Consider the following 57,671-nt stretch of genomic DNA (forward strand, 5'->3'; position numbering starts at 1 on the left):
AGGAAATCTTGGACAAAATGGTTTTTTTAAGCATTATAGAGACAAGTGGCGACGGGTTCCGATGAAAGCGAATCTGGAATTTATTCGGTTGGTTCGATTTACCCAGAGGTATTTACCCCATGTAGAGTCACCGGTATTGATCGTTCATGGGCAGCGCGATATGGTCGTACCATACAAAGCAGCGTTAGATTTGGATAAAGAAATAACCTCTGAGAAGAAGGAAGTGGTGTTATTTGATCGCTCCAGACACTTGATCTGCCTCGGCGATGACAAGGATATGCTGAACGGGATGGTTTATCAGTTTCTGACATCAAAAAAAGCGGCACATATAGAGGAGGCACCGGGATAATGTTCCCTCCTCTATTTTTTACGTTTGCTTTTTCGATAGTGTTACACTCCGTTTTTTTGTTGTGCTCATAATAAACAAAAACAGACCAAATAGAACAATGGTTCCGCCGAGCAACTGAGATGGCGTAACAGTTTCGCCAAGTATGACATAGGCCAGAATAGAAGCCCCAACAGGTTCAAATACGATTCCCATGGAAATGGTTGCTGTACTCAGCCATTTCAAAGCCCAATTGAACAATGTATGGCCAAGAAACGTTGGAAATACAGCAAGTCCGAGAAAAACAAGCCAATGATCGGCCGGATAACCAAAAAATGCATTTTGTCCTATTAGGTTATAAAGAATGAGGGTTACAGAACTGATGCCATACACGATAAATGTATACGTCATTAAGGACAGTCGCTTTCGTGCGCCCTGTCCCATAAGGAAGTAGCCGGTGACCAACACTGCTCCAAGCAAAGCGAGCATGTCCCCCAATAAAGCAGACAAGCTTATTTGAAAATCGCCCCAGCTAATAATGAAGCTTCCTATGATAGCGATAATCATGCTGATAATTGCGCCGTAAGAAAAGCGCTCCTGGAAGCACAGATACGTCCCTAAAAACGCAAAAATCGGCTGCAAGGTAACAAGTACCACCGAGCTGGCAACGGATGTATAATTCAATGATTCGAACCAAACAATAAAATGAAATGCGAGGAAAATGCCAGCCAGAGCGGATAAAATCCAATCTTTTTTGATAATGGAAGAAAATTCATGCCGATATTTCAAAAGGATAACCGGTATCATGAGGATGACGGCCAGCAACAGTCGATAATTGGCAATAATCGCTGCGGGGGCTTGATCAGCGAGCTTAACAAGAACGGCTGACGATGACACCGCAATAACACCGGTTACAACCGCTATATATGGATTAAACGGAGGGATTCGCATCGTTTATCCTCCTTTATCAGTCATTGTTATGCAATCTTGTTTATTCTACCACGCATGATCGGGTTGTAATACCCCTTATAAATAAACATGGGAAAGCCAAAAATGTAAAAAGCGTGGGATAAACAGTATTGAATGCCGTCATCCGTTGAAGATAAAGAAACGTCTCACGAATTAAAGAGTCACGTTATTATCCCTCATTTTAAAAATCATATGAGAAGTAGTGGATATTATTTTAATGGGTGTGTTAGAATAGAGCAGCTGTTATTTTATGGATGAGTTTTTTGGATACGGGCTTTTGTGCAGGAGGGAACGTTTAACAATGAACAATCGAATTATTTTAAAGGCTATTTTGTATAAAGAAGGAGTAGAGTAACAAGGTGACAACATTTAATGAATTAAACATATCACAGCCTATCATGAAGGCATTGGAGAATATGGGTTTTGAGGAAGCGACCCCCATACAGGCAGAGACCATACCGCTAGCTATAGACGGCAATGATGTTATTGGCCAGGCACAGACAGGCACTGGGAAGACAGCTGCGTTCGGCATTCCTATGCTGGAAAAAATCGATGCGAATCAGAAAAAAATACAAGGATTGGTCGTAGCCCCGACAAGAGAGCTGGCTGTCCAGGTTGCCGAAGAAATCAACCGTCTTGGCAAAGGAAAGGGTATCCGCACCATGTCGGTGTTTGGCGGACAGCAAATGGACAGGCAGATCAAGGCTCTTAAAGATGGCCCGCAAATCGTGGTGGCAACACCAGGACGATTGCTGGACCATATGCGCAGAAAGACGATCAGAACAGACCACATTAAGACCGCTGTGCTTGATGAAGCGGATGAAATGTTGAATATGGGCTTCATCGAAGATATTCGAGATATATTGAAGAATATCCCTGACGACAGGCAAACCCTGTTGTTTTCCGCAACCATGCCTAAGGAAATTCGTGATATTGCAACTAATCTGATGAACAGTCCGAAAGAAGCAAAAGTGAAAGCCAAAGAAATGACGGTCAAAAATATCGATCAGTACTTTATTGAAATCCCGGAAAAGCACAAGTTTGATACATTGACGAATCATTTGGATATTTATGCACCGGGACTGGCTATTGTGTTTACACGTACGAAAAAACGTGTCGATGAAGTGACTGACGGCTTACAGACGAGAGGGTTCCGCGCAGAAGGGATCCATGGTGATCTGACGCAAGGCAAGCGGATGTCAGTACTGAACAAATTCAAAAATAACCGTGTTGATGTATTAGTAGCCACCGATGTAGCGGCGCGCGGATTGGACATTTCTGGCGTGACTCACGTTTACAATTTTGACATACCGCAAGACCCGGAAGGTTATGTGCACCGAATTGGCCGAACAGGAAGAGCGGGACGCACCGGTGAAGCCATATCATTTATCACGCCGCGGGAGATGGCTCATTTGCATCTGATTGAGAAAGTGACGAAAAGCAAGATGAAGCGGATGGGGCCACCGACATTTCAAGAGGCAAGACGCGGCCAGCAGCAGGTAGCTGCTGACAAGCTCCGAAAAACGATCGATAAACAGGAATTGCAGGAATATCATGAGACCGCCAGCGAACTTCTGCAGGATCATGATTCCGTGTCGGTTGTTGCTGCGGCTTTGAAAATGTTGACGAAAGAGCGTCGCAATGCCCCCGTGAACATTTCATCCGTTCAGCCGATCAGTGTGAAAAAAGCTCAAAACTCCAGAAATAACAAAGGTGGTAAGCCAGGCAATAAGAAATTTTATGGCAAACGCAGACAGGGCGGCGGCCATAAGCAAGGTGGCCAAGGACGCAATCAAGGTGGTCGCAACCAAGGCGGACGTAACCGCAAAGGAAATGATCAAAGAAATCAAAACAACCGAAAACCAAGCAACTGATACAAGGCTTCTGTGACAACAGACTCTTTCCTTTTGATAGTGAAAACGAAAATAAACACGGTAAATAGCATACGACTTCACCTCGTGGTTTGTATGCTATTTTTAATGTCATAATTACCTAAATACTCAATTACGAAATAGATGAGTCCCTCGATAAATCAGATATTTCCGGAGGCACATGTGATAATGATTCAAATTTTGATATGCTGGCTCATATAAGAGGGGAACGTCAGGTAACGTTTTGAAAACGGAGGGGAATACGATGCGACTGCCACCGATGAACCGGATTGCAAAAGATGCTGTCAGCGCATGGAAAATAACGGCTGCGATATACGTGGGGATACTTTGGCTTGCCGCTATCGCACTGTTCTTTTTGGCATTTTTATATGATATTTCGAATTGGTACGGTGCCATGGCCATTGTTATCAGTGCTCTATGTACATATGTTTTTGTGTTTTTGCTGCCGAATGTACGCTGGAGACGATGGCGCTATGAAGTGTTTGAACAGGAAATCTACATCCAGCACGGAATCCTGGTTGTTTCACGGACATTAGTTCCAATGATTCGTGTGCAACATGTGGACACCCAACAGGGACCCATACTGAAAAAGTACAGACTGGCCAGTGTGCAAATTTCCACGGCTGCCACGACTCATGAAATTCCGGCATTGTTGGAGGAAGACGCGTCGGAATTGAGGGACAGAATTTCTGCGCTGGCAAGGGTGGATGACGATGATGTCTGAGGCGAAACGTTTACATCCTGCGGCTATATTATTTAATCTCATAAAAACAGTGCGTGAATTATTTGTTGTTATTATTGCTGGTTCCATTTCATTTTGGGATAACTGGCTTATTTTTGTACCAATCACAGCGGGCTTTCTTATCTTATTTCTTATTATAGCCATTTTAACATGGTATCGCTATACGTATCGGGTGGAAAATAATGAATTGCGTATTGAATATGGTATTCTCATTCGGAAAAAACGGTTTATTTCAAAAAATCGCATTCAGTCGATTGATTTGACATCAGGTGTTATTCATCGGATATTTGGCTTGACGAAAGTGCAGATTGAAACGGCTGGTACGGGTACAGATGCAGAGGCGTCTCTCAGTGCGGTCAAATTGGCTGAAGGGAAAGCATTAAGACAGGAACTGAAAACGGCGGAACCGACGCAGAATCTTGATGAGAATGCAGTGCATGAATCGGAGGAAGCAGCCAAGCCATCACAGACGATCAGCTTTAAACGGTTGTTTATAGCAGGAACAACATCAGGCAGTGTTGGTGTTATTTTCACATTGGCAGCAGCCGGATTGTCCGAACTGGAACAATTTATACCTGAGTCGGCTTTCAACAGCACCATGAATTGGGTTATCGGTTTTGGGTTCGTTATTATGATTGTGTTGGCTGTTGTGGGATTGCTATTACTATGGTTGCTCGGGATTGCCGGAACGATGATTAAAAATGGGAATTTCACCATTACGAAAAATGACAGTGATTTGTTTATAACGCGTGGCCTTTTGGAGAAAAAACAGTTGACCATTCCTCTGAGACGCATTCAGGCAGTTGGCATTCAGGAAAGTATTATCAGGCAGCCACTCGGCTATGTGACAGTGTTTGCCGAAATCGCCGGCGGATCCATGGATGACAAAGAGGATTTTTCTTCGACCCTTTTCCCGATTATGAAACGGGATGAAGTGGAATCGTTTCTAAAAACGTTTGTGCCGGATTATGCCGGGATTCAACAAGAGCCGACACCATTGCCTAAGCGGGCTCGTAAGTTTTATGTTTTTCGTGCATCAATTCTTTTTGTGATATTGACCTTAGCAACGGGATTCTGGATTCCGCAGTTTATTTGGGTACCGATTCTATTGTTGGCGGGAAGTATGGGTCTTGGGATTTGGCGCCACATGGACGGCGGCTTTCGCCTGGATGGTGACCATGTGATCATCAGGCATCGCTCATTCAGCCGGAACACTGTCATGATGCATCATAAACGGATTCAGGCGTTTGAGAAGAAGCAGCATAAGATTCAGGGCTCGCAGCAACTGGCGACAATGAGATTGTCGATTATAGGAACAATGGGGACAGGTACACACTTTGCCATAAAGGACTTGGAAGAATCGCTCACAGATAAACTGGCAGACTGGTATTCCCGACGTTAATAATGTCAAAAAGGAATCGGTTTATCGCCGATTCCTTTTAATCAGAATATCCGACCGATCAGAGCCAGCAGTACAAGAATCCCAATGGCAATCCAAAGAATGTTTTTGAATAGTTTTTGATTCCGTTGTTTTTTCTGCCAGCGGTTCGGATTAAATTGGATGGAGCCGTCATTGCCATAGTTTCTGTATCGCCATGGTGCATATGGACGAACATTATTCAAGACCATCGGGGCAATGGCAAAGCCACCAATGAATCCGAACACATGGGCATACACATTAATGCCCGGTCTGATGAAAGTCATGACAAGACCGATAATGAAAATGATCGTTATAACCTGGGCGCTGGACTGGTCGATCAAATGTTTCCGAAAAGCAACCATAAATACATAAATGCCGAACAGGCCGTAAATAGCCCCTGATGCACCAACGGACGCATAGATAGCCGGACCCAGCAAAACGGTTGCCAGATTGCCGATAAACCCCGTACCCACATAGGCGAGGATGAACTTCCATTTTCCAAGCATTTGCTCCAAGGCCGGTCCGAATAACACAATGGCAAAGGAATTAAACAAGGCATGCATCAGAGTTTTATGTAAAACCATCGATGTGAACAAACGCCAGTATTCCCCTTGACTGATTAAGAAATTGACCCCACTTCCTAAGCCTTGGATGGTGTTTCCGAATGGTAAAAGACTGTTTAAAAGCCATAGCCCAAGGTTGATAATGACCAGCCAGGAAACGACCGGGTAGAGGTGCATAAATTCTTTGATACTTCGCTCATTCCGTACAAACATCGGCACTTCTCCTTTACCTATACGCATAAAATCGGGTATCATACGGTCAAACGCCATATATTTTTTTATTTTTTACGCGTGATTACTATTAGCTTACTAAAAATGACGGAAACAATGATAACAATATGCATTGGTCGCAGAAAGGTTTGGAACAATGATTATCGGTATTGGAATGGACATCATTGAATTGGACCGCATGGCTGCCGCTATTAAAAGAAATACCCGTTTGCCCGACCGAATTTTGGCAGACAGGGAAAAAGAGGCTTTTTTAGATCTTTCTAATGATCGGCGTCGAACGGAGTATCTTGCCGGGCGGTTCGCTGCCAAAGAAGCTTTTGCCAAGGCATGTGGGCACGGCATAGGGAGGATTCGTTTTCGGGATATCGAAGTTACTCAAAATACCAACGGAGCACCGGAAATGTGTGTGAGGGGATATGAACAGGCTCATTTGTTTGTGTCCATTACACACAGCCGGGAGTATGCAGCAGCACAGGTCGTTATGGAAGAAAAGAACGGTTAGGACATCCTGCATATCTCACAAGGTTGTCTCATATATTCTAGTGCGGGTAGGAGGAAGTAGCGTGTATATTGTCACCGCAGAAGAAATGTACGATATGGATAATGGTGCCATGAACAAGGTGGGCCTGGACGGGAAACTACTGATGGAAAACGCAGGAAGAGCCATTGCCGCGGTTATAAAGGAACGTGTGAAAAACACAGACGTCATCCGCATTTTTGCAGGCGGCGGGAACAATGGCGGTGATGGTTTTGTCATCGGCCGGACCCTTCTGGATGATGGGTATGACGTCACCGTTTATCAGGTTGTGCCGGATGAAAAACTCACCGGTGATGCGCTTTATCATAAACAACGGTTTGAACGTTGCGGTGGAATCGTGTCTATTCTCCAAACATCCTTTGAAGCTGGGCAACTTGCCGGGGAAGCGGATGCTGTTGTGGATGCCATAGCAGGTATCGGTCTGAACGGACGTTTGCGTGAACCACTTGCCTCCATGACAGCGGACATTAACGAGAAGGCGTCCTATGTCTTTTCGGTTGATATTCCCTCCGGACTGCCGGCAAACGAAGGTTGGGATGACTTTGATGCGATACAGGCCAATGAAACAATCATAGCCGGATATCCCAAGATGAGTGCTTTTCTGGAGCGAACCGCCCCTTATTACGGCACTTGGACAGTGGTTTCCTTTGGTTTGCCATCAGTTGTGACTTCTAATTGTTCCAGACGCTCTGTGTGGACAGAAGAGCAGTTCCGCCATACCATGCCGAAGCGAAAGCAGTATTCTCATAAAGGCACACATGGAAAGGGGTTGGCGGCAGGCGGCAGTGCGGAAATGCCCGGATCCATTGCTATGACAGCCAGTGCGGCGTTGCGTTCAGGCGCTGGTCTGATAACAGCCGCAACGGTTAGAAGTGCTATTCCGACTGTCGCCTCCCAATGTGTGGAAGCAACGTATCTTGCGCTTGAAGAGACAGATGGCTTGCTGACGTGTGATCGGCCCATTTCGTTTGATCATTATGATGCAGTTGCCATGGGCATGGGTATGGGAAGGCATGTGGAAGGACGCCGATTTATCCAGGAAGCACTGGAGAAGGCGACGACTCCGCTGATTATAGATGCGGACGGCCTGTACCACGTGAAGGCATTACTGGAATCGTTAAAAAGGCGGTGGGCACCTGTTATTTTGACGCCTCACCTTGGTGAAATGGCTATGCTCGCGGGTATTACTGTATCCGAATTGCGTCAACGTCCATTTGCCTATGCAAAAACATTTGCTGAAAACTACGGTGTCCATCTCGTATTAAAGGGTCCTTTCACCATTATCACGAGCCCCGATGGCTGCCAAACAGTGACCACAGTCGGGAATGCTGGACTCGCTAAAGGTGGCAGTGGCGATGTGCTTTCGGGTGTTATCCTGGCCATGATGATGCAGGATCAGTCCATTATGGAAGCACTAGGCAACGCCTGCTTTGCCCATGGGAAAGCTGCGGATATGCTTGTGTCGGAATCGCATTCGATGTATGATTTAATAGCATCGGATCTCTTGCATGAAATGGTAAACGTCTATCGTACATGCATCGAACAATCGTGACAATACCCTATTTTCCCTGAAAATGTACTCGCAATACGTGAGAAATGAGACAGGGGAGATATATCCATGAAAAAAATGGTAGGTGTCCGGGGTGCAATTCTTTTCGGCCTCATCCTTTTGCTAGCTGCCTGTGGGGAACAGTCTAAGGAAGACGTTCTCGGCAAGCTGGAGTCAAATTTGGAATCCATGGATGGATATAAGGCAAAAGCCGTTATGACAATGACGACCGGGCAGGAAAATCAGACGTATAATATAGACATATGGCATCAAAAGAAAGACTACTATCGGGTTGAATTGGCCAATGAACAAGATGAAAAGGGAAGTCAGATCATCCTGAAGAATGACGACGGTGTGTTTGTTCTTTCGCCGGCACTGAATAAGAGTTTTAAATTTCAAAAAGAATGGCCGGAAAACGGCAGTCAACCTTACCTTTATCAATCGCTCGTCAGTGATATTGCCAATGACGGCGAAGCAACATTCACGACGACTGAGGATCACTATATTTTTAAGACCGAAACGAATTATCAAAGCAACAACAATTTGCCGTATCAAGAGATTTACTTTGATAAAGAGTCCTATACACCGGTGAAAGTAAAAGTGCTTGATAAGGATGAGAATGCACTGGTGCAAGTGGATTACTCTGAATTTAATATGGATCCTGATTTTAATGACGACGATTTTGCTATGGAAAAAAATATGAAGAGCAATAAAGCAAAAGAAACCGTTTCGGGAAAAGACAATGAAGATACATTCACTGTCCTTTATCCGCTGGAGATGGTCGGGTCCGAGCTGGTGGAAGAAAAGGAAGTGGATATGGAAAACGGCAAACGCGTCATTATGTCCTTTTCCGGTGAAAAGAAATTTACACTCGTTGAAGAGAAGCTTGATGTCATTCCAACATCTGCATCATCGCAAATGGTGAACGGGGATATCGTGAATCTTGGACATTCCATTGGGGTTTTATCGGATAACACGATCGAGTGGACAAATAATGGAATGAATTTTATGTTGGCCAGTGATGAGCTGACCAAAGACGAATTGATTCATGTTGCAAAATCCGTTCAAGGCAAAAAAGCGAAGTAACGATGGATGGCAAGCAGACTCATATAGGAGGGGGTCTGCTTTTTTATTTTCTCTTGTTTTTAGGATAGAATAAAAGGAAAAGGCAACGAAGGAGTTTAACGATGGCGAATCATATATATCGCGATACATGGGCAGAAGTTGATTTAACGGCCATTGAACATAATGTAAAGCAAATGAAAGGCAAACTGCCGGATGACAGCTCTATTATCGCCGTCGTGAAAGCAGATGGGTATGGTCACGGTGCCGTGCAAGTCGCAGAAAAAGCATTAAAGTCAGGAGCACAAATGCTGGCGGTGGCCATGCTGGAGGAAGCACTGTCATTAAGAGATTCCGGCTTAACAGCGCCTGTAATAGTGCTTGGATGGGTGTCACCTGAAGATGTTCCGATTGCCGCCGAAAGGGATATTATACTAACGTTTTTTCAGCAAGAATGGCTGCAGGAAGTGAAAAGCTATTCGCTTCCGGCACCGGTGAAAGCACATATGAAATGGGATACCGGTATGGGCCGTATCGGAATCCGTACCACAGAAGAGCTGACTGGGATTCTGAATGAGCTGAACGACACGAATAGGGTGATGATGACGGGTGTTTACACTCATTTTGCCACAGCTGATGAAGCGGATCAGACCTATTTGGAGAAACAATGGCTCCGATTCAAGCATATGCTAGACGCGTTCCGGTCACAATGGAATGCCCCCGTTGCGATCCATATCGGTAATAGCGCCGCTTCCATTCGCTTTCCGGAACAAATGTATGATTATATTCGTTTTGGTATTTCCATGTATGGCTTATACCCTTCCGTCGTCACAAAAAACGAGTGGGATATCGAATTGAAACCGGCCTTTTCGTTGCATAGTCGGCTAATCCATGTTAAAAAACTGGATCCGGGCGAGTCCATTAGTTATGGAGCGGTCTATACAACGACCGATAGCGAATGGATTGGCACCATTCCCATCGGATATGCAGATGGATGGATCCGGCAATTACAGGGATCCGATGTACTGATTGATGGCAAACGGATGCCTGTTGTCGGAAAGATATGCATGGATCAGACCATGATCAGACTAGATAAAGAATACCCAATAGGAACAAAAGTGACATTGATCGGCAAGCAAGGGGACAAAGAAATTGAAACGGACGAAATCGCCGCCCACTTGGAAACTATCAATTACGAAATTCCATGCACCATAACCAGTCGTGTCCCCAGAATATATAAAGACAACAATTGACTGACGTCAGAAGCCGCCTTAACTAACCTTTTATCATGAAGCATAATAATGGCAATATCTCCATAAATATAATGGCAGGGAAAAATTCTTCCAACCAATGGACAGCGTACCCTTTTCTGAAATTTTTCTGATAAGCCTTTGCAAACAAAATGGTACAATGATATGATGAATTGGAATCCAAAAATGATCGTTACAAGTTGTCGGAGGTGCATGGTTTTGTCAGAGAGCTTACAGGAAATTTCTGTACGTTTACCAAAAAATCTGCTGAATGAGGTGGATGGGCTAATGAAGTATGAAAATAGCGATTTGAGCGATTTCATATGCCAGGCTACAAAAAATTATTTGGAACACAAAAAAGAAGAGCATATCCGTCAGTTCCGTGAATCGATGCAGCAAGGCTATATGGAAATGGCTAGTATTAATCTTACCATTGCCTCTGAGGCATTTCAGGCTGAAGAAGAAGCTGAAAAAAATACGTTGCAGCGCTCAGTGATCGGGGTGTAGGGCACGTGATCGTTCAAAGAGGCGAAGTATATTTCGCTGATTTATCCCCTGTCGTTGGATCAGAACAGGGAGGCATCCGTCCCGTATTGATCCTGCAGAATGATATCGGTAACCGGTTCAGCCCGACGGTGATTGTAGCCGCTATAACTGCTCAGATTCAGAAGGCCAAGCTCCCGACCCATGTGGAGATCAGCGCGAAAAAGTACGGTTTCGACCGCAATTCGGTCATATTGCTGGAGCAGATCAGAACATTGGATAAACAGCGGCTGACCGATAAAATTACAAGATTGGATCATCATATGATGATAAAAATTGATAGGGCACTGGAGATTAGTCTCGGTTTGAAGGAAATGTACGATCAATAGGTGATGCCCCCTCGAGCAGGCAGGGGTCTTCCGATATAAAGTGCTCATGAAATGACTCTTCCGGATGTATGGCTGTGATTAAGGCATACATCCGGAAGAGTGTTTTTTATCGGGCTGTCTACCCGAACATTTTGTGTATGACGATGACGGTTTTGTAAAAGAGAAGGGATCGTTGAATGCGCTTTGTGTTATCCATAGCTTTTTCTGTCCATCCCGTGATAATCGAAATTTGCTATGCTTCATGCTAAAATGACATGTATAATAGACTCTTTCTGCTCCATTTACGATAAGTGGATTAACCGGGCGTCTGGAGGGAAAATGTTGGACAAGGATTTTAAATCAATTGTACTGAACAATAGTGATACCATTGTACAGAAATGGCTGGCTGAAATCGATACAATGAAGCGTGCGAACTACAGTGACAGTGTTTCGGAAGAACTATTGGAGAGCACGAACAGAGAATTTGTCAATATCATCTTTAACAGTATAAAGAATCAAGGAGAAACGGAAAAATTACAACAATTTGCGGAAAAACTGATCCATCTTGGCTGGCAGGTGAGTTACATTACAGACGGTCTTCAAGTGTTCAGACGGGTGACCATTGACTTTATTCTTGATCAGTCCGATAAAGTGGACAGCCATTATATTTCCGAGTTGATGCAACAAGTTGACCTTTGGGTGGAACCAGTCATTCGGCAGTTGGTTAATGAGTACTCAGGGAACTGGGAAAATATTATATCATTACAACGGGTGGCTCTTCAGGAACTATCGGCCCCACTCATTCCTGTTATTGATAATATTACTGTTATGCCGCTTATTGGAACGATCGATACCGAGCGCGCCAAGCTAATTATGGAAGGATTGCTGGACGGGGTTATTAAACATAATTCAGAAGTGGTATTAATTGACATTACCGGTGTTCCGGTTGTTGATACCATGGTTGCTCATCATATCATACAGGCTGCCGAAGCGGTTCGGTTGATCGGAGCAACATGCATTCTTGTCGGCATCCGCCCCGAAATTGCTCAAACAATTGTCAATTTAGGCATTGACCTGAGTAAATTTCCGACGAAAAGTTCACTTCGAAAAGGATTTATTACAGCACTCGAAATGACCGGCCGACAAATTGTTGATTCCGGTCAAAAAGATGACTCCATTGAACAGATGATGGATTCCCTCGGTGGAGCGTGATCGCATGCGGATACCTATTTTAAAACTGCATAACTACTTATTGATTTCGATTCAGACCGAAATGGATGACAACACGGCAATTCAATTTCAGGAAGATCTGTTGAGTGAAATTCATCGGACGGGTGCCTCCGGTGTGGTTATTGATTTAACATCCGTCGACATGATTGATTCCTTTATCGCCAAGGTTCTTGGTGATGTTGTCAAAATGTCTAATCTGATGGGTGCTAAGGTGGTATTAACAGGAATCCAGCCCCCTGTTGCCATGACCCTGATCGAACTCGGTGTCCATTTGCAGAATGTTCCTACGGCTTTGGATTTGGAACAAGGACTGCTTAAACTGCGTCAGGAATTGGGGGAATAACGATGGGCCTCCTATCCTGTGTTACTATTAATAATGAATGGGATATTGTCAAGGCGCGACAGCTTGGCCGTGAATGTGCCCGGGACGTGGGGTTCAGCACTGTCGATCAAGCAAGGATAGCAACAGCTGTTTCGGAACTGGCCCGTAATATCTATTTATATACCGACAGTGGCCAATTATGTTTTGAACAGATCAGTCATACTGAACAAAAAGGTATGACCTTAGTGTCGCTTGATGATGGTCCGGGGATGGATGATATCAGTCAAATGATGGAGGATGGCTACTCTACATCAGGTGGCCTTGGTACGGGGCTTCCGGGTGTTAAACGCTTGGTGGATCAATTTGATATTCAATCCGAAAAAGGCAAAGGGACAGAAATAAGGGCTGTGAAATGGACTAGATAATAAATTGAGATATAATGAAGAACAGACATTTGTATCTCTCTTTTTGACTGCTTAAATAAAAGGGGGAGTCAGCTGTATGGATACCCTGAAACCGGACGCAGCGAATTATCAACGTTTATTGAAACATTACATTGCAGCACAAGATGAACAATCGCTATATGGAGCGGAACAAATTAGCAAACAGTTTATTCAAAACAACGTGCCGCCGGAGGATATTGTTAACCTGCATAATCAGGCAATGGCTTCCCTTTATTCGGACATGCCGGCTTATTTCCGCCATTCGATGAATTTTCTTCTCGAAACGATGATTTCCTATGGCGTTATGCTTCAGGAATACCATACACTGAGGGAGGAACAGTCGGAACTTAAGTCAGAAATTGCTGTGGCAGCAAACATGCAGGATACGTTACTGAAAACGACCACCCCTGACATGGAGGGAATGGACATTGGCGTTATCAGTGTCCCTGCTCATCAAATGAATGGGGATTATTATCATTTTGTCACTGGTTCGGATGGTTTGCTCGGGGTGGCTGTTGCTGATGTGATTGGAAAAGGAATTCCGGCTGCTTTATGCATGTCGATGATTAAATATTCTATGGACAGTCTGCCGGAGAAAATTATGCGTCCACAGACGATATTAGAAAACTTGAATCGTGTGGTTGAACGAAATGTCGACGATAGCATGTTCATTACCATGTTCTATGCCCAATTTATCCCATCCGGTGGAACTGTTCGTTATTCGTCTGCAGGACACGAACCGGGTTTTTATTTCAATGCTCAACAAAATACGTTTGAGGAACTTGAAGCAAAAGGTTTGGTGCTCGGTGTTGACCCCGATACAAACTATCAACAGTACGAGCGGGTGCTTCACCAGGGCGACATGTTGATTTTGTTGACGGATGGCGTGACGGAATGCAGGCAAGGGGATCGTTTCATTGAAAGTCAGGAAGTTCTTGATGTGATTGGCCGCTTTTCTCACCTGCCCGCACAGGAAATGGTTGACAACGTGTATAAGCACTTTGAATGGCTACAGGACTTTCACCTTCGTGATGATTTCACATTAATTGTTCTGAAAAAAGTTTAAACGAGGCTTGTCCAGGGTAAAGTTATCTGTTATTCAATGCGATAAAAATAAATGGTCTGAACGAGCACAGGAGGAATGTGAGATGGATTTGACCATTGATGTGACCGATGCTGATAATCAGTCCACTGTTTGGTTATCAGGCGAAATTGATGCTTATACTGCACCGCAGCTTAAAGAGGCATTAGTCCCGTTGACGACATCAGAAGGACATCAGGTAATTGTTGACTTGGAAGATGTAGGCTATATGGACAGTACAGGATTGGGCATCTTTATCAGTGCCTTAAAATCTGCCAAGGAGCATAACAGCAGCATACGTTTGAAAAATTTGCAGGACCGCGTTTTAAGATTATTCCAAATCACCGGTCTTGATGACATTTTTACCATCGATACTGCGATTTGGGGTGGGAATAAATAATGGGAAATTTTGAGTTCAGCGAAATGAGAGTTCCTGCTAAAGCGGACTATGTAGGTATTGTCCGTTTGAGCATATCGGGTATAGCCAATCGCATCGGCTTCACCTATGACGAGATTGAAGATTTGAAGATAGCTGTATCTGAGGCAATTACAAATGCAGTGGATCACGCCTATCAAGAGGGTGATAATGGTGAGGTTTCAGTTGGATTCGGTGTGTATGATGACCGATTGGAAGTCATGGTGGCCGATCACGGTGGAAGTTTTGACTTAAATGATGTTAAAGGGGGTATAGGTCCATATCACAGCTCGGAGTCTGTTGAGAACTTACGCGAAGGTGGCTTTGGTCTTTTCCTGATCGATGCATTGATGGATCGGGTGGAGATTAATAATCATGATGGCGTTATTGTTTTGATGACAAAGTACCTTCATGAAAACGGGGTGGGTCTTGATGACGACCAGATCTCAGCAACACAGTAATAGTCAGGGACAAATATATGAGTGGATCAATAAGTTGCAGCAAAACCCTGATCAAGAAGACATACAGGAGAAAATTATACTGTCCTACGAGGAATTAGTTGATTCCATTGCAAGAAAATACTCTAAAAACAGCAGCATACACGAAGATCTGAAACAAGTCGGCATGATAGGTCTGATAGCCGCTGTAAGACGGTACGATGCCACATACGGTAAATCCTTTGAATCGTTTGCCATCCCCACGATTGTTGGGGAAATAAAGCGGTTCATTCGTGATAAAACGTGGAGTGTGCACGTTCCCAGACGCATTAAGGAGCTGGGGCCGAGAATAAAAAAAGCAAATGATGATCTGACGGCCCGTAATCAGGTTTCCCCAACGATCAAGGAACTGGCAGAGTATTTGCAAGTGCCGGAAGAGGAGATACTGGAAACAATGGAAATGGGCAAAAGCTACAAAGCTCTGTCTGTTGACCGGAAGCTGGAAGCCGATTCGGACGGCAGCACGGTTACCATTCTGGACTTAATCGGCAGTGATGAGGATGATTTTAAGAATGCTGATCAACGTATGCTTCTGGAGAGGATTCTTCCGGTACTGACGGATCGGGAACAAGCAATTTTGCGATGCACCTATTTTGAAAGCATGAGTCAGAAAGAGACCGGGGAGCAGCTGGGTATTTCCCAAATGCATGTGTCCCGATTGCAACGCCGTTCATTGCGTAAGCTCCGTGAAACATTGAATTCCGAACAAGCGGAGGTGCTGGAGTGATCGGTCAAAGGCCCAACGTGATGACAGCGGTATACCAACAAGCGAAAGCCGGGCAGATTGAATGCGGCGACAGTTATTTTTATACCGAAACAGACGAGGAATTCATCTGTGCATTGGCTGATGGTCTGGGAAGTGGCGAATCAGCGAAAGAGTCGGCGGATATCGTTATCAATATTATCAAACATCGTATTTATGCAACGGTGAATCAACTGATTCAGCATTGCAACCAACAGCTTTCGGGCAAACGTGGTGTAGTGGTCGGTTTGTTAAAAATCAATTTCTTCACACGACGTTATACCTTTTCCTCAATTGGCAATATCGGTATGATGACAATCCCTGAAAATGGAGTGAAGAACCGTCATATACCGAATTCCGGCTATCTTGCAGGCTTCCATCAACCGTTTAAAGTTGTTTCAGGAAAACTTGATACTGTCATGAATTTCATTCTTTTTTCCGATGGCGTCAGTGATAGGGACATCACTCAAAACTTCCTGCTGACAAGGAATGTGCAGCAAGTGGTTGATATGTATAGCGCATACAAAAGTGGACAGACACATGACGATGATACGACGATGATTGCTATTCAATATCAAGAGTGAGACCCCGATCGTGCCTATGGTCTTTTTTTATTTGGCAGCTTTTTTGATAGAATGGAAACGGATGTGCATTGTTTGCGTGGTGCATGAGCAGGGTCCTGTATACTGCACAGCCGATTAATAGAGGGAGGAAGCAATTGTGTCTCATGAATTGGAACAATGGGTAGCTGAGAAAACAGATGTTCGTCAGACTGCCGTACATAAAGTTATTGCGCTGATGGATGAAGGCAATACTGTCCCTTTTATAGCCCGTTATCGGAAAGAAGAGACAGGTGGCCTTGATGAAGTACAGCTAAAAATGATTCAGGATAAATGGCAATACGCTGTAAATCTTTCTGAACGTAAGGAAGAGGTTATCCGTCTCATCGACGAGCAAGGGAAACTAACCGAGGAATTAAAACGGGCCATCAATTCGGCTTCCCAATTGCAGCGAGTGGAAGATTTATACCGTCCATACAAACAGAAACGGCGAACACGGGCCACAAAGGCCAAGGAAAAAGGGCTGGAACCACTAGCTGCCCTGGTGTGGGACCAGAAAATAACAAGCATTACTATGGAAGCCGAATCCTATTTGTCAGACGAACAAGGCGTCAGCACGGTGGACGATGCCCTTGCAGGTGTGAATGATATTATCGCGGAGTGGGTATCGGATGAGCCAACGTTCCGTACATTCATACGTGAGGAAACATTCAAACGCGGAATGGTGCATTCCGAAGCGAAGGATGCTGAAAAAGACGAAAAAAGCATATACGAGATGTATTATGATTACGATGAAACGGTGCGCTCGATTGTGTCCCATCGTATTTTAGCATTGAACCGCGGTGAAAAAGAAGGCGTCCTGAAAGTGACGGTCGAACCGCCGGCTGAGCGTATATTGGCTTATTTGGAGAAACAAATTGTTTTGAATGGAACCAATCAGGAAACAACCGATATCTTGCAACAAGCTGCAAAAGACAGCTATAAACGACTGATTCAGCCATCGATGGATCGGGAAATCCGCAATACCCTGACAGAAAAAGCGGAAGAACAGGCCATTTCCGTCTTTTCGGAGAACTTGAAAAACCTGCTTTTACAGCCACCTTTGAAAGGAAAGATGGTACTGGGTGTTGATCCAGCCTACCGGACCGGGTGCAAACTTGCTGCAGTTGATGATACCGGTAAAGTAAAGGATGTTGGTGTCATTTATCCGAATGCACCAACACACGATACAGCTGGATCAGAAAAATTGGTTATGGAATGGATTAACCGATTTGGGATTGAATTGATAGCGATTGGAAATGGAACAGCATCCAGGGAAACAGAGCAGTTCATATCCGATATGATCGGACGTAGTGATCTGGATATTTCCTATATTATCGTTAATGAGGCAGGTGCAAGCGTTTATTCAGCTTCCAAACTGGCCCGTGAAGAGTTCCCGGACCTGCAGGTGGAAGAACGGAGCGCGGCCTCCATTGCCCGCCGAATTCAGGATCCGATGGCCGAATTGGTGAAGATAGATCCAAAGTCAATAGGTGTTGGACAATATCAGCATGATGTCAGCCAAAAGGCGCTTAATGATTCCTTGACGTTTGTTGTTGAAACCGCTGTTAACCAGGTCGGTGTTAATGTCAACACGGCATCAACATCCCTTCTTCAGTATGTTGCCGGCCTCAGCAAAACGGTGGCGTCCAATATTATAGCCCAACGCAATGAAACCGGTAAATTTACAACCCGCAAGCAGTTAAAAGACGTTCCACGGCTGGGCTCCAAAACGTATGAGCAGGCTGTCGGATTTCTGCGAATATTAGAAGGAGGAAATCCGTTTGATCGGACACCGATTCACCCGGAAAGCTATGCATCTGCTGAGGAGTTGCTGAACCGGATTGATTGTACGGTTGATGATATCGGAACTGAAAAATTGCGCGAACAGCTGAAAACAGTGGATATAAGTGAAATGGCTGGTGAGCTTGACATTGGCAAGCCGACGCTGGACGATATAGCTGCTGCCCTTGGCAGACCGGAACGGGATCCGCGTGATGATTTGCCGGCACCGTTACTGAAACAAAGTGTCATGAGCATGGATGACTTACAGCAAGGAATGGAAATGCAGGGCACGGTGCGCAATGTGGTTGACTTTGGTGTGTTTGTTGATATCGGTGTTAAGCAGGATGGACTTGTCCACATTTCCAAAATGGCCGAAAAATTTGTGAAACACCCGATGGATATCACATCAGTAGGCGACGTCGTGACGGTCTGGGTGGAAGACGTGGATAGCGATAAAGGACGGATTGCGCTTTCCATGGTTGGAGACAAAAAAGCTGATGATTCTAAATGATCATCAGCTTTTTCGTGTACAATTATTTAACACTTGCCGGAACCGATAGCCCTAATTCATTAGCAACTCGTTCTCCCCAATCCGGATCAGCTTTATAGAAATGCTCGATTTGGCGCAGTTTAACATCATCACGTGTGGCTTGACGCATATGATCGGCAAAGTTTTTCACGAGACGGGATTTCTCGTCTTCGCTCATCAGACGGTAGAGATCTCCTGGCTGTGTATAATGATCATCACTGTCATGGGCTACGCTATCCGCAACACCCTCTAATTCAAATGCGTTGGTTTTTGATGCCGGGTCTTCAACCGGTCCATCGATCGAGTTAGGTTCATAAACTGGCTTCCCGCCACCATTGCCATTAACAGCCATATAACCATCCCGCTGATAATGATTCACTTCTGCTTTGGGGCGGTTAACCGGTATTTGCTGGTGATTGACGCCCAATCGGTAACGTTGCGTATCTGAATAACTGAATAGACGTCCTTGCAGCATTTTATCCGGTGATGTTTCAATTCCGGGAACCAGATTAGCCGGTGAAAGGGCCGCCTGCTCAACGTCAGCAAAGTGATTCTCAGGATTGCGATTCAATACCATTTTTCCAACTTCGATCCGTGGATAATCTTTGTGTGACACTGTCTTGGTAACATCAAAAATATCCCATTTATACGTTTTGTAATCGTCGTAAGGAATGATTTGAACATAAAGTGTCCATGACGGATAATCACCACTTTCAATTGCATCATATAAATCTTTTTGGTGATAATCCGGCTGCTCACCAGCAAGTTGTTCGGCCACGTCGACATCCAGACCTTTAACACCCTGATCACTGATGAAGTGGTATTTAATCCAGAATGCTTCTCCTTGGTCATTCACCCATTTATAGGTATGGCTTCCATATCCATTCATATGACGGTAAGTTGCAGGGATTCCGCGATCACCGTGCATATATGTGATCTGATGAAGCGACTCTGGTGATAATGACCAGAAATCCCAGACCGCATCTTTGTCTTTCAATCCTGTGCGGGGATTGCGTTTTTGCGTATGGATAAAGTCAGGGAATTTAATGGCGTCACGAATGAAGAAAAGTGGCGTGTTATTGCCAACCATGTCATAGTTGCCTTCATCGGTGTAGAATTTCAATGCGAAACCACGCGGGTCACGCACTGTATCTGCGGAGCCCAACTCACCAGCAACAGTTGAAAAACGGGCGAACATGTCTGTGCGCTTTCCTTTTTCACTGAGGAAGTCAGCTTTTGTATATTTGGAAATCTCATCGTTTGTTACTTCAAAATATCCGAATGCGCCGGTCCCCTTAGCATGAACAACACGTTCCGGAATGCGTTCTCTGTCAAAATGGGCCATTTTTTCTAAAAAGTGAACGTCTTGAATTAATGCCGGCCCCCTATGACCAGCTGTCATTGAATTTTGATTATCACCGACAGGAGCTCCGGATGCCGTTGTCATTCGCTTTTTTTCATTATCCATTCGTTGAACACCTCTCCTAAGAAAATGATTTCTTTTGTTTCTATTATACTATATATCTATTAAAAATCAATATTTATTTAGAATTGTTTTAAATAAATGGGGGTTTTTTTGGTGCACTTATCACCCGCGTGTGGTACGATATAAAAACCATGTATTGTTAAGGATGATCTATATGATACAAATGGATGAAACAGAACTAAATACACGAATAAATGCGTTATCATTGCAATATTTTAATAAACCTTTCATGGACAAAGCCGTTTACAACAACCGTCTACGCACAACAGGAGGGCGGTACATTCCGTCCAAAAGAACGATTGAAGTGAATCCTAAATACGCTGAGGAAACCAACGACGATAATCTGTCCGGTATTTTGAAACACGAATTATGCCATTATCACCTTCATATAGAAGGTAAAGGATATAAACATGGCGACAAAGATTTTAAAGAGCTATTAAAAAAGACAGGGGCACCAAGATATTGCACGCCGTTGCCTTCAGCGGAAAGACAGCTCAAACATAAATATCGGTGCAAGCAATGTGGTCGTGTATATGAACGCATACGCAGAATCAATCTTCAAAAATACCGATGCGGTCAGTGCAAGGGTGAATTATTGTATGCACAGAAGGCTTGATATGGTGATTGATGGGTGGATGTTCTCTTTATTCATACGTTCAATGGTCACTGCAAAAAGGAATGGTTTTTAGTCCCATATTGTATATATTGACTCATGGCAATCCGCATGTTAAATTGTACAGGTCGTTGCGAAATGCGAGATTTTATAGGGAAACACTCCGCAAATTCTTTGTTTGAAGTTATTGACATGCTTTGATAAATGTTGTACTATGTTTTTTGTCGCGATAATAATTGTTTTCTTATTGCGCTAAAAAATCATTTAAGACTCTTCCACAGTAGCTCAGCGGTAGAGCTATCGGCTGTTAACCGATCGGTCGCAGGTTCGAATCCTGCCTGTGGAGCCATTCGGAGAAGTACTCAAGTGGCTGAAGAGGCGCCCCTGCTAAGGGTGTAGGCCGTTTCAGACGGCGCGAGGGTTCGAATCCCTCCTTCTCCGCCATTTTATGGCCCGTTGGTCAAGTGGTTAAGACACCGCCCTTTCACGGCGGTAACACGGGTTCGAATCCCGTACGGGTCATATTCTTTTCATTCTTGGTTGGGTCCGGTAGTTCAGTTGGTTAGAATGCCTGCCTGTCACGCAGGAGGTCGCGGGTTCGAGTCCCGTCCGGACCGCCATTATTGGGATATAGCCAAGCGGTAAGGCATCGGGTTTTGATCCCGTGATTCCCAGGTTCGAATCCTGGTAGCCCAGTTGTCATTATCGATAATCCGCGATAGATAACGGGTATGTTTTACATGTTTGAATAGGAGCCATTAGCTCAGTTGGTAGAGCATCTGACTTTTAATCAGAGGGTCGGAGGTTCGAATCCTCCATGGCTCACCATTTTTGCGGATGTGGCGGAATTGGCAGACGCGCTAGACCCAGGATCTAGTGTCATGGTGACGTGAGGGTTCGAGTCCCTCCATCCGCATTGATATCATTGCTGTGCCACTCACGGCATTTTATTATGTGCTTTATATGCGGCTGTGGCGGAATGGCAGACGCGCTAGGTTGAGGGCCTAGTGGGGTTTCCCCGTGGAGGTTCAAGTCCTCTCGGCCGCATTAAAAAAACCATTGACGCTTTAGCAACAGCGTGATATATTAGCCATCGTCACTCTGAAGCGCCCGTAGCTCAATTGGACAGAGCGTCTGACTACGGATCAGAAGGCTAGGGGTTCGACTCCTCTCGGGCGCACCATATCACGGGAAGTAGCTCAGCTTGGCAGAGCACATGGTTTGGGACCATGGGGTCGCAGGTTCAAATCCTGTCTTCCCGACCATCGGAACGACTTTTATGTTAATGCTATGCGGGTGTAGTTTAGTGGTAAAACCTCAGCCTTCCAAGCTGATGTCGTGGGTTCGATTCCCATCACCCGCTCCATATTCAAGTTAGGGCCTGTAGCTCAGTCGGTCAGAGCGCACGCCTGATAAGCGTGAGGTCGGTGGTTCAAGTCCACCCAGGCCCACTTTGCTCCTTGAAAACTGAACAAAACAGCCAGTATGACAGATGGATGTCAGAGGCAGGGAGTCGGAATGCTGATGTGTATATCGGCTGAATGACTTACCCCTTGAAATCCACAAAATAAGCGAAGCCAATGAACGGCTGATCGGTGTCAGTCGTATCCCAAACTTTTTTTGGAGAGTTTGATCTTGGCTCAGGACGAACGCTGGCGGCGTGCCTAATACATGCAAGTCGAGCGCGGGAAGCAGACAATCGCCCTTCGGGGCGTGCGTCTGTGGAACGAGCGGCGGACGGGTGAGTAACACGTGGGCAACCTGCCCGAAAGACCGGGATAACTTGCGGAAACGTGAGCTAATACCGGATAATGCCTTTCCCCGCATGGGGGAGGGCTGAAAGACGGCCTTTGTGCTGTCACTTACGGATGGGCCCGCGGCGCATTAGTTAGTTGGTGAGGTAAGAGCTCACCAAGGCGACGATGCGTAGCCGACCTGAGAGGGTGATCGGCCACACTGGGACTGAGACACGGCCCAGACTCCTACGGGAGGCAGCAGTAGGGAATCTTCCGCAATGGACGAAAGTCTGACGGAGCAACGCCGCGTGAGTGATGAAGGTCTTCGGATCGTAAAACTCTGTTGTCAGGGAAGAACAGGCGTGGTTCGAACAGGGCCATGGTTTGACGGTACCTGACCAGAAAGCCCCGGCAAACTACGTGCCAGCAGCCGCGGTAATACGTAGGGGGCGAGCGTTGTCCGGAATTATTGGGCGTAAAGGGCGCGCAGGCGGTCTTTTAAGTCTGATGTGACATCTCGCGGCTCAACCGCGAGCGGTCATTGGAAACTGGGAGACTTGAGTACAGAAGAGGAGAGTGGAATTCCACGTGTAGCGGTGAAATGCGTAGAGATGTGGAGGAACACCAGTGGCGAAGGCGACTCTCTGGTCTGTTACTGACGCTGAGGCGCGAAAGCGTGGGTAGCGAACAGGATTAGATACCCTGGTAGTCCACGCCGTAAACGTTGAGTGCTAGGTGTTAGGGGGTTTCCGCCCCTTTGTGCTGAAGTTAACGCATTAAGCACTCCGCCTGGGGAGTACGGCCGCAAGGCTGAAACTCAAAAGAATTGACGGGGGCCCGCACAAGCGGTGGAGCATGTGGTTTAATTCGAAGCAACGCGAAGAACCTTACCAGGTCTTGACATCCTCTGACAGCGGCAGAGATGCCGTGTTCCCTTCGGGGACAGAGTGACAGGTGGTGCATGGTTGTCGTCAGCTCGTGTCGTGAGATGTTGGGTTAAGTCCCGTAACGAGCGCAACCCTTAATCTTAGTTGCCAGCATTAAGTTGGGCACTCTAAGGTGACTGCCGGTGACAAACCGGAGGAAGGCGGGGATGACGTCAAATCATCATGCCCCTTATGACCTGGGCTACACACGTGCTACAATGGATGGAACAAAGGGACGCGAAGCGGCGACGTGATAGCCAATCCCACAAAACCATTCCCAGTTCGGATTGCAGGCTGCAACTCGCCTGTATGAAGCCGGAATCGCTAGTAATCGCGGATCAGAATGCCGCGGTGAATACGTTCCCGGGCCTTGTACACACCGCCCGTCACACCACGAGAGTTGGCAACACCCGAAGTCGGTGAGGCAACCATTTTGGAGCCAGCCGCCGAAGGTGGGGCCAATGATTGGGGTGAAGTCGTAACAAGGTAGCCGTATCGGAAGGTGCGGCTGGATCACCTCCTTTCTAAGGACGAATGAGAAAACGGATGTCATACATGGCTGTTTGGTTCAGTTTTGAGGGAGCAACCCTCATGAATCAGCCACCTTTGGTGGTTGTTGCACCTTGAAAACGGAATAAGAGCCATCCATTTCAATGATTAATAATGAAACAATGGTTAAGTGACCAAGGGCGCACGGTGGATGCCTTGGCACCGGGAGCCGATGAAGGACGGGACCAACACCGATATGCCCTGGGGAGTCGTAAGCAGACGTTGATCCGGGGATTTCCGAATGGGGGAACCCGCTGTCCGTAATGGGACAGCATGCGTATCTGAATTCATAGGATGCGCACGGCACACCCGGGGAACTGAAACATCTCAGTACCCGGAGGAAAAGAAAGCAAACGCGATTTCCCGAGTAGCGGCGAGCGAAACGGAACCAGCCCAAACCGGAAAGATAGCTTTCCGGGGTTGATAGGACACTCCATGGGAGTCATCAAGAAATGACTTAGACGAAACGGTCTGGAATGACCGGCCGGAGAAGGTAAGAGCCCTGTAGTCGACAAGCCATTTCCTCCGGAGTGGATCCTGAGTACGGCGGAACACGAGAAATTCCGTCGGAATCTGGGAGGACCATCTCCCAAGGCTAAATACTCCCCGGTGACCGATAGTGAACCAGTACCGTGAGGGAAAGGTGAAAAGCACCCCGGAAGGGGAGTGAAAAAGACCCTGAAACCGTGTGCCTACAAGTAGTCGGAGCCCGTTAATGGGTGACGGCGTACCTTTTGTAGAATGGACCGGCGAGTTGCGTTCGTATGCAAGGTTAAGTGGCCAACACGGAGCCGTAGCGAAAGCGAGTCTGAAGCAGGGCGCATAAGTATACGGGCGCAGACCCGAAACCGTGTGATCTACCCATGTCCAGGGTGAAGGTCAGGTAACACTGACAGGAGGCCCGAACCCACGTATGTTGAAAAATGCGGGGATGAGGTGTGGGTAGAGGTGAAATGCCAATCGAACACGGAGATAGCTGGTTCTCTCCGAAATAGCTTTAGGGCTAGCCTCAAGGCATGCGTTCCGGAGGTAGAGCACTGATTGAACGAGGGGCCCTCATCGGGTTACCGAATTCAGTCAAACTCCGAATGCCGGCAACGTAACACCTTGGGAGTCAGACCATGGGTGATAAGGTTCATGTTCGAGAGGGAAACAGCCCAGACCGCCAGCTAAGGTCCCCAAGTATACGTTAAGTGGAAAAGGATGTGGCGTTGCCCGGACAACCAGTATGTTGGCTTAGAAGCAGCCATCATTTAAAGAGTGCGTAATAGCTCACTGGTCGAGTGACGCTGCGCCGATAATGTAGCGGGGCTAAACGTATCACCGAAGCTGCGGATTGTTCATCGAACAATGGTAGGAGAGCGTTCCAGATGCTGCGAAGTCGGACCGTGAGGACCGGTGGAGCGTCTGGAAGTGAGAATGCCGGTATGAGTAGCGAAAAAAGAGTGAGAATCTCTTTCACCGAATGCCTAAGGGTTCCTGAGGAAGGTTCGTCCGCTCAGGGTAAGTCGGGACCTAAGCCGAGGCCGAAAGGCGTAGGCGATGGCTAACAGGTCGATAATCCTGTACCACCTCGTGAGCGTTGGAACGATGGGGGGACGCAGAAGGATACGGAAAGCGCACCGATGGATGTGTGCGTCCAAGCAGCAAGGGTGTTGGGCAGGCAAATCCGCTCAACGCATCCTGAGCTGTGACGGGGGAGGGAAATCAAGTACCGAAGTTCCGGATTTCACACTGCCGAGAAAAGCCTCTAGTGAGTTCACAGGTGCCCGTACCGCAAACCGACACAGGTAGGCACGGAGAGTATCCGAAGGTGTTTGGGAGACCTCTCGTTAAGGAACTCGGCAAAATGACCCCGTAACCTCGGGAGAAGGGGTGCTCACTTACGTGAGCCGCAGTGACCAGGCCCAAGCGACTGTTTACCAAAAACACAGGTCTCTGCAAAGCCGAAAGGCGATGTATAGGGACTGACACCTGCCCGGTGCTGGAAGGTTAAGGGGATGCGTTAGCGCGCTCGGCGCGCGAAGCGTTGAACCGAAGCCCCAGTAAACGGCGGCCGTAACTATAACGGTCCTAAGGTAGCGAAATTCCTTGTCGGGTAAGTTCCGACCCGCACGAAAGGTGCAACGACTTGGGCACTGTCTCAACGAGAGACCCGGTGAAATTATACTATGCGTGAAGATGCGCATTACCCGCGACAGGACGGAAAGACCCCGTGGAGCTTTACTGCATCTTGATATTGAATGTTGGTGCAGCTTGTACAGGATAGGTGGGAGCCGTCGAAGCGTGAGCGCCAGCTTACGTGGAGGCATCCGTGGGATACCACCCCGGCTGTACGAACATTCTAACCCAGGGCCGTGATCCGGTCCGGAGACAGTGTCAGGCAGGCAGTTTGACTGGGGCGGTCGCCTCCCAAAAGGTAACGGAGGCGCCCAAAGGTTCCCTCCGAATGGTTGGAAATCATTCACAGCGTGCAAAGGCATAAGGGAGCTTGACTGCGAGACTGACATGTCGAGCAGGGACGAAAGTCGGGCTTAGTGATCCGGTGGTTCCGCATGGAAGGGCCATCGCTTAACGGATAAAAGCTACCCCGGGGATAACAGGCTTATCTCCCCCAAGAGTTCACATCGACGGGGAGGTTTGGCACCTCGATGTCGGCTCATCGCATCCTGGGGCTGTAGTCGGTCCCAAGGGTTGGGCTGTTCGCCCATTAAAGCGGTACGCGAGCTGGGTTCAGAACGTCGTGAGACAGTTCGGTCCCTATCCGTCGTGGGCGCTGGAAGTTTGAGAGGAGCTGTCCTTAGTACGAGAGGACCGGGATGGACACACCGCTGGTGCACCAGTTGTTCCGCCAGGAGCACGGCTGGGTGGCTACGTGTGGTCAGGATAAGTGCTGAAAGCATCTAAGCATGAAGCCCCCCTCAAGATGAAACTTCCCATCACGTTCAGTGAGTAAGATCCCTCCAAGACGAGGAGGTAGATAGGTCCGGGGTGGAAGCGTGGCAACACGTGAAGCTGACGGATACTAATCGATCGAGGACTTAACCACACATTTCACATTGGAATGGCCTAACGTTCTTATTCCGTTTTCAGGGTGCAATTAAAAAAGTTGCATTCTGAGACATAAATGGTATAATATTATTTGCGTGTGAAGCTGTTCCTGAGTTTGTATAGTTTATTTTTACGATTCCTATCTAAGGTTCAGAAAACTGGCGAGGTCATTAAACAATCACGTTGTAAAGGGTGTTATTTCTCTTAGAAATACGCAACACAATGACACTTCAACATAAACAGTTTAAAGGCTTATGTTTCTAATTTAGTATTATTTCATAATATCGCGGGGTGGAGCAGTCTGGAAGCTCGTCGGGCTCATAACCCGAAGGTCGCAAGTTCAAATCTTGCCCCCGCAACCAAAATTATTCAAACTGGTCCGGTAGTTCAGTTGGTTAGAATGCCTGCCTGTCACGCAGGAGGTCGCGGGTTCGAGTCCCGTCCGGACCGTTGTTGCTTTAAGATGAACATGTTTTCCAGCCAAAGGGAAACATGTTTTTAGTAAATATAACACATGATGTCTTGATTATTTTGATTGATATCAAGTGAAAAGGACACTGGGTAGAAATACCACTTGTTGCTAGACCGTTTCGAATGATAAAGAAACGGTTTTGTTATATTGATGACGCATAAATGATCTATCATATCCTCATGTATAAACGTAGGTCAACCATAGACGATAAGGTGGAGGTCCATTCCTGATTTGTCGAGCCATCGTAGAGATAAGACGAACTACCGATTGATTTTTTTCTTTATTGTTTGTCTTTTTCTTTTGCTTTTCTTTTTGCTATTATTAAATTGTTAGTAGTTTGAATGAAGATTCTTATGCAGTAAGGTGATGGGACATGGATGAATTTGCGTTTATTGAACGGATGAAACAATCAGCGTACAGACAATCGTCATTAGTAAAAGGCGTCGGTGATGATGCAGCGGTTTTTCGTCAGTCCGCTCGGGATATCATTACAACTGCCGATACTCTTCTGGAAGGTGTCCATTTTTCCAGAACGATGATGAATCCGTTTTACATGGGATATCGGGCACTGGCTGCCAATATGAGTGATATAGCTGCAATGGGGGCTAAACCTGCCTTTTATTTAGTGTCGATTGTTATTCCCGACTCCTGTTCCGACGATGAGTTGAACAGCATTTACCGAGGTATGTCCTCTGCTGCTTCGTCCCAACACATGGATTTAATTGGTGGTGACACGGTTTCCGGCAATGAATTGTCTATTGCGATTACCGTTATAGGCTTTGTGGCACAGGATAAGGCCCGGTACCGGAGTGCAGCCCGGTCCGGTGATTTTGTTTTTGTGACGGGCACGTTGGGCGATGCAGCGGCAGGTTTTCATATGTTGAACACCCCTAAAGGTTATACGGATAGAACGCATTATGAAAACAGTCATTGCATGCCACAAATCAGATCGGATTTTGCAACCAGGCTGGAATCACTGAATCGAGTCGCGCTGAATGATATCAGTGACGGTATTGCGAACGAAGTCAATGAAATAGCTGAAGCTTCCAACGTTGGGATTACCATTTATGACGACTGGCTTCCGACCCGTTCGTCTTTTACTCAATTTTCCATGGACCAGCAGCGTAACTGGAAACTGTACGGAGGAGAAGATTTTGAATTGATTGGAACGGTTGCTGAGAAAGAATGGGAGACGTTAAAGCTCATTGCAGCGAACACGAATACACAGCTGACACATATCGGCTATGCTGAACCGTCAGAGAACAATGGACATCACGTCACTCTAATCGATCATGCCGATCACAAAACGCCGTTATTAAAAAAGGGATATACCCATCGGAGCAGTGATAAAAATGGCTGATTTTCAACTAACAACTTATACAGATGGAGAAACGCAGCATGTAGCAGAAAGGCTAGCTACACTGTTAAAACCTGGCGACGTTCTTACATTGGAAGGAGAACTCGGTGCAGGAAAGACAACGTTCGCCAAAGGGTTAGCGAGGGGATTGGGGGTCAAACGCACGGTCAATAGTCCAACGTTTACGATTATTAAAGAATATGACGGTGAGCTGCCCTTGTATCATATGGATGTGTACCGGCTTGAGAATACGGACGAAGATATTGGCTTTGATGAGTATTTTAACGGTGATGGTGTTTGTGTCGTTGAATGGGCTCATTTTATCGAAGACTATCTTCCTGATGCATACTTAACCATATCTATTTCCTGTGGAGATAATGACAATCGTGTATTGGCGTTTTTCCCAGGAAATGACCATTATCAATCGATTGCAGCCGAACTGAACGGTTGGTGGTAAGGAGTTACTCGCAATGAATATATTAGCGATGGATACATCCACCCAAACGATGGGCGTTGCCGTATTAAATGACAATATCCCATTGGGTGAACTGTCGACAACGATAAAGAAAAATCATTCCGTTCGGTTGATGCCGGCGATTGACCACGTGATGCGTGAAGTCAATATGGCACCTGCTGAATTGGATAAAATTGTATCTGCTAAAGGACCAGGTTCGTATACAGGTGTGCGCATTGGACTCATGACCGCAAAGTCGATGGCATGGTCGCTGTCTATCCCGATTACAGGGGTTTCCAGTTTGGAAGGGCTTGCCTTGCAAGGTCGTTTTTACCACTCGTATATATGCCCTTTTTTCGATGCCCGTCGCGGTCTCGTTTATACAGGATTGTACCGGTGGCATCACGACACATTGGAACTGGTGATGGCTGAACGTAATATATTAATGCATGATTGGCTTGACGAGCTAGCGGCCTTGGGACACGATATTTTGTTTCTGAGTCCAGATATGTCATTACATAAAGAATATATTCAAAGACGGTTGGCACACAAGGCTGTCATTCCGGCCGATAGTTCTCCGGCAATCAATCCGGTTCATTTGGCATGGGCCGGCCAGAAGAAAGAAGCGGACAACACCCATACATTGACTCCCAATTATTTGCGCCTAGCGGAAGCAGAAGCAAAATGGCTGCAAAAACAAAGGGACGACCTGAATGGATGAGCTGAGCATTCGGAAGTTGAGTGATACGGATCTGGATCGTGTCTTGGACGTGGAGTGTGGCTCGTTTACTGTTCCGTGGTCCAAAGATATTCTCAAGCAGGAATTAACGGAAAATAAATATGCGCATTATTTTGGCGTGTTTGTGGGTGAGTGGTTGGTCGGCTATGCAGGCATGTGGCTTGTGATTGACGATGCGCAAATTACAACTATTTCTGTTATTCCTGATTTTCGCGGACAAAAATTGGGTGAAAAACTGTTTTTGTATGTGATGACTGAAGCCGTCCGGATGGGCGCCAAACGTCTGTCGCTGGAAGTGCGTATGTCCAATACTGCTGCACAGCGCATGTACAGAAAATTTGGGCTTGTCCCCGGAGGTGTCCGTAAATGTTATTATACGGATAATCAAGAAGATGCAATGGTAATGTGGGTGAATTTATCATGAATGACAAAAAAGATACATATATACTAGGAATCGAAACGAGTTGTGATGAAACCGCAGCAGCCATTGTTAAAAATGGCGATGAGATTGTTTCCAATGTCGTCGCATCCCAGATTGACAGTCATAAACGTTTTGGCGGTGTCGTTCCCGAGATTGCGTCGCGGCATCATGTTGAACAAATGACGATCGTTCTGGAGGAAGCATTCGAACAGGCTGACATGACTTGGGATGATGTGGATGCGGTTGCTGTTACGGAAGGTCCTGGTTTGGTTGGTGCATTGCTTGTCGGTGTTAACAGTGCAAAAGCGTTGGCATTCGCCAGACAAAAACCGTTGATCGGGGTGCATCACTTGGCTGGACATATTTATGCCAACCGTTTTCAAACGGAATTTGAATTCCCACTACTAGCATTGATTGTTTCCGGCGGCCATACAGAATTGATTGTGATGCATGCCCATGGTAACTATGAACTAATTGGCGAAACGCGTGATGATGCCGCGGGAGAAGCATACGACAAAATTGCACGTGTTCTGGAATTGCCCTATCCTGGTGGACCGCAAATAGACAAGCTTGCTGCTGAAGGGGAGGCATCGATGACCTTTCCACGGGCATGGCTGGAGAGCGATAGTTATGACTTCAGCTTCAGTGGGTTGAAGTCGTCGGTAATCAATACGATACACAATGCCACCCAACGCGGTGAATCCATCAGTAAACAATCTATCGCTGCGAGCTTTCAGTCGAGTGTGGTGGATGTACTTACAACAAAAACGTGGAAAGCAGCACAGTCGTATCAAGTCCGTCAAGTCATTGTGGCGGGCGGTGTTGCGGCCAATGCGGGATTACGGCGTGCACTGGAGAATCAATTTCAAGATTCCGGGATTCCACTTGCTATTCCGCCGCTCGAGCTTTGTACCGATAACGCTGCGATGATTGCCGCGGCCGGGTTTGTGAATAATAATCAGGGAAAACGATCAGGTTGGGATTTAAATGCAAATCCTTCATTGCCGTTAAAATAATCCACAGCGCCCTACACGGGCCTGTGGATTATTTTTGTGAAAGCACGCCACATCCGTATGGTCTATGTGGGCAAAACATGTGGATAACCGGAAATTATTCTGTGGATAATGGGTATAACTGATAGAATAACCGAACAGAGGGATGTTCATATGTGTATAAAACTGTGGATAAAAATCCTGTGCTATGACACAGGATTGGTTCGTTCGTTTATTCCTCTTGCAATTTTGTCCACTCGTCCATAAGCGAGTCAATTTTTTGTTTCACCTGTTTGGTTTCCTCAGTCAGTTCACTTGCTTTTTCATGATCTTCGTAAATTTCGGGTTCGGTCATTTTCTGTTCCAAATGTGTCAGTTTAGCCTCGTGTTGTTCAATGTGTTCTTCCAGTTCGTCAATGCGTCGTTGGATTTTTCGTTGTTCTCGCTGCTCCTGTTTATTTTCATGGAATTGTGTTTTTCGTTGTTCCTGCTTTGATTCAGTTTCTTGGCTGTCCATCAGTCTTTGAATGGAGGCTTCTTCCTCTTTTTTCTCCATGTAGTAATCGTAATTGCCCAAGTAAATCGTTGCATCTGTATGCTGCATTTCCACAATCTTGTCAGCCAGTTTATTGATGAAGTACCGATCATGGGAAACAAAGAGAATTGTTCCCGGAAAGTTCAACAATGCGGCTTCGAGTACTTCTTTGCTATCAATGTCCAAGTGGTTGGTCGGCTCATCCATGATAAGAAAATTAGCGTTCTGCATCATCAAACGTGCCATGGACAGCCGTGCTTTTTCCCCGCCGCTGAGCGAAGGGACGGGCTTCCGAACATCTTCACCTGAAAACAAAAAATTTCCCAAAACAGTCCGTATATCTTTTTCATCCACATCAGGGTACTCATCCCAGAGCTGATCCAGGACCGTTTTGGACGTTGTCACCTGTTGTTGTTCTTGATCGTAATAGCCAATCTGCACATTGGTACCGATTTTAATATGACCATCAGATGGCTGAATCTGGCCGGTAATGGTTTTTAGCAACGTTGTTTTTCCAACCCCATTGGGCCCCGTTAACGCCATTCGTTCGCCACGACTGGCATGAATGGTTATATGTTGAAAAATGGGTTGATCATCGTAGTGCATGGACAGGTTGTCAACCTTCAGGACGTCATTTCCGCTTGCCCGATTTATTCGGAATGAAAATGATGCTGATTTCTCATCGCCTTTGGGCTTTTCCAAGCGTTCCATTTTTTCCAGTTCTTTTCGGCGGCTTTGTGCACGTTTGCTGGTGGATGCACGGGCGATATTCCGTTGAATAAATTCTTCCATACGCTTTATTTCCGATTGTTGTTTTTCGTATTCTTTCAATTCCTGTTCGTAATCCAGGGCCCGCTGCTTCAAGTAATAACTGTAATTCCCATTGTATTTTTTGGATTGATTCCGGGAGATCTCATAAACAATGGATGCCGTTTTATCCAGAAAATATCGGTCGTGCGATACAATCGCAATGGCACCGGGATAGCTGGTCAAAAATTGTTCCAGCCATGTCATCGTTTCAATGTCCAAATGGTTGGTCGGTTCATCCAATATTAGCAAATCAGGTTTTTTTAGAAGCAGTTTTCCGAGTGCCAGTCGTGCTTTTTGGCCCCCGCTTAATTCGCCAACAGGGGTATCAAATGGGATATCGTTGAAATTCAAGCCGGTCAGCACGGACTTAATGCTTGCTTCATATTCATATCCGCCATTTTCGACGAATCGTTGCTGCAATTTATCATAATCCTCAAGCAGTTGTTCATACGTGGCATCAGACAGGGAAGACGTTTGTGTCATTTTTTGCTCCATCTCCTGTAATTCCTGCTGTTGCATCAAGAGATTATTGAACACCTCGAGCATTTCACCCCAGATGGTTTTGTCCGATTCGAGAGCGCTGTGTTGTGTCAGATAGCCGACAGACAGGTTTTTTGGCTGAAACACCTCTCCTTCATCATAGGAAAGCTCGCCCGCCATGATTTTTAATATCGTTGATTTGCCTGCACCATTTCGCCCGACAATAGCCACGCGGTCGTTCGTTTTTATCTCCAGTTTTATATTCGTTAAAATATCTTCAGCCCCAAATGACTTGGACACGTCATTCAGCTGCATTACAATCATGTCAGTTCACCTCGTCCTTCTTCCTGCAATCGTATCATGAATGAACCCAAAAATGATATTGTGAAACGCGTCACGACGTATGTATGTTTTTCTGATAGAATAGAGGCTGAACATAAAGCAAATGGAGATGAGTCGATGTCTGATTTTACACACTTTAATGAACAAGGAAGAGCACGGATGGTTGATATCAGTGATAAAGAAGAAACCGAGCGGACGGCCACTGCTGCCTCCAGCATTCAATTAACACAGGAAATATATGAAAAAATACAGGCTGGAACGATGAAAAAGGGTGATGTACTTGCTGTTGCCCAGGTGGCGGGTATTATGGCTGCCAAAAATACGTCCGATGTCATTCCGATGTGTCATCCATTACAGTTGAAAGGAACCGATATTATATTTGATTGGGATATTACCGATGACAACTATGACCTGCTGATAACCGTTACGGTTAAAACAAAAGGGTCGACTGGGGTGGAAATGGAAGCACTGACAGCGGCTTCAGCAACTGCACTCACCGTCTATGATATGTGCAAAGCACTTGATAAAGGGATGGTTATCGGGCAAACGTACCTGTGTCACAAAAGGGGCGGCAAATCAGGCGAATATGAGCGTGATGGCAAGGAGGCGTAATTGTGGACCAAAACAAAATACCGCAAGCGACTGCCAAACGGCTTCCGCTCTATTACCGTTTTTTGAACAGTCTTCATCAACAAGGGAAAAATCGTGTTTCGTCCAATGAGTTGAGTGATGCGGTCAAAGTGGATTCAGCAACGATCCGTAGAGATTTTTCCTATTTTGGCGCACTTGGTAAAAAAGGCTACGGCTATAATGTGGAATACTTACTCGGTTTTTTCCGGAAAACACTCGATCAGGATGAGTTGACTGAAGTAGCTCTGGTTGGAGTGGGCAATCTGGGAACGGCTTTTTTGCACTACAACTTTTTAAAAAACAACAATACCAAAATCGTCATGGCGTTTGATGCGGATCCTGATAAAACGGGAACCGACATGGATGGTGTTCCCATTTATCATATTGATGATTTGGAAGAAAAAATCGGTGATGTACGGGTAGGCATTTTAACTGTGCCATCGGATGAGGCACAGCGCATCACGAATCGGCTATCCAATTACGGCATGGAAGGCATTTTAAATTTCACCCCGGCCCGAGTCACTGTCCCGCCCGGGGTGCGCGTGCACCATATTGACTTATCGATTGAGATTCAGGCGCTCGTCTATTTTTTGAAACATTATCCGTTGAATGTATAAAGAAAAAGAAGCCATATATCCATTGGGTATTACTTCTTTTTCTTTTGGCTTTTAATTTTGAAATGAATAATCAACATCCGGATGCCGACACCAAATTCAAGTGTCGCTACAAGGGCAAGCAGGATGGTAGGAAAACGCCATATGGACTCGCCTGTGACTTGCACAGCAACGCTTATGAACATGGCCCCTATCAGAAAATAGATGATTGCCATCGTTTTTGGTGTCATTTTAATCATAATTTTTGCCCCTTGACTGGTGTGTTTGTTGTCATGTTAATGGAACGAGAGAGTGGAGACCATCTTAAAATGGGAAAAGAATGGTTTGCATGTCCTCCAACTGTTTCAGCTTGTTTTCGATATAGTCTGCGCCAAATGTTAATACAAGGACGGAGATGGAGTTCATTGCCATATGAACAATGATAGGCACGATAATACGTTTGGTTTTTACATAAACGAACGCAAAGACAAATCCCATGGAAGCATAGACAAGCGTATGCGCCAACTCCATGTGAATAACACTGAAAATAAGAGCGGAAAGTACCGCAGCGATAAAAAAGTTCATGCGTTTATACAGTTCTCCGAAAATGATTTTGCGGAAAACGATTTCTTCCAGAATGGGTGCTATAATCGTGGTGATGGCAGCAAAAACAGGTACAGAGCGAGTAATATCCATAATCATCTCTGTATTCTGGGAAGTTGGATCAACGCCAAATAAAACCCTTTCAATGGACGATGCCATGGAATTAGAAATATAAGCCATGACCAGACCGGCTGCCGACCATAAAATGATGCGACCGACTCCCGCGGCCTGTGAACTATTATTTTGTTTCATATCCGGCCGTAACAACCATAGAACGACGACAAGTCCAATCAAGAAGCTGATGACCGACCAGTAAATCGTCGCATCATATCTGCTCAAGGGTGTCAGGACCCATAAAAGCGGTACAAACAGTAAACCTGAAAATTGCATAATGATATATGTTAAAATGACATACCAGTACCGTTTTGCCAAAATAAAACGACTCCTTCGTAGAGGTTTGCTTTATACAGTTTATGCGTGGTAAAAAAGATCAATTCTGTATAAAACGCCATTATTATTTTATCATATTTTTTGTATAGCTTATAATAGAATGGTCGACGCTTATTAAAAGTCTAAAATTTTCATCCCGTAAGGCTTGCATTTTTGAAATGAATTATATATTATAATAATTGGAATTAGCACTCGCTAACAAAGAGTGCTAACAAATAAATTGAGATGGAATGAAGGAGGTTGTCGACATGATAAAGCCACTAGGAGATCGTGTAGTCATTGAACTTGTGGAGCAGGAGGAAACGACTAAAAGTGGTATCGTCCTTCCTGATTCAGCACAGGAAAAACCACAGGAAGGCAATGTCGTAGCAGTTGGTTCCGGACGCCCGGCAGATAACGGTGAAAGAGTAGCGCCGGAAGTTAAAGAAGGAGACCGCGTGATTTATTCCAAATTTGCCGGAACAGAAGTGAATTACGATGATAAGGAATACTTAATTCTTCGAGAAAGCGATATTTTGGCTGTTGTAGGCTAACTGTCCGAATATCGGAAATAACATATATCCATTTGAGGAGGTCGAATAGTTATGGCAAAAGAGCTTAAATTCAGTGAAGATGGTCGTCGTGCGCTACTGAACGGTGTTGATACACTGGCAGATGCCGTGAAAGTTACATTGGGACCAAAAGGCCGTAATGTTGTGCTTGATAAAAAATTCGGTTCGCCATTAATTACAAATGATGGTGTTACCATTGCGAAAGAAATTGAGTTGGAAGACCAATTTGAAAATATGGGGGCACAACTTGTATCCGAAGTAGCTTCCAAAACGAACGATATTGCCGGTGACGGTACAACAACGGCAACCGTCCTGGCACAAGCCATGATCCGTGAAGGACTTAAAAACGTTGCATCCGGTGCTAATCCGGTTGGCATCCGCCGCGGTATTGAAAAAGCGGTTGAAGTTGCCGTTAATGAACTGAAAGGTATTTCCAATCCGATTGAAGGGAAAGATTCCATTTCCCAGGTTGCATCCATTTCTTCCGACGATGATGAGGTTGGTAACCTGATTGCTGAAGCCATGGAACGTGTCGGTAATGACGGGGTTATTACGATTGAAGAGTCCAAAGGTTTCAACACCGAATTGGAAGTTGTGGAAGGTATGCAATTCGATCGTGGTTATGCTTCCCCATATATGGTCAGCGACCAGGAACAAATGGTGGCTGAACTGGAAGACCCATATGTCCTGATTACCGATAAAAAGATCGGAAATATCCAGGAAGTATTGCCGGTTCTTGAACAAGTTGTTCAGCAAAGCAAGCCGATCTTAATCATTGCTGAAGACGTGGAAGGAGAAGCACTGGCCACGCTTGTTATGAACAAACTGCGCGGCACATTTAATGCTGTTGCCGTTAAAGCACCAGGCTTCGGCGACCGTCGTAAAGCTATGCTTGAAGATATCGCAACATTAACCGGTGCTGAGGTTATCACAGAAGATCTTGGACTTGACTTGAAAAGCGCGACCATCGATCAGCTTGGACGAGCCAATAAGATTGTTGTAACGAAAGACAATACAACCATTGTGGAAGGCGCCGGCAAGCCCGAAGCTATTTCCCAGCGTGTATCTCAGGTTCGTGCGCAGGCTGAAGAGTCAACATCCGAGTTTGACAAAGAGAAGCTGCAAGAACGTCTGGCAAAGATGGCGGGCGGCGTAGCGGTTATCAAAGTTGGTGCGGCTACCGAAACGGAAATGAAAGAACGTAAACTTCGCATTGAGGATGCCCTGAACTCCACTCGCGCAGCTGTGGAAGAAGGTATCGTTTCCGGTGGCGGTACGGCCTTTATCAACGCGCTCAGCAAAATTGGCGAGCTATCGCTTGAAGACGATGAAGCAACAGGCGCCAATATTGTTCTTCGTGCATTGGAAGAGCCCATCCGTCAGATTGCCCACAATGCTGGAATGGAAGGTTCCATCGTTGTTGAACGTCTCAAAGGCGAAGAAGTTGGCGTCGGAATCAACGCAGCCAACGGTGAATGGATTAACATGATTGAAGCTGGCGTCGTTGATCCGACTAAAGTTACTCGCTCTGCACTGCAAAACGCAGCATCTGTTGCTGCTATGTTCCTAACAACAGAAGCAGTCGTCGCTGACAATCCTGAAGACAGCGATGGCGGCGGCGGAGCACCTGACATGGGTGGCATGGGCGGTATGGGCGGCATGATGTAAGCATGCTCCCATGCCTGTCACAACAGGATTCTGCCCTTGTGAAAAATTGAAAACTTTATAGAAATTAAGCATAAAGGACGTTTTCGTAAAAGTTGTTGACTTTTGCGGAAACGTCCTTTTTTTAGTTACATGTGTTATCGTTAGGATGCATGGTTTAGGATTCGATTGTGTTGCATGTTAGTGATTCCTGAAAACCGCTAGTTGAAGGTTTTCATTATACTATGTCCTATTATTACAGATATCTCAGATCCCCCCTAATAAGAATCTGTTCGATGTCCTTTTTGGTCAGCTTCCCTCACCGCTTCACTTTCAGTAGCTCTGTCGGTGTGTTGCTCAAGTCCTTCAGCCAAACGACGACCGTAATCTTCATCTGCCTTTGTACACATATCTATCATTTTCTGTTGGATGTCTTTGTTACACATGCTTAAATTTGAAACCAAATTATTAATGAGGTCATCGCGCTCTGTGTGATCAAACGCCCGGTACGTGTCCCCTGCTTGTTTGAAATCATTGGTCCGCTCGATGCTTTCATAAACCAAATTGCCCTCAACATGCGGGGTATACTCTTTTTTTGGTGCATTGGTTTCATGTAATCCGTCAAGCCCGGACGGTTCATAGTTGACATGTGGGTTTTGCTCCTCGGCGCCGTCAACATAATAAGTCATTTGCCCATCACGCTGGTTTGTGGCGACATGTTTTTTTGGCGCATTAATTGGAAGCTGCAAGTAATTGGCGCCTACGCGATATCGCTGCGTATCCGAGTAGGAAAAAGTTCGCCCTTGCAGCATCTTGTCATCAGAAAAATCCAAGCCATCGACAAGAACCCCAGTTCCAAATGCGGATTGTTCCACTTCGGCAAAATAATTATCAGGGTTTTTATTTAACACCATACGGCCTACGGGGTACCACGGCACTTGATCTTCGGGCCAAATTTTGGTGTCATCTAGTGGATCGAAATCTAATTCGGGATGTTCGTCGTCACTAAGGATCTGTACAAAGAGTTCCCATTCCGGATAATCGCCATTTTCAATCGCTTCATATAAGTCTTGCGTTGCATGATTGAAATTCTTGCCCTGAATTTCACTAGCTTCTTCCTGAGTTAAGTTTTTAATGCCGTGCTTGGGTTCCCAATGATATTTGATCAATACCGCTTCCCCGTCTTTATTGACCCACTTATACGTATTGACGCCAGAACCTTGCATATGGCGATAATTAGCAGGAATTCCCCACGGGGAGAATATAAATGTGATCATATGAAGGGTTTCAGGGTTTTGTGTAACAAAATCAAACTGCCTCCTTGGATCCTGGATATTCGTTATTGGATCGGGCTTAAACGAATGAATAAAGTCAGGAAATTTAATCGCATCGCGGATAAAAAATATTTTTATATTATTCCCGACAAGATCCCAGTTTCCATCTTCAGTATAAAACTTCACAGCGAAGCCGCGGGGATCTCGCAGGGTCTCCGGCGAATCTTTGCCATGGATGACCGTTGAGAATCTGACAAATACAGGCGTATGTTTACCAGCGTCTTGAAAAACCTTTGCACGTGTATATTTAGAAATCGGCTCATCGCCAACTTTTCCGTAGGATTCAAAATAACCGTGCGCCCCGGCACCGCGTGCATGGACGACCCGCTCCGGTACACGTTCTCGGTCAAAATGGGACATCTTTTCCAGAAAGTGATAATTCTCCAGTGTTGCTGGGCCTCGACTACCTATCGTTCGCAAATTTTGATTATACTTAACAGGCTGTCCCTGCCGCGTTGTTAAAGTCTGCTTATCTTCACCTTCCGTCATATGTTCTTGATTATCATTGTCTTGATCCATTTTTTACCCTCCATAAGTACATATTTACATATTACATTACGTTTATTTTACCAATAGAGGACAAATTTTATACAAATTGCTAAAGGTCCTAAAATTTTAGCTCAAGCTTATACTGTGAATCACCAGATTATTTCAGCTTTGGTCACCATAACCCCATCTTAAGGCTCTTGGCTCCCAAAACAGACTATTTTGTAATTCATGGTATCAATAATTGATTTTCTATGTTACATTATAAAAAAATGAATTATATGAAAAAATCGCTAGGGGAGCTATATGGCTGAGATAAGGTATTCGATATCTTGACCCTTTGAACCTGTGATCTGGTTAATACCAGCGAAGGGAAGTGTTAGCTGTGCGTCAATCTTATTGTTTAATTGACAAAAAGCAGTATCACTCCCGTGGTACTGCTTTTTTATTGCTTTAGTGTAGGCGGAGCATCAAAAAAGATAAAGGTTTTACGAGTAATTACAAGATTGTTAAAGGGGGGAGGATAAACATGGAGAACCTAACATTTGGTCTTGAGTGGTATTTGAATCCAAACCATCTTCCATTTTTGATTGGAATGGAAAAGGGGTGGTTTTCAGAAGTCGATTTAAACGTTGAAATGATAGAGCCTAAGGAACACTTTGATGCGATTGATGAAATACATAATGGGACTATGGATATTGCTGTCACAGAACCTTTGCATTTAGTACAAGATAAGTTAAAAAGTATCGATGTTATTGGAATTACTAGATTTCTAGAATCTGACAGTGGCGTCATGTTTCTAAAAAACAATGGAATTACAAGACCTAAGGATATAATTGGGAAAAGGTTAACCTATCCAAGTGCACCTGGACCAACAGGACTAGCCTTTATGAAATCCCTGATTCTAGCAGATGGGGGGCATTGCGATGTTCACGATTTAATTCCGGTTAACAAAGGATTTTACCATACCGAGGCGTTAATTCATGATGAAGCAGATTTAGCTTTTTCAGTACAACAGCATCATGAAATCATTGAAGCGCGGGCACGCGGGTATAAACCGGGGTTCTTTTCATTAAAAGATTGGGGTCTTCCTGCTGGAGGGAGTTTAATTTTAATTACTTCACCCGCTGTTTTAAGCAGACGAAGTTATGAGATAAGCAGATTTTTGAAGGTATTGAGAAGAAGCAGTGATTTCATTCTAAATGAGCCAGATGAAGCAAAGAAGATTTACTATCAATTCACGAAAAAAAATCCTATGGATCAAGTGGAGGCAGCTATTTTAGACGCAACTTTAAGTTACTTCACCAAAGACTTCTCCATGCCATTCAATTATTTTGATCATTTACAAAGATGGCTTAAGGAGGTGAAGCTTACAGATGCTTCAGGAGATCCCGAGGAATATTGGACAAATGGATTGTTATTCGAAAATAGCAAAGGAGGAATTCATAATGAACATTAAAGACCAGGTTGTATTGGTTACAGGAGCAAGCAGAGGGTTAGGGGCAGAAATCGCCAAAGCATTTGGGCGTGAGGGTGCACGTGTTATTCTGAACTATTACCAAAGTGAAGAGAAAGCGAAAGAAGTCGTAGAGAAAATTGGAAGTGAAGCGATAGCGATTCAGGCCGACGTGCTTGATAGAGACCAGGTGGAAAATATGTTTGAAAAAGCAGAATCGCATTTTAACCATCCCGTTACAACGATTGTCAATAACGCATTGGTGAATTTTAAATTCGATTCAGTGAACAGGAAAGATGCCAAAAAAATTGACTGGGAAGATTATCAAGTCCAATTAGAAGGAAGCATCAAGGCTGCTTTACATACGACGCAAGTTGCCTATGAAGGAATGGCTACACTTCAGTTTGGCAGAATCATTAATATTGGTACCAATCTCGTGCAAGATCCTGTGGTCCCATATCATGATTATAATACAAGTAAGGCAGCGTTAATCGGATTTACAAGGAACATGGCAAGTGACCTTGGTGCGAATGGAATCACCGTTAATATGGTGTCAGGAGGGTTGTTACGAGTGACCGATGCAAGCTCACCCACGCCTCCTGAAGTATTTGATCTCATTAAGGAAGATACCCTGTTAAAGCAGGTCACAACTCCCGAGGAACTGGCCGATACAGTCTTGTTTTTCGCTTCACGGTGGAGTCGGGTGGTTACCGGTCAAAATCTCGTTGTTGATGGTGGACAAGTAATGAATTAAAAATATGACGTATCTTCGCCTTTGCCTGAATAGCTTTAGTACATGATGATGAACAGGTGAGTGCTGCTTCCAAGCAGAATCGATCAAATACATGAAAGGTATTGAAGAGCATTATTGGAAGACATTTTTGTCCGCCGCTAACTTCCCCAGATACTGGTCTTTTAACGTCTCGAGACCGACAAATCGCAAACTTTCGATCACTTGCTCTGATCTGTCCTTTTTCGGGAATTTATTTAGCGCACACAGCTGATAAACTTACACAAATGCACGGGTCTAAAGCTAAAATATAGGGAAAATTGATAACGTGAGTGGTGTAGTGTAAGAATGTACCCTTTGAAATACGCTATACTGACCAAAAGGATAGGATATGGTCATTGAATGAATGTGCTCAAAAAATCGATTAGCAAACAGAGCCTGAACTTTCAGAAATTAAATCCAGCATTTTGTATTAAGAGTTGACTTCTACTAAAGTTTTTGTTAAATTTGCAATTAATTATTTAATATCAGTTTTCTGCTAGGGGCGCCGTCCGGCTGAGAAAAGGAAATATCCTTTGTCCCTTGGAACCTGATCTGGTTAACACCAGCGGAGGGAAGTAGATTAGGCAAAAACTCAGTACGCCAATATTTTGCGGAAAATTTTGCTAATACTTCCTTCTACTAATCTTTAAAAGTTTAGAGGAGGATTTTTTTATGACATTTACTAATCAACTGAAAGAAGCAACAAGGGAAAGTTGGAAAAAAAGCCTGAATCACCCATTTGTACAGGGGATCGTCAATGGGGATTTACCACTGGAAGTATTTAAAAACTATATTTTGCAAGATATCTATTATTTAAAGCATTATGGAAAAGTCCATGCGATTGCCGCATCACAGGCGGATGATTTTAAACATACTGCCATTTTGGCTGACAAGGCAAGAGTTACAGCGCAAGCAGAATTAACTGTTCATCACGAACATGCAAAGATTTTAAACATTACAGAAGAAGATATGGCGAATTTTAAACCTGCTCCCACAGCCTATGCGTACACATCTCACTTATATAGAGCAGCCATGTCTGGGAATCTGGCACAGTCCGTGGCAGCGATGTTGCCTTGTTACTGGTTGTATGCAGATATTGGAAAAATAAACGAAAATGCAGCGCCGGAACCTGATATTTACCGAAATTGGATTAAAATGTACGCGAGTGATCAATTCCAGGATTCGACAAATGAAATGATTGATTTATTAAACACGCTTGTCGAAAACATGAATGAACAGGAAAAAGAGAAGGTAAAAGAACAATTCGTTATAGCCAAAGCGTACGAACTCCAATTTTGGGAAATGTCTTATACCTTTGAAACATGGCTGTCTGAAAGTGAACAAGGAGGAGAGGTTTCACAGTGACAAAGCATACGTTAACAATAAAAGAAGTCATGCTCATTGTCATTATCGCTATTTTATTTGGGGTGGTATATAAGATATGGGGACCTGTTTATACATTTGCAAATGCTATAGCCCCTTTTCTGGGCCAAATCGTATACCCCATGTGGTTCGTTGCAGGAGTAGTGGCGGCTTATATCATTCGAAAACCGGGCGTTGCGTTTTTAGCGGAATTCCTGGCTGCTTCTGGAGAGTTGCTGACCGGCAGTCAATTTGGTCTGTCCATGCTCTTTACCGGAGCGATGCAAGCGCTGGGGGCAGAGATAATCTTTTTGCTTTTTAGATATCGTCGGTGGGATTTTCTAGTATTGGCGATTGCTTCTATTTCTGCTTCTTTGGGGAGTATTTTTTCCAGTTATTTAATCTCAGGGCTTGGGGCCAATACTGGATTCATTCAAGTCATGACAATCAGTGTACGAATTGCGAGTTCCATTGTGGTCTGCGGTGCCTTTAGTAAATGGATAGCAGACAAACTTGTGGCAACGGGCAGTTTAAATAGTTATGAAATTGTGCTATCCACTCAAAAAGCGCGGTGGGAATTATGAGTGCTGTTTCATATGCTGGCTGCAGTGACCTTCATGTGCAGTATCCAGGAAGAGATAACCCAACGCTTTCAGGTATGCAGGTCCATATCCAGCAGGGGGAAAAGATATTATTGCTAGGCCCGAGTGGATCGGGGAAAAGCACACTGCTCCATGTACTGGCAGGTCTTATTCCCGACTTCATTCAAGCAATGATGAAAGGAGATATTTGGGGACCTGAACAGAAAGGGGTTCTGTTTCAAGACCCGGAAAGTCAGTTCTGTATGCTTACCGTGGATGAAGATATTGCCTTTAGTTTGGAGAATCAGCAGGTTCCTCCAGAGGATATGTCTGAAATGATTAATCGAGTGAAAAGACAAGCCGGAATTCATGATTTACCGGGAGATACGCCTATTCATACGTTATCTGGCGGAACAAGCCAGCGATTGGCTTTTGCAACGATTCTGGCATTAGAGCCTGAAATACTGTTCTTGGATGAGCCTACCGCTCAATTAGATCCTTCTGGTACATCAAACGTTATTGACATGCTGCGAAATTTGCCGGAATCTCAAACAGTCTTGATCATCGAACATAAGCTGGAAGGTATCATTGATTGGATGGACCGGGTTCTCTTGATCAATGACGACGGGGAATTGATTGCCGATGGCTCCCCCAAGCAGATTTATACGGAACAAATACATTTGATCGATAAATATGGTATATGGAAACCGAGACTGTGGCCTTATAGCCTGGAAGAGTTAGAAACACTTCCCGATACGATCAAACCTAGAGAAAGAAAAAAGACCTCAAACGCCATTATAGAGATGGAGCGAGGGAAACTTTCATTGAATCACTACACGGTGTGGGACCATGTGAATGTTTCCATCGAAACGGGCGAATGGGTTATGATTATGGGAGCAAATGGCTCTGGAAAGAGTTCATACTTACGTGCATTGATGGGTCTCCATCCTCTCCAGGAAGGTAGAATCCAATATAATTTTTCGGGAAGCAAGCTTGAAACACCAGTTAAAACCGAGATGCTTTCCAATCATATGGGCTTTGTCTTTCAAAATCCGGAGCATCAATTTGTAACGGATTCGGTGGAAGAAGAAATCGCCTTTGACGGTCAAGTGGAGCAATGGCCGGCAGAAGAGACGGCACAACGAGTGGAACAGCTTCTGGAAGAATTTCGACTGAAACATCTCCGAACGGCCAATCCCTATACGCTGTCAACCGGACAAAAACGTCGCCTCAGTGTGGCAAGCATGCTGCTGAAGCGACACGAAGTACTGTTGCTAGATGAACCAACATTCGGCCAGGATGCTAAAATGGCAAAAGAGTTACTGGATCAATTTGAACAACTATATAAAGAAGGGACCACGATTGTTATGACGACGCACGATGTAGAGCTCGCTTACACCTATGCGACCAAGTTAATCGTATTTGCAGATAATCAATTATTGTTTACAGGAGATCCAGAAGTGTTTTTCGCGCAGCAAACTCTCGTTCAACAGGCTCGTCTGCAATTACCCTTAAATATGGAATATAAAGCGTATCAGCAAAATAAGGCTACCGAACAGGCGGTATTTGTATGAGAAGCCTGGGGGAAAACAATCAGCATACAGAAGTGAATCCGTCAGGGAAACTAGTGCTTCATGTGCTGTTGATGGTCCTTATTTCAGTCGTTCGAGATCCTCTTACCACTTTTTTGCTGATGATGATTCCAGCTTTGCTCACATTCGTCTATGTACGGATGCCGATAAAACAACTGATTACTTTTATTGTGCTTCCATTTCTTCTATTGTCCTTATTAAGCTTTTGGGGAATCTTTGCTTTTGCAAAGGGGGAGGAAGTGTACTTTGCTTGGGGCTGGTTCCAATTCACGGAAGTAGGACTGCAAAATGGATTAACAATTGGATTCAGGACACTTGGGTATTTGTTTTACGGAGCGTTATTTATTCTGACTACTGATGTAACCAGTTTAGTGTTGAGTCTGATGCAGCAACTTCGCCTAAAACCAAAATGGGCTTATTCTATTTTGGCAGGTATTCGGTTTATCCCCATATTGAAAGACGATTTCACGCAAATACGTGCGGCTCACAAAGTGCGGGGGGTTCATCGCAGCGGAAAAAGGTTAGCCCAGGTTCGAATGCTTGCAGGTTACACTGTTCCCTTGCTTTCACAGGGGATACGCAAGTCAGAACGCGTTGCCATTGCGCTGGAAGCCCGAAACTTCGACGGATCTTGGAATCGAACGTTTTACAGACAAATCAGCTGGAGTAAATTGGATATCAAGTATGCGGCGATAATGCTCATTTCTGTCTTGATAATCGTAGTTATTGCCACATATCTTGGCTTTATTCGATGGGGACTTGTGAAGTAATTTCGAAACAAGTAACTATAATTTACCTATTTGCAAGGAAGGGATGGACAGTATTAAGGACGGGGTATGGGCGCAAGCGTCCTACCCTAGCTTCCCCAAACATAAAACCTATTAAAACAGGTCAGCCAGTACAATGACTGCCCATATAATACGATCGGGCGCAAGAGTTGAATAAGACACTTTTGTTTGAAGCAAGTGGGAAGAAGGGGCATGTGATGTTTAGCGTAAAGGTGAAAACCTTTACGATTGGAAATACAGAAATGCACTATGTTGTCTTTGTTTATCGATAATATGCTAAAAGTACAGGGTGTATTTTTGCAGTTGGAAGGATTATCTGCCAAAGATTTAGCACCACACCCCGTATTACAGGCATCGACAGTTTATATCAGTATCATGTCATATTCTTCCCTCAATTTTTCATTAAATCATTACATACAGTTAATATACACTTTACATTTAGGTGATATGGTTGATGTGTAATAGAAAGGAGGAGAAAAATGAATATACGTGCATTGTTTATTGATATGGATGGAACATTGCTGACGTCATCAAATGAGATTTCACAACGCAATGCGGAAACGATCAGCAGATTGACAAACCAGGGTGTTAAAGTTTTTCTGGCGACAGGGCGTCAATATGAGATTACAGCACCTTACCATAGTCTGCTTGGCTTGAAAGCACCGATGATCTGCCTGAATGGTGCTTCCATTCATGATGGATTCACGGGAAGGGTTGTCCGGAAGAATCCGGTTGTGCTGGATGAAGCGTACTTTCATCGTGTAACAAATGAAATCCCGTGCAATATCATTGTGCACACAACCGACGGCCTATACTGCAACAAGACGAGCGAGGAAGTTGATGAGTGGACTAGGGAAGGTAGGGTTCCGCCAAGGTATATCGGTGACTTACGGCATGCAGATTACCGGAACGTGCTGAAATACAGTGTCAGGACAGGCTACCATGGTTCGCATATGTCACATTTATTTAGTGATGCAGCGGATGTCATTGACTGGAAAGACGGGTTTGAGATAATTGCTCCCGGTGTTTCCAAATGGGCTGCCATTCGAGTGCTTATTAGAGCGTTTGGCATTAATCCGGAAGAAACAGCAGCCATCGGTGACGGCCCGAACGATATCCAAATGCTGCGTTATGCAGGAATCAGCGCTGCAATGGCGAATGCTGACCAAGAAGTGAAAGCGGCCGCAGATGTTACAACCGATCATCATGAACAGGATGGTCTGACTGAATTTATAGAAAAATACCTCGTTCAGTCATTTGCCATCTGAGGTGTGACGGAACTAAAAAATGATAAACGTGAAGAAATCGTTTAGCCAATGATGATCACTCCCATATAGGTGGTCCCCTTTGTAAAATCCCCGATCATTCTCCTCAAACCAAACCACATCGATCTGATCGTCATGATTTGAATTCTATATTGTTAATTATCATACGTTTGTCTGAAGGTAACGAGGAACTTATCAACTAGTACATATCGTTAGATGGAGCGTGGAGTGCGGGGAAACCTGCATGCTTCATGTGGAGCAGGTGGAAAGTTGGAGATGACGTCAATGGCTTATCTAATGCTCATTTTCGACGGAGTAAGTTGTGCCCCGTTAATGGCGTCGTCGGTCCAGATTGTTTAATAATAAGCCTATCTATTTCAGTCAAGCTTATTATGGTTTGTTGAATGAGTTTGAATAGGATATGGTCGTTGAATGTACTCAAAAAGTAAATCGATTAGCAAACAAGATCTGAATTTCAGGAATGATATCCAGCATATCCAGCATTTTTTATTAATTTACTGGTGAATGCCTTGCTAATCAGTACCGGGCTTACGCTGTTTCACCAGGTATAAATACTGTGTTGCGTGTTTTATGACGATAAGTATGGGATTTGCACTGTTTCCCCACCAGGTATGCGTAGAGTTATGACAAATAAAAAGAAATTAAATCAACTCCCGCCATAGTCACCAGCTATCCCAGAATAATGCCGTATACTAAATAAATTTAATAAAGCATACACGAGATCCCCATCTTTATAGGTGGGGATTATTTAATGCTTATAGTTCAATATCGTCTGTTTTACGGAAAATCACCAGCAACGCTGTATCTCGACAACTACACTAAAAACATGGAATAAATATTTGCTCTTATCAAGTATTTTAATAATTTTTTTACAATTAATTTATATGCACTTAATAAGCACATGATATCTTAAAATTACGGGAAACAGGAAGGAAGAAAAAAGGAGGTTAAAACAATGAAAAGAAAACGAAGAACAACGATTCTTATTCAAGGTGATCCAAGTTTGGCACGGAGTCTGGCAGAAATAATCACCACCAACTATGATTATCGGGAAATTGTTGCTCCTAGGTACGGATTAACAATGATGAAGATGCGTGAATCTGCAAAAAACTCACTATTTTATATAGGAGAAGTTCTTATAACGGAAACAAAAGCAGAAGTTAATCAGTGCATTGGTATAGGACTTATAACAGGTATGCAGGATGAATTATCTAAAGACTTGGCTATTATTGATGCAGCTTATAAAGCTAATCTCCCGGAAACAAAAGATTGGGAAGATCAATTAATCGCTGCCGAAGAACAAATAGAAAAACAAAAAGCACAAAAGCAGGCGGAAATTTTTGAAACAAAAGTTAATTTCGAAACGATGGATGTCTAGCTCATCAAAAAAATTACATGATCAGGAGAGATAGTATGGCAATGGTTCAAACACACGATTTACAACAGGTATATCGAAAGCTGCTACATAGCATGTCCAGACCAGGAACCATTTCGATTATGGAAGAGAATGTTCACCAATCAGACAATGGACTTCCTTGTAATCATGCCAGTTTTTTAACGATGATGACGCTGTTGGACGGAGAAGTGACATTTCACATTATATCGGAAAACCAAACAGATTTATATAACAAGATATCCGAATATACGTTAGCAAAACCTGCTCCCATCCAAGAGGCTGACTATATTATTGCATTACGAGACGTTTCTGAAAACAAGGTCATCCAAGCGATGGAGCAATGTAAAATCGGAAATTTAATTGATCCTCAACTATCTGCAACGTGGATTATTGAAAGTGAGACATTATCCAATAATGGAGAATTATTGTTAACCGGACCTGGCATCAAAGAAAAAGAGCAGCTTCATACAAGGTTTACTAAAAATATGTGGCAATCTCGAAATGAACAAACGAAGGAACATCCATTAGGAGTGGATGTTATTTTTACGGATGATATAGCACGAATTGCCTGTGTTCCCAGAACAACATCGTTATCATTTTCGGAGGTGAAATAATGGGGTATGTTGCGGTTAAAGGTGGCACAATGGCCATCGAAGCTTCGATTAAACGATTAACCTATGATCGCTTAAAGGGAGAAGAAATAATTGAAATTCAAACAATACTTTCCACAATGCGGTCGCTGGTCGATCAGGTAATGTCTGAAAGCAGCTTGTATTCACCATTTCTAGCAGCATTGGCTATTAAACAAGCAGAAGGAAGTATGGAAGAAGCAGTCTTCTTGATGCGCGCACATCGCTCAACATTACCGAGACTATATTACAGTCAGACTGTTCAGTCGGAATCGATGCTTGTCGAACGCCGGATATCTGCTAGCTTCAAAGATATTCCAGGAGGGCAGTTATTAGGTTCTACTAATGATTATACACATCGGCTATTAGACTTTAACTTGGCAAATGAAAGCCTAACGGAAAACAAAGAGTGGTTGCAAGATTATCGAGAATCATTACAAAACAACATGGAAGCCTCCGACTCGGTAACGTATTTTCCTAAAGTTGTCGATTATTTACGCAAAGAAAGTTTATTTGAAGAATATGAAGCAGACAACACGCCACCTGATGATATTACCAAGGAAAGTCTGCAATTCCCTGCTTCCAGAAGTGCAAGATTGCAAGTGTTAACGCGAGGGCAGACAGGAGCGGTAACAGCTTTAGGTTATGCATCTCTACGAGGGTATGGTCAGGTTCACCCTACTGTTGGGGAAGTACGGGTGGGTGATTTGCCAATTTACGTTGAACATCCAAACGAAGTTGAACAGGACGATGAAGATCAATTTTATATCGGGGATATCAAAGTTACGGAAGTGGAGTCATTTGTTCCGATAACAAAAAAGAATGAACACAACGAAGAGGAACTGGAATTTGAAATCGGATATGGCGTTTGTTACGGACAAAATGAAACAAAAACTATTGCAATGAGTATTCTGGATCAATGCTTGGAACACCCGGAATGGGAATATCCAACGCACGATGAAGAATTCGTTTTATTACACATTGACTCGGTTGAATCTACGGGCTTCATCTCCCATTTGAAGCTGCCGCATTACGTTACATTCCAATCGAAATTAGATAGCATACGTCAAATAAAGAAAGAGGCGAAAAAGGATGAAGACTAATACACACTTTGCATTTTTGGATGAAGGTTCTAAAAAAGAAATCCGTCGAACAATGTTAAAGGCTGTGGCAATTCCGGGGTATCAGGTTCCTTTTGCATCCAGGGAAATGCCGATCGCCCGTGGTTGGGGCACAGGTGGCCTGCAAATAACATTATCCATCATTGGCAAACAAGATGTATTAAAAGTTATCGATCAGGGAGCGGACGAATCTGTAAATGCCGTCAGTATCAAGAAATTAGTACAGGAAACGACAGGTGTAGAGGTGACGGATCAAACACAGGAAGCTTCTGTTATTCAGTCAAGACACCGTATTCCGGAAGTTGCTTTAACAAAAGAACAGATTCTCGTCTTACAGGTACCAGAACCTGAACCGCTCCGCAATGTGGAAGCGAGTGAATACGTAACAAAGCGGCTTCATTCAGAAGACGAATATAGCGGAGCATGGCTTATGTTGTTCGAACAAATTATGAAGTATAACAAGACGGCGACTGATGCCGATCATCCTGTATATGTAAATGATCGGTATGTCATGGCTCCAAGCCCGATTCCAAAATTTGATAATCCAAAAATGCATCAATCAGAGTCCTTAATACTTCTTGGCGCGGGAAGAGAGAAGAAAATATATGCCATCCCACCTTACACGGATGTGAAATCACTTGCCTTTGACGATTATCCATTTACCGTTGAATCATTTGAAGGAAACCATTGTCATTTATGTGGTGCTACGGATGTTTTTATGGATGAGTTAATCGATTCAACATCAGGAAAAACCGTCTATCAATGCAATGATACGAGCTACTGTGTAGCACGTTTGAATGAAAAGGAGAAGCTGGAGGTGGAAAGCAATCATGCATGAGGAACCGATATTACGAATTGACCATTTAAACAAAACATTTGGTGACGGATGTGCCCATTGTCAGCAATCCGAAACGTATGAGATGAAGATAAATTACTGTCCGTATTGCAGCACAACGTATGCATGTCAAGATATATCACTTGAATTGTATTCCGGAGAGATTCTTGGAATTGTCGGGGAAAGCGGCAGTGGAAAATCAACGATGATGCAATGTTTATATTTTGATATGGATGTAACGTCAGGTGGAGCGTATATAAAGGATACAGAAGTGGAAGAAGAAAATCTTTTCGAATTATCCTCCCAGAAGAAACGTTATGTTCGAAATTATAAATATGGAATGGTCTATCAAAATCCGGTTCACGGATTGAAAATGAACTTTTCATCTGTCGGAAATATCGCTGAAAAATTAATTGCAGCAGGCAACCGTAATGTTTCGGAAATGGAAGCGATCAGTAAGCGCTTGTTGGAAAGTGTGCATATCCCTCCTTATCGAATGAAACAGGAGCCGCGAAATTTTTCAGGTGGGATGCAGCAACGCGTGCAAATTGCGAAGGCTTTATCCAATAACCCTCCCGTTCTCTTCTTGGATGAAGTAACGACTGGTCTTGACTTATCTGTTCAAGCGAATGTGCTGGATTTAATTAAAAATATTCAGAGGGAATTGGGTATAAGTATGATTGTTGTCTCGCATGATTTGGCAGTAATTCGAATGCTGGCTGATCGAACAGTGGTCATGCTTGATGGAAAGGTTATTGAGGAGGGGCTAACAGATCAAATTCTGGAAGATCCCCAGCATGCTTATACGCAGCAATTAGTTTATTCATTACTATAGGAGCATTCCTGTAATGAAAAAATTTGATGTGAAATCGACGAAAACGCCAAATGCATAAAAAAGTCCCCCTTGGTACGATGGAGAGTGTCATTGCAATGACCTCGAATTTAGTACCGAAGGAGGACTTCTACCATGGATTCTACACAAAATCATCGCTTAGCGCAAATCAATGACCAAACATTAATTATCGGGATTGATATAGCCAAACGCAAACATGTGGCTCGAGCGATAGATGATCGGGGCCGAGACCTCGTTAAACGGTTGGTATTTACCAATTCGCAGCAGGGTTTTTCAAACCTTATTGAATGGGCTGATAACTTGTCCAGTGACCACAAGCGCCCCAACATTATCATTGGAATGGAACCAACCGGTCACTACTGGCTGAATCTAGCCTATTACTTGAAAGACCGGGGTATTCAAGTGGTTGTCGTCAATCCGATGAAGGTTAAACGGTCCAAGGAAATGGATGACGATTCACCAACGAAAAATGACACCAAAGATGCCAAAGTTATTGCTCAGATCATACGTGATGGCCGTTATCATGAACCGACCTTACCGGAGGATGTGTACGCTGAATTGCGTGAAGGCATGAAACTCTATGACATGATCCAAGAGGATATGTCCTCGGTCAAAGCCCAAATGCATAATGCGTTAGACCGATACTTTCCAGAGTTTCTCGATGTCTTTAAAGACTGGACTGGAAAGGCTGCCCTCCATCTATTGGAACGAGGCTATTTACCGGAAGATATCCGTAAAGCTTCGGAAGAAGATTTGCTTCTTGAAGTCAAGAAGGCCGCCAAACGCGGTGTGGGCATCAAACGCATTCAGGATTTGAAACAGGCGGCTGAAGGCAGCATTGGCCTCACAGTGGGATTACAAATGGCACGTCAGGAAATGCGTTATTTGATTGATCAGTATAAAGCTCTTGAAGCACGTCTTATAGCTCTTGAAGCACAACTGGAAGACCTTGTTCGTCACATCCCTGGAGCTGATCAGATGATAGCCATTAAAGGTGTCAGTGCCATAACAGTCGCCGGTTTCTTCGCCGAAGTTGGTGATTTATCGAATTATCGGGATCCACGCCAAATCATTAAATTAGCGGGACTCAATCTAAAGATGAATCAATCAGGGATGTTCAAAGGCCAAACAACCATAACTAAACGAGGACGCAAACGATTGCGAAGCTTACTCTATCTAGTGGCACGCCCATTATCCCTGCACAATGAAGGATTCAAGCAACTATACCGTTATTATCGTTATCGATCCGATAATCCGTTAACAGGAAAACAATCATTTATCGCGTTAAGCCGAAAACTCATCAAAATCTTTTATGTATTAGGGACACGAAAGTGTACGTTCCAAGAAGAACGCATGATTCGTGACATCCCCATGATGTCGACGTTACAGGACGTTGCTTAAGAAGGCACACAGCTATCGTTCTGAACCATCTTTTAACAATTGAAGCACGGATTAGCCGGTCGATATTCCATCCGTTAGGGCATAGACCCACCTTAGGAGCATTTCCGGCATCCACCATGGTCAGGTTGAACGAAGGAATTTGCGCGCATAGACGCCGAGAGACATGGGAGGGTCCACCGCCATGAAAACGTGGAGATCCAAGGTGCGATCATAAGATTAGTTATCCATTTAATGGAAATTACCCTGTTAGAGCGTACTCGGCATAACTTACTGATTCCATATATATCCTTAATTGTAATATAAAGGATACACGACCATTGTGAGCTTCAATAAATCAAAAGAAATCGGGAGAAAAACGAAGGAATTCCAAGAAAACATTAATTTATTGAGGGAGGCATGGACACGGTGTACATTGTTCATAATGGAAAGATTATAGCAGAAGAAGCAATTATATACGATCATGCGATTTTGGTTTATAGGGAAATAATTCAAAAAGTCATTCCTGAAGCGGAAATAACCAATCATCCTGACGCAACGCTTATTGATGCTCGAGGAGGTTATATTGCACCAGGATTTATCGACATCCATTCTGATTATATCGAAACGATCGCTTCACCCAGACCGACATTGCTTATGGATTTCAATATGAGTTTGCGAGAAGCAGAAAAAATATTAATCAGCCATGGAATAACAACGATGTTTCATTCACTTTCGTTTTATAAAGACGATGCATTCTCACACAGCCCGATCCGTGATCCGGAAAATGTGCAGAAAATGGTGGATGCCATTGATGCAACGCACAATGAACTGCACCTTATTAGGCACCGTCTGCATGCACGTTTTGAAATTGATAACATTGAGCAAGTAGATTGTTTAGTCCAAAACATCAAAGACGATAAAGTCCACTTACTATCATTTATGGATCATACACCAGGGCAGGGGCAGTATCGAAACCTGGAAGCATACGGGGAAACATTAAAAGGTTATCACAATTTAACCGACGATGATGTGCAAACGATTATTCTGGAGCAGCAAAATACAGAAGTTATGACCATTGCCAAAATGAAAGAAATTGTGGATATTGCGAACGATAAAGGCATTGCAGTTGCATCACATGATGATGATGAAATTCAAAGGCTTGAATTAGTCAAAGACATCGGAATAACGGTTAGTGAATTTCCGATCACCATGGATGTAGCTAAAAAAGCGACAGAAATGGGGTTATTTACGATTGCCGGAGCTCCAAATGTTTTACTTGGTGGTTCGCACTCGGGAAATTTAGCCTCTGCTGAAGCTGTAAAGCATCAATGTGTCGATATTCTTTGCAGTGATTATTATCCCTCAGCTTTACTTCATGCAATATTTGAATTAAGTGATCATCATGGCAATGATTTGCATGACATGTTTACGAAAGTAACCCTTAATCCGGCCAAAGCTGTACGAATGGATGACGAAATTGGCTCGATTAAATCAGGAAAAAAAGCTGACCTAATTGTTATTGAAAGAATGGAGGATGGATATCCGATGCTGACAAAAACAATGGTCAACGGCTCCTTAATAACGAGTACAAATTATCGCACGAAATAAAAAGGAGGAGTGCTAAACATGCCTATGTTGGATGTAAAGGATTTTGGCAAACGATTTACGATCCACCATTTAGAAAAAACGATGCAAGCTGTCGAAGATATTAACTTTTCCATCGAACCGGGTAATTTTATCGGAATCATCGGAAAAAGCGGCAGTGGTAAATCAACTGTTTTAAAAAGTATATATCGTTCCTATTTACCTGATACCGGGATTTTGTATTATCATTCCGAACGTTTTGGTTATATCGATTTAGCAACAGCCACCGAACGTCAAGTTCTGTACTTACGTAAATATGAAATTGGTTATGTATCACAATTTTTAAATGTAATGCCAAGAAGAACGGCCAGGGAACTCGTACAACATGCATTGTTGGAAATGGGCGTGTCTGAAGGAATCGCACGTCTTGAAGCAGAAAAAGCATTACATCATTTTGAACTTGATCGTAAACTGTGGGACACCTTTCCAAATACCTTTTCTGGCGGAGAAAAACTGCGATTAAATATTGCGATGGCTACGGTGAAAAAGCCACGATTATTACTGCTCGATGAACCAACAGCAAGCCTAGATGAGCAATCGAAAGAAAAAGTGCGTGACATCATTAAAAAGTTAAAAGCAAATGGAACGACGTTAGTTGGGATTTTTCATGACATCGCATTTATGGACGGTCTGTGTGATAAAGTTTTTAACATTAAACAAAAACAATTACATGCTAAACAGATAGGTGGTGCTACACATGAAAGCTGATTTACATGTTCACAGCCATTACTCGGATGGTTCTGATTCGGTGAAAACAGTCATGAAAAAGGCAAGCGAAAATGGGGTAACCCAAATCAGTTTTGTTGATCATGATACCGTAAGCGGGATGCCTGAAATGATCAGACTTGGAAATATATTCGGCATAACCGTTATCCCCGGCATCGAAATATCAGCGTTTGATTTTAAACGAAATCGGAAAGTACATGTACTTGGCTATGATTATCGCCCTAAAGCAACAAACATAAAGAGCGCATGCAAGAAGATCCTTTACAGGCGGCAGGCCTATTCGTTGGATCAAATTGAAAAACTGAAAGCTGCCGGGTATGAGCTGGATATTGATGCGATTGTTGAATCGGCAAAACCAAGTACCACCATCTATAAGCAACATATTATGAAACAATTAACGGATGAACCCTACACATCGCCAGAATATAAACAGCTTTATCAGCAATTGTTTAAAGGAAATGGGGTTGCCGCTGGTGATATCACCTATATTGATGCATTTGAAGCAGTGCAGGCAATTGCAGCTGACGGGGGGATTCCGGTTGTCGCACATCCTGGTCAACTGGACTCCTATGCCATCATTCCCGAGCTTGTCGAAGCAGGATTGGCAGGGATCGAACGAAACCATCCAGACCATGGACCGGACGATTATAAGCGGGTGGAAGACTTGGCGAACGCATATAACCTGATCATGACTGGCGGTACAGATTATCATGGCACTTTTGGAGAAGCAATTGAAGTGGGGGATATTACCAGTTCTTCTAGCTTGGGAAAAACTAAAAGCTCACTTATATAGTGAGTAGACGTAAAAAATTGTTTACGACAATTAATTTATAAATCTGAGAGAGGAGAGTTCATAATGAAAAAGCAGTTATATTTTGTTGTTTTACTTATTATAGCAGCATTAGCCTTATCCGCTTGTTCGGAAGGCAGTACGGAAGAGGCATCAAACGCGGATGATGTT

The 57,671-nt window shown here is 44.3% G+C and carries 53 protein-coding genes, 14 tRNA genes, 2 rRNA genes and 2 riboswitches (2 of these 71 cut by a window edge); of the genes, 62 read left to right on the forward strand and 7 right to left on the reverse strand.

Translation table 11 applies throughout. The features are described from left to right. On the forward strand, nt 1–349 hold the end of the coding sequence (locus ACZ5Q7_RS05865) for an alpha/beta hydrolase (RefSeq protein WP_343750991.1). The gene continues 371 nt to the left of window position 1, outside the view; the window shows 349 of its 720 coding nt (coding positions 372–720); its start codon lies beyond the left edge, outside the window; the stop codon is at nt 347–349. A gap of 18 nt (nt 350–367) precedes the next feature. Here the strand turns inward: ACZ5Q7_RS05865 and ACZ5Q7_RS05870 are convergent, their stop codons facing one another. After that, a complete protein-coding gene (locus ACZ5Q7_RS05870; protein ID WP_343750992.1) occupies nt 368–1,276 on the reverse strand; it encodes a DMT family transporter in 909 nt (302 codons plus the stop codon). Between the two features lie 377 nt (nt 1,277–1,653). On the opposite strand from ACZ5Q7_RS05870, the gene ACZ5Q7_RS05875 reads away from it, so the two are divergent. The 3 genes from ACZ5Q7_RS05875 (at nt 1,654) to ACZ5Q7_RS05885 (ending at nt 5,330) form a co-directional block, all read left to right on the forward strand. Further along, nucleotides 1,654–3,168 carry a degradosome RNA helicase CshA gene (locus ACZ5Q7_RS05875; RefSeq protein ID WP_343750993.1) on the forward strand — a complete coding sequence of 505 codons (1,515 nt, stop codon included), beginning with the start codon at nt 1,654–1,656 and terminating at the stop codon, nt 3,166–3,168. Nucleotides 3,169–3,430: 262 nt separating this feature from the next. Further along, nucleotides 3,431–3,910: a PH domain-containing protein gene (locus ACZ5Q7_RS05880; protein ID WP_343750994.1), complete on the forward strand. Its 480-nt coding sequence runs from the start codon at nt 3,431–3,433 to the stop codon at nt 3,908–3,910. Further along, on the forward strand, nt 3,900–5,330 hold the full coding sequence (locus tag ACZ5Q7_RS05885) for a PH domain-containing protein (protein ID WP_464433161.1): 1,431 nt from the start codon (nt 3,900–3,902) through the stop codon (nt 5,328–5,330). Before ACZ5Q7_RS05880 ends, ACZ5Q7_RS05885 begins: the two co-directional genes overlap by 11 nt. Nucleotides 5,331–5,371: 41 nt before the next feature. On the opposite strand, the gene ACZ5Q7_RS05890 is transcribed toward ACZ5Q7_RS05885, so the two are convergent. Next, complete coding sequence (locus tag ACZ5Q7_RS05890) at nt 5,372–6,124, reverse strand: rhomboid family intramembrane serine protease (protein WP_343750996.1); 753 nt, start codon at nt 6,122–6,124, stop codon at nt 5,372–5,374. 154 nt (nt 6,125–6,278) lie between these two features. Between ACZ5Q7_RS05890 and acpS the strand changes: the two genes are divergently transcribed. The 15 genes from acpS to ACZ5Q7_RS05965 all read left to right on the forward strand — a co-directional run bounded on the left by acpS (nt 6,279) and on the right by ACZ5Q7_RS05965 (nt 19,017). Further along, nucleotides 6,279–6,644 (forward strand): holo-ACP synthase, encoded by a 366-nt coding sequence (gene acpS / locus ACZ5Q7_RS05895; protein ID WP_343750998.1) that lies wholly within the window; start codon nt 6,279–6,281, stop codon nt 6,642–6,644. A gap of 61 nt (nt 6,645–6,705) precedes the next feature. After that, nucleotides 6,706–8,232 (forward strand): NAD(P)H-hydrate dehydratase, encoded by a 1,527-nt coding sequence (locus tag ACZ5Q7_RS05900; protein ID WP_343750999.1) that lies wholly within the window; start codon nt 6,706–6,708, stop codon nt 8,230–8,232. 66 nt (nt 8,233–8,298) lie between these two features. Next, nucleotides 8,299–9,315: a LolA family protein gene (locus ACZ5Q7_RS05905; protein WP_343751000.1), complete on the forward strand. Its 1,017-nt coding sequence runs from the start codon at nt 8,299–8,301 to the stop codon at nt 9,313–9,315. A 101-nt stretch (nt 9,316–9,416) separates the two neighbouring features. Then, on the forward strand, nt 9,417–10,544 hold the full coding sequence (alr, locus tag ACZ5Q7_RS05910; protein ID WP_343751001.1) for an alanine racemase: 1,128 nt from the start codon (nt 9,417–9,419) through the stop codon (nt 10,542–10,544). 216 nt (nt 10,545–10,760) lie between these two features. After that, nucleotides 10,761–11,048: a CopG family ribbon-helix-helix protein gene (locus ACZ5Q7_RS05915; RefSeq protein ID WP_343751002.1), complete on the forward strand. Its 288-nt coding sequence runs from the start codon at nt 10,761–10,763 to the stop codon at nt 11,046–11,048. A gap of 5 nt (nt 11,049–11,053) precedes the next feature. After that, nucleotides 11,054–11,413 carry a type II toxin-antitoxin system PemK/MazF family toxin gene (locus ACZ5Q7_RS05920; protein WP_343751003.1) on the forward strand — a complete coding sequence of 120 codons (360 nt, stop codon included), beginning with the start codon at nt 11,054–11,056 and terminating at the stop codon, nt 11,411–11,413. 321 nt (nt 11,414–11,734) lie between these two features. Beyond that, nucleotides 11,735–12,604: an RsbT co-antagonist protein RsbRA gene (locus ACZ5Q7_RS05925; RefSeq protein ID WP_343751004.1), complete on the forward strand. Its 870-nt coding sequence runs from the start codon at nt 11,735–11,737 to the stop codon at nt 12,602–12,604. Between the two features lie 4 nt (nt 12,605–12,608). Further along, complete coding sequence (locus tag ACZ5Q7_RS05930; RefSeq protein ID WP_343751005.1) at nt 12,609–12,965, forward strand: STAS domain-containing protein; 357 nt, start codon at nt 12,609–12,611, stop codon at nt 12,963–12,965. A 2-nt stretch (nt 12,966–12,967) separates the two neighbouring features. Continuing rightward, complete coding sequence (locus tag ACZ5Q7_RS05935) at nt 12,968–13,369, forward strand: anti-sigma regulatory factor (RefSeq protein ID WP_343751006.1); 402 nt, start codon at nt 12,968–12,970, stop codon at nt 13,367–13,369. A 76-nt stretch (nt 13,370–13,445) separates the two neighbouring features. Next, nucleotides 13,446–14,453 (forward strand): PP2C family protein-serine/threonine phosphatase, encoded by a 1,008-nt coding sequence (locus ACZ5Q7_RS05940; protein WP_343751007.1) that lies wholly within the window; start codon nt 13,446–13,448, stop codon nt 14,451–14,453. 82 nt (nt 14,454–14,535) lie between these two features. Further along, nucleotides 14,536–14,868, forward strand: coding sequence for an STAS domain-containing protein (locus ACZ5Q7_RS05945; RefSeq protein ID WP_343751008.1), 333 nt, complete (start codon nt 14,536–14,538; stop codon nt 14,866–14,868). Continuing rightward, nucleotides 14,868–15,344 carry an anti-sigma B factor RsbW gene (rsbW, locus tag ACZ5Q7_RS05950; RefSeq protein ID WP_343751009.1) on the forward strand — a complete coding sequence of 159 codons (477 nt, stop codon included), beginning with the start codon at nt 14,868–14,870 and terminating at the stop codon, nt 15,342–15,344. The genes ACZ5Q7_RS05945 and rsbW overlap by 1 nt, the downstream gene beginning before the upstream one ends. Further along, the gene (gene sigB, locus ACZ5Q7_RS05955; protein ID WP_343751010.1) at nt 15,316–16,107 is read left to right on the forward strand and encodes an RNA polymerase sigma factor SigB; all 792 of its coding nucleotides are present in this window, start codon (nt 15,316–15,318) and stop codon (nt 16,105–16,107) included. The genes rsbW and sigB overlap by 29 nt, the downstream gene beginning before the upstream one ends. After that, the gene (locus tag ACZ5Q7_RS05960) at nt 16,104–16,706 is read left to right on the forward strand and encodes a SpoIIE family protein phosphatase (RefSeq protein ID WP_343751011.1); all 603 of its coding nucleotides are present in this window, start codon (nt 16,104–16,106) and stop codon (nt 16,704–16,706) included. The genes sigB and ACZ5Q7_RS05960 overlap by 4 nt, the downstream gene beginning before the upstream one ends. Before the next feature lie 136 nt (nt 16,707–16,842). After that, nucleotides 16,843–19,017 carry a Tex family protein gene (locus ACZ5Q7_RS05965; RefSeq protein ID WP_343751012.1) on the forward strand — a complete coding sequence of 725 codons (2,175 nt, stop codon included), beginning with the start codon at nt 16,843–16,845 and terminating at the stop codon, nt 19,015–19,017. A gap of 22 nt (nt 19,018–19,039) precedes the next feature. Here ACZ5Q7_RS05965 and ACZ5Q7_RS05970 read toward each other — a convergent pair whose 3' ends face one another. Beyond that, the gene (locus ACZ5Q7_RS05970; protein WP_343751013.1) at nt 19,040–20,503 is read right to left on the reverse strand and encodes a catalase; all 1,464 of its coding nucleotides are present in this window, start codon (nt 20,501–20,503) and stop codon (nt 19,040–19,042) included. A 172-nt stretch (nt 20,504–20,675) separates the two neighbouring features. Between ACZ5Q7_RS05970 and ACZ5Q7_RS05975 the strand changes: the two genes are divergently transcribed. The 22 genes from ACZ5Q7_RS05975 to tsaD all read left to right on the forward strand — a co-directional run bounded on the left by ACZ5Q7_RS05975 (nt 20,676) and on the right by tsaD (nt 31,855). Beyond that, complete coding sequence (locus ACZ5Q7_RS05975; protein ID WP_343751014.1) at nt 20,676–21,137, forward strand: SprT family protein; 462 nt, start codon at nt 20,676–20,678, stop codon at nt 21,135–21,137. 271 nt (nt 21,138–21,408) lie between these two features. After that, a tRNA-Asn gene (locus ACZ5Q7_RS05980) sits at nt 21,409–21,483 on the forward strand. A 3-nt stretch (nt 21,484–21,486) separates the two neighbouring features. Further along, nucleotides 21,487–21,578 (forward strand) — tRNA-Ser (locus tag ACZ5Q7_RS05985). A gap of 6 nt (nt 21,579–21,584) precedes the next feature. Next, nucleotides 21,585–21,656: transfer RNA gene (locus tag ACZ5Q7_RS05990), tRNA-Glu, on the forward strand. Between the two features lie 21 nt (nt 21,657–21,677). Next, nucleotides 21,678–21,754 (forward strand) — tRNA-Asp (locus ACZ5Q7_RS05995). Between the two features lie 4 nt (nt 21,755–21,758). Continuing rightward, a tRNA-Gln gene (locus ACZ5Q7_RS06000) sits at nt 21,759–21,830 on the forward strand. A gap of 56 nt (nt 21,831–21,886) precedes the next feature. Further along, nucleotides 21,887–21,962, forward strand: a tRNA-Lys gene (locus ACZ5Q7_RS06005). A 5-nt stretch (nt 21,963–21,967) separates the two neighbouring features. Further along, a tRNA-Leu gene (locus ACZ5Q7_RS06010) sits at nt 21,968–22,050 on the forward strand. Between the two features lie 49 nt (nt 22,051–22,099). After that, nucleotides 22,100–22,181 (forward strand) — tRNA-Leu (locus ACZ5Q7_RS06015). Between the two features lie 59 nt (nt 22,182–22,240). After that, a tRNA-Arg gene (locus ACZ5Q7_RS06020) sits at nt 22,241–22,317 on the forward strand. 5 nt (nt 22,318–22,322) lie between these two features. Further along, a tRNA-Pro gene (locus ACZ5Q7_RS06025) sits at nt 22,323–22,399 on the forward strand. A 27-nt stretch (nt 22,400–22,426) separates the two neighbouring features. Beyond that, nucleotides 22,427–22,500, forward strand: a tRNA-Gly gene (locus ACZ5Q7_RS06030). An 11-nt stretch (nt 22,501–22,511) separates the two neighbouring features. Next, a tRNA-Ile gene (locus ACZ5Q7_RS06035) sits at nt 22,512–22,585 on the forward strand. Between the two features lie 166 nt (nt 22,586–22,751). Beyond that, nucleotides 22,752–24,320, forward strand: a 16S ribosomal RNA gene (locus ACZ5Q7_RS06040). Between the two features lie 149 nt (nt 24,321–24,469). After that, nucleotides 24,470–27,394, forward strand: a 23S ribosomal RNA gene (locus tag ACZ5Q7_RS06045). The 16S and 23S rRNA genes sit together here with 14 tRNA genes alongside, the layout of an rRNA operon. 287 nt (nt 27,395–27,681) lie before the next feature. Then, nucleotides 27,682–27,758, forward strand: a tRNA-Met gene (locus ACZ5Q7_RS06050). Between the two features lie 14 nt (nt 27,759–27,772). Then, a tRNA-Asp gene (locus ACZ5Q7_RS06055) sits at nt 27,773–27,846 on the forward strand. 395 nt (nt 27,847–28,241) lie between these two features. Next, nucleotides 28,242–29,228 carry a thiamine-phosphate kinase gene (thiL, locus tag ACZ5Q7_RS06060; protein WP_343751038.1) on the forward strand — a complete coding sequence of 329 codons (987 nt, stop codon included), beginning with the start codon at nt 28,242–28,244 and terminating at the stop codon, nt 29,226–29,228. Next, nucleotides 29,221–29,682, forward strand: coding sequence for a tRNA (adenosine(37)-N6)-threonylcarbamoyltransferase complex ATPase subunit type 1 TsaE (gene tsaE, locus ACZ5Q7_RS06065; protein WP_343751039.1), 462 nt, complete (start codon nt 29,221–29,223; stop codon nt 29,680–29,682). Before thiL ends, tsaE begins: the two co-directional genes overlap by 8 nt. Nucleotides 29,683–29,695: 13 nt before the next feature. Next, nucleotides 29,696–30,400 carry a tRNA (adenosine(37)-N6)-threonylcarbamoyltransferase complex dimerization subunit type 1 TsaB gene (tsaB, locus tag ACZ5Q7_RS06070; protein ID WP_343751042.1) on the forward strand — a complete coding sequence of 235 codons (705 nt, stop codon included), beginning with the start codon at nt 29,696–29,698 and terminating at the stop codon, nt 30,398–30,400. After that, nucleotides 30,393–30,842 (forward strand): ribosomal protein S18-alanine N-acetyltransferase, encoded by a 450-nt coding sequence (gene rimI / locus ACZ5Q7_RS06075; RefSeq protein ID WP_343751044.1) that lies wholly within the window; start codon nt 30,393–30,395, stop codon nt 30,840–30,842. Before tsaB ends, rimI begins: the two co-directional genes overlap by 8 nt. Then, nucleotides 30,839–31,855 carry a tRNA (adenosine(37)-N6)-threonylcarbamoyltransferase complex transferase subunit TsaD gene (gene tsaD / locus ACZ5Q7_RS06080; RefSeq protein ID WP_343751045.1) on the forward strand — a complete coding sequence of 339 codons (1,017 nt, stop codon included), beginning with the start codon at nt 30,839–30,841 and terminating at the stop codon, nt 31,853–31,855. The genes rimI and tsaD overlap by 4 nt, the downstream gene beginning before the upstream one ends. 208 nt (nt 31,856–32,063) lie before the next feature. On the opposite strand, the gene ACZ5Q7_RS06085 is transcribed toward tsaD, so the two are convergent. Next, on the reverse strand, nt 32,064–33,980 hold the full coding sequence (locus tag ACZ5Q7_RS06085) for an ABC-F family ATP-binding cassette domain-containing protein (protein WP_343751046.1): 1,917 nt from the start codon (nt 33,978–33,980) through the stop codon (nt 32,064–32,066). 135 nt (nt 33,981–34,115) lie between these two features. On the opposite strand from ACZ5Q7_RS06085, the gene moaC reads away from it, so the two are divergent. Further along, on the forward strand, nt 34,116–34,610 hold the full coding sequence (moaC, locus tag ACZ5Q7_RS06090; protein ID WP_343751047.1) for a cyclic pyranopterin monophosphate synthase MoaC: 495 nt from the start codon (nt 34,116–34,118) through the stop codon (nt 34,608–34,610). A 2-nt stretch (nt 34,611–34,612) separates the two neighbouring features. After that, entirely contained in the window at nt 34,613–35,245 is a 633-nt protein-coding gene (locus ACZ5Q7_RS06095; RefSeq protein WP_343751048.1) for a redox-sensing transcriptional repressor Rex, read from the forward strand. Between the two features lie 29 nt (nt 35,246–35,274). Here the strand turns inward: ACZ5Q7_RS06095 and ACZ5Q7_RS06100 are convergent, their stop codons facing one another. Together ACZ5Q7_RS06100 and ACZ5Q7_RS06105 are read right to left on the reverse strand one after the other, a co-directional pair. Continuing rightward, nucleotides 35,275–35,481, reverse strand: coding sequence for a DUF4305 domain-containing protein (locus ACZ5Q7_RS06100; RefSeq protein WP_343751049.1), 207 nt, complete (start codon nt 35,479–35,481; stop codon nt 35,275–35,277). A 64-nt stretch (nt 35,482–35,545) separates the two neighbouring features. Further along, complete coding sequence (locus ACZ5Q7_RS06105; protein ID WP_343751050.1) at nt 35,546–36,256, reverse strand: CPBP family intramembrane glutamic endopeptidase; 711 nt, start codon at nt 36,254–36,256, stop codon at nt 35,546–35,548. Between the two features lie 266 nt (nt 36,257–36,522). Here ACZ5Q7_RS06105 and groES point away from each other — a divergent pair, with 266 nt between their 5' ends. Then, a complete protein-coding gene (groES, locus tag ACZ5Q7_RS06110) occupies nt 36,523–36,807 on the forward strand; it encodes a co-chaperone GroES (RefSeq protein ID WP_343751051.1) in 285 nt (94 codons plus the stop codon). 51 nt (nt 36,808–36,858) lie between these two features. Further along, nucleotides 36,859–38,493, forward strand: coding sequence for a chaperonin GroEL (gene groL, locus ACZ5Q7_RS06115; protein ID WP_343751052.1), 1,635 nt, complete (start codon nt 36,859–36,861; stop codon nt 38,491–38,493). Between the two features lie 254 nt (nt 38,494–38,747). On the opposite strand, the gene ACZ5Q7_RS06120 is transcribed toward groL, so the two are convergent. After that, a complete protein-coding gene (locus tag ACZ5Q7_RS06120; protein ID WP_343751053.1) occupies nt 38,748–40,322 on the reverse strand; it encodes a catalase in 1,575 nt (524 codons plus the stop codon). Nucleotides 40,323–40,574: 252 nt separating this feature from the next. After that, a riboswitch (TPP riboswitch) is annotated at nt 40,575–40,681 on the forward strand. Nucleotides 40,682–40,818: 137 nt separating this feature from the next. On the opposite strand from ACZ5Q7_RS06120, the gene ACZ5Q7_RS06125 reads away from it, so the two are divergent. The 17 genes from ACZ5Q7_RS06125 to ACZ5Q7_RS06205 all read left to right on the forward strand — a co-directional run. Next, on the forward strand, nt 40,819–41,748 hold the full coding sequence (locus ACZ5Q7_RS06125; RefSeq protein ID WP_343751054.1) for an ABC transporter substrate-binding protein: 930 nt from the start codon (nt 40,819–40,821) through the stop codon (nt 41,746–41,748). Next, nucleotides 41,738–42,499, forward strand: a complete 762-nt coding sequence (locus ACZ5Q7_RS06130) for a 3-oxoacyl-ACP reductase (RefSeq protein WP_343751055.1) — start codon at nt 41,738–41,740, stop codon at nt 42,497–42,499. The genes ACZ5Q7_RS06125 and ACZ5Q7_RS06130 overlap by 11 nt, the downstream gene beginning before the upstream one ends. A gap of 506 nt (nt 42,500–43,005) precedes the next feature. Further along, nucleotides 43,006–43,108, forward strand: a riboswitch (TPP riboswitch). Nucleotides 43,109–43,189: 81 nt separating this feature from the next. Further along, nucleotides 43,190–43,882, forward strand: a complete 693-nt coding sequence (gene tenA / locus ACZ5Q7_RS06135; RefSeq protein WP_343751056.1) for a thiaminase II — start codon at nt 43,190–43,192, stop codon at nt 43,880–43,882. Next, nucleotides 43,879–44,463, forward strand: coding sequence for an ECF transporter S component (locus tag ACZ5Q7_RS06140; protein WP_343751057.1), 585 nt, complete (start codon nt 43,879–43,881; stop codon nt 44,461–44,463). The genes tenA and ACZ5Q7_RS06140 overlap by 4 nt, the downstream gene beginning before the upstream one ends. Then, entirely contained in the window at nt 44,460–46,034 is a 1,575-nt protein-coding gene (locus ACZ5Q7_RS06145) for an ABC transporter ATP-binding protein (RefSeq protein WP_343751058.1), read from the forward strand. The genes ACZ5Q7_RS06140 and ACZ5Q7_RS06145 overlap by 4 nt, the downstream gene beginning before the upstream one ends. After that, the gene (locus ACZ5Q7_RS06150; protein ID WP_343751059.1) at nt 46,031–46,822 is read left to right on the forward strand and encodes an energy-coupling factor transporter transmembrane component T family protein; all 792 of its coding nucleotides are present in this window, start codon (nt 46,031–46,033) and stop codon (nt 46,820–46,822) included. The genes ACZ5Q7_RS06145 and ACZ5Q7_RS06150 overlap by 4 nt, the downstream gene beginning before the upstream one ends. Nucleotides 46,823–47,319: 497 nt before the next feature. Further along, entirely contained in the window at nt 47,320–48,108 is a 789-nt protein-coding gene (locus ACZ5Q7_RS06155) for an HAD family hydrolase (RefSeq protein WP_343751060.1), read from the forward strand. A gap of 973 nt (nt 48,109–49,081) precedes the next feature. After that, nucleotides 49,082–49,504, forward strand: a complete 423-nt coding sequence (gene phnG, locus ACZ5Q7_RS06160; RefSeq protein WP_343751061.1) for a phosphonate C-P lyase system protein PhnG — start codon at nt 49,082–49,084, stop codon at nt 49,502–49,504. Between the two features lie 35 nt (nt 49,505–49,539). After that, nucleotides 49,540–50,136 carry a phosphonate C-P lyase system protein PhnH gene (gene phnH / locus ACZ5Q7_RS06165; protein ID WP_343751063.1) on the forward strand — a complete coding sequence of 199 codons (597 nt, stop codon included), beginning with the start codon at nt 49,540–49,542 and terminating at the stop codon, nt 50,134–50,136. Next, nucleotides 50,136–51,254 carry a carbon-phosphorus lyase complex subunit PhnI gene (locus ACZ5Q7_RS06170; RefSeq protein ID WP_343751064.1) on the forward strand — a complete coding sequence of 373 codons (1,119 nt, stop codon included), beginning with the start codon at nt 50,136–50,138 and terminating at the stop codon, nt 51,252–51,254. The genes phnH and ACZ5Q7_RS06170 overlap by 1 nt, the downstream gene beginning before the upstream one ends. Further along, on the forward strand, nt 51,244–52,110 hold the full coding sequence (locus ACZ5Q7_RS06175) for an alpha-D-ribose 1-methylphosphonate 5-phosphate C-P-lyase PhnJ (RefSeq protein ID WP_343751065.1): 867 nt from the start codon (nt 51,244–51,246) through the stop codon (nt 52,108–52,110). The genes ACZ5Q7_RS06170 and ACZ5Q7_RS06175 overlap by 11 nt, the downstream gene beginning before the upstream one ends. Then, on the forward strand, nt 52,103–52,942 hold the full coding sequence (locus ACZ5Q7_RS06180; protein ID WP_343751066.1) for an ATP-binding cassette domain-containing protein: 840 nt from the start codon (nt 52,103–52,105) through the stop codon (nt 52,940–52,942). Before ACZ5Q7_RS06175 ends, ACZ5Q7_RS06180 begins: the two co-directional genes overlap by 8 nt. A 132-nt stretch (nt 52,943–53,074) precedes the next feature. Continuing rightward, nucleotides 53,075–54,361, forward strand: coding sequence for an IS110 family RNA-guided transposase (locus ACZ5Q7_RS06185; RefSeq protein ID WP_464432921.1), 1,287 nt, complete (start codon nt 53,075–53,077; stop codon nt 54,359–54,361). A gap of 405 nt (nt 54,362–54,766) precedes the next feature. Further along, a complete protein-coding gene (gene phnM, locus ACZ5Q7_RS06190; RefSeq protein ID WP_343754275.1) occupies nt 54,767–55,948 on the forward strand; it encodes a phosphonate metabolism protein PhnM in 1,182 nt (393 codons plus the stop codon). Between the two features lie 18 nt (nt 55,949–55,966). Further along, entirely contained in the window at nt 55,967–56,692 is a 726-nt protein-coding gene (gene phnL, locus ACZ5Q7_RS06195; RefSeq protein ID WP_343754273.1) for a phosphonate C-P lyase system protein PhnL, read from the forward strand. Then, the gene (locus tag ACZ5Q7_RS06200) at nt 56,682–57,503 is read left to right on the forward strand and encodes a PHP domain-containing protein (RefSeq protein WP_343754271.1); all 822 of its coding nucleotides are present in this window, start codon (nt 56,682–56,684) and stop codon (nt 57,501–57,503) included. Before phnL ends, ACZ5Q7_RS06200 begins: the two co-directional genes overlap by 11 nt. A gap of 63 nt (nt 57,504–57,566) precedes the next feature. Then, a protein-coding gene (locus ACZ5Q7_RS06205) for a PhnD/SsuA/transferrin family substrate-binding protein (protein ID WP_343754269.1) crosses the window boundary here: on the forward strand, nt 57,567–57,671 show its 5' end (the start). It continues 933 nt past the right edge of the window; the window shows 105 of its 1,038 coding nt (coding positions 1–105); its start codon is at nt 57,567–57,569; the stop codon falls past the right edge of the window.

It is taken from the genome of Lentibacillus halophilus (genome assembly GCF_055395055.1).

What these genes read in the sequence shown, in the direction of transcription:
- ACZ5Q7_RS05870 (WP_343750992.1), bottom strand. Translation starts at nt 1,276, where the DNA reads ATGCGAATCCCTCCGTTTAATCCATATATAGCGGTTGTAACCGGTGTT.
- ACZ5Q7_RS05880 (WP_343750994.1), top strand. Translation starts at nt 3,431, where the DNA reads ATGCGACTGCCACCGATGAACCGGATTGCAAAAGATGCTGTCAGCGCA.
- ACZ5Q7_RS05885 (WP_464433161.1), top strand. Translation starts at nt 3,900, where the DNA reads ATGATGTCTGAGGCGAAACGTTTACATCCTGCGGCTATATTATTTAAT.
- ACZ5Q7_RS05890 (WP_343750996.1), bottom strand. Translation starts at nt 6,124, where the DNA reads ATGTTTGTACGGAATGAGCGAAGTATCAAAGAATTTATGCACCTCTAC.
- acpS (WP_343750998.1), top strand. Translation starts at nt 6,279, where the DNA reads ATGATTATCGGTATTGGAATGGACATCATTGAATTGGACCGCATGGCT.
- ACZ5Q7_RS05905 (WP_343751000.1), top strand. Translation starts at nt 8,299, where the DNA reads ATGAAAAAAATGGTAGGTGTCCGGGGTGCAATTCTTTTCGGCCTCATC.
- alr (WP_343751001.1), top strand. Translation starts at nt 9,417, where the DNA reads ATGGCGAATCATATATATCGCGATACATGGGCAGAAGTTGATTTAACG.
- ACZ5Q7_RS05930 (WP_343751005.1), top strand. Translation starts at nt 12,609, where the DNA reads ATGCGGATACCTATTTTAAAACTGCATAACTACTTATTGATTTCGATT.
- ACZ5Q7_RS05935 (WP_343751006.1), top strand. Translation starts at nt 12,968, where the DNA reads ATGGGCCTCCTATCCTGTGTTACTATTAATAATGAATGGGATATTGTC.
- ACZ5Q7_RS05940 (WP_343751007.1), top strand. Translation starts at nt 13,446, where the DNA reads ATGGATACCCTGAAACCGGACGCAGCGAATTATCAACGTTTATTGAAA.
- ACZ5Q7_RS05945 (WP_343751008.1), top strand. Translation starts at nt 14,536, where the DNA reads ATGGATTTGACCATTGATGTGACCGATGCTGATAATCAGTCCACTGTT.
- rsbW (WP_343751009.1), top strand. Translation starts at nt 14,868, where the DNA reads ATGGGAAATTTTGAGTTCAGCGAAATGAGAGTTCCTGCTAAAGCGGAC.
- sigB (WP_343751010.1), top strand. Translation starts at nt 15,316, where the DNA reads ATGACGACCAGATCTCAGCAACACAGTAATAGTCAGGGACAAATATAT.
- ACZ5Q7_RS05970 (WP_343751013.1), bottom strand. Translation starts at nt 20,503, where the DNA reads ATGGATAATGAAAAAAAGCGAATGACAACGGCATCCGGAGCTCCTGTC.
- ACZ5Q7_RS05975 (WP_343751014.1), top strand. Translation starts at nt 20,676, where the DNA reads ATGATACAAATGGATGAAACAGAACTAAATACACGAATAAATGCGTTA.
- thiL (WP_343751038.1), top strand. Translation starts at nt 28,242, where the DNA reads ATGGATGAATTTGCGTTTATTGAACGGATGAAACAATCAGCGTACAGA.
- tsaE (WP_343751039.1), top strand. Translation starts at nt 29,221, where the DNA reads ATGGCTGATTTTCAACTAACAACTTATACAGATGGAGAAACGCAGCAT.
- tsaB (WP_343751042.1), top strand. Translation starts at nt 29,696, where the DNA reads ATGAATATATTAGCGATGGATACATCCACCCAAACGATGGGCGTTGCC.
- rimI (WP_343751044.1), top strand. Translation starts at nt 30,393, where the DNA reads ATGGATGAGCTGAGCATTCGGAAGTTGAGTGATACGGATCTGGATCGT.
- tsaD (WP_343751045.1), top strand. Translation starts at nt 30,839, where the DNA reads ATGAATGACAAAAAAGATACATATATACTAGGAATCGAAACGAGTTGT.
- ACZ5Q7_RS06085 (WP_343751046.1), bottom strand. Translation starts at nt 33,980, where the DNA reads ATGATTGTAATGCAGCTGAATGACGTGTCCAAGTCATTTGGGGCTGAA.
- moaC (WP_343751047.1), top strand. Translation starts at nt 34,116, where the DNA reads ATGTCTGATTTTACACACTTTAATGAACAAGGAAGAGCACGGATGGTT.
- ACZ5Q7_RS06100 (WP_343751049.1), bottom strand. Translation starts at nt 35,481, where the DNA reads ATGATTAAAATGACACCAAAAACGATGGCAATCATCTATTTTCTGATA.
- groES (WP_343751051.1), top strand. Translation starts at nt 36,523, where the DNA reads ATGATAAAGCCACTAGGAGATCGTGTAGTCATTGAACTTGTGGAGCAG.
- groL (WP_343751052.1), top strand. Translation starts at nt 36,859, where the DNA reads ATGGCAAAAGAGCTTAAATTCAGTGAAGATGGTCGTCGTGCGCTACTG.
- ACZ5Q7_RS06120 (WP_343751053.1), bottom strand. Translation starts at nt 40,322, where the DNA reads ATGGATCAAGACAATGATAATCAAGAACATATGACGGAAGGTGAAGAT.
- ACZ5Q7_RS06125 (WP_343751054.1), top strand. Translation starts at nt 40,819, where the DNA reads ATGGAGAACCTAACATTTGGTCTTGAGTGGTATTTGAATCCAAACCAT.
- ACZ5Q7_RS06130 (WP_343751055.1), top strand. Translation starts at nt 41,738, where the DNA reads ATGAACATTAAAGACCAGGTTGTATTGGTTACAGGAGCAAGCAGAGGG.
- tenA (WP_343751056.1), top strand. Translation starts at nt 43,190, where the DNA reads ATGACATTTACTAATCAACTGAAAGAAGCAACAAGGGAAAGTTGGAAA.
- ACZ5Q7_RS06145 (WP_343751058.1), top strand. Translation starts at nt 44,460, where the DNA reads ATGAGTGCTGTTTCATATGCTGGCTGCAGTGACCTTCATGTGCAGTAT.
- ACZ5Q7_RS06150 (WP_343751059.1), top strand. Translation starts at nt 46,031, where the DNA reads ATGAGAAGCCTGGGGGAAAACAATCAGCATACAGAAGTGAATCCGTCA.
- ACZ5Q7_RS06155 (WP_343751060.1), top strand. Translation starts at nt 47,320, where the DNA reads ATGAATATACGTGCATTGTTTATTGATATGGATGGAACATTGCTGACG.
- phnG (WP_343751061.1), top strand. Translation starts at nt 49,082, where the DNA reads ATGAAAAGAAAACGAAGAACAACGATTCTTATTCAAGGTGATCCAAGT.
- phnH (WP_343751063.1), top strand. Translation starts at nt 49,540, where the DNA reads ATGGCAATGGTTCAAACACACGATTTACAACAGGTATATCGAAAGCTG.
- ACZ5Q7_RS06170 (WP_343751064.1), top strand. Translation starts at nt 50,136, where the DNA reads ATGGGGTATGTTGCGGTTAAAGGTGGCACAATGGCCATCGAAGCTTCG.
- ACZ5Q7_RS06175 (WP_343751065.1), top strand. Translation starts at nt 51,244, where the DNA reads ATGAAGACTAATACACACTTTGCATTTTTGGATGAAGGTTCTAAAAAA.
- ACZ5Q7_RS06180 (WP_343751066.1), top strand. Translation starts at nt 52,103, where the DNA reads ATGCATGAGGAACCGATATTACGAATTGACCATTTAAACAAAACATTT.
- ACZ5Q7_RS06185 (WP_464432921.1), top strand. Translation starts at nt 53,075, where the DNA reads ATGGATTCTACACAAAATCATCGCTTAGCGCAAATCAATGACCAAACA.
- phnL (WP_343754273.1), top strand. Translation starts at nt 55,967, where the DNA reads ATGCCTATGTTGGATGTAAAGGATTTTGGCAAACGATTTACGATCCAC.
- ACZ5Q7_RS06200 (WP_343754271.1), top strand. Translation starts at nt 56,682, where the DNA reads ATGAAAGCTGATTTACATGTTCACAGCCATTACTCGGATGGTTCTGAT.